General features: G+C 43.6%; 43 protein-coding genes and 1 pseudogene (1 of these 44 running past the window's edge). 13 read left to right on the top strand and 31 right to left on the bottom strand.

Features of this window, described 5'->3' with window-relative positions:
• Positions 1-79: the 5' portion of a L,D-transpeptidase gene (locus BK127_RS29295; protein ID WP_076235659.1), read on the bottom strand. 1418 nt of this gene lie to the left of the window's left edge; the window shows 79 of its 1497 coding nt (coding positions 1-79); it begins with the start codon at positions 77-79; its stop codon lies off the left edge, out of view.
• A 385-nt stretch (positions 80-464) separates the two neighbouring features.
• Here BK127_RS29295 and BK127_RS29290 point away from each other — a divergent pair, with 385 nt between their 5' ends.
• On the top strand, positions 465-1481 hold the full coding sequence (locus BK127_RS29290) for an NAD-dependent epimerase/dehydratase family protein (RefSeq protein ID WP_076235658.1): 1017 nt from the start codon (positions 465-467) through the stop codon (positions 1479-1481).
• 104 nt (positions 1482-1585) lie between these two features.
• Here the strand turns inward: BK127_RS29290 and BK127_RS29285 are convergent, their stop codons facing one another.
• The 14 genes from BK127_RS29285 to BK127_RS29220 form a co-directional block, all read right to left on the bottom strand.
• Entirely contained in the window at positions 1586-3100 is a 1515-nt protein-coding gene (locus BK127_RS29285) for a PH domain-containing protein (protein WP_083689686.1), read from the bottom strand.
• Positions 3087-3566 (bottom strand): PH domain-containing protein, encoded by a 480-nt coding sequence (locus tag BK127_RS29280; protein WP_076235656.1) that lies wholly within the window; start codon positions 3564-3566, stop codon positions 3087-3089. The genes BK127_RS29285 and BK127_RS29280 overlap by 14 nt, the downstream gene beginning before the upstream one ends.
• 54 nt (positions 3567-3620) lie before the next feature.
• Positions 3621-4694 (bottom strand): LolA family protein, encoded by a 1074-nt coding sequence (locus tag BK127_RS29275; protein WP_076235655.1) that lies wholly within the window; start codon positions 4692-4694, stop codon positions 3621-3623.
• Positions 4691-6169: a HAMP domain-containing sensor histidine kinase gene (locus BK127_RS29270; RefSeq protein WP_076235654.1), complete on the bottom strand. Its 1479-nt coding sequence runs from the start codon at positions 6167-6169 to the stop codon at positions 4691-4693. Before BK127_RS29270 ends, BK127_RS29275 begins: the two co-directional genes overlap by 4 nt.
• On the bottom strand, positions 6159-6881 hold the full coding sequence (locus BK127_RS29265; protein ID WP_256711501.1) for a response regulator transcription factor: 723 nt from the start codon (positions 6879-6881) through the stop codon (positions 6159-6161). Before BK127_RS29265 ends, BK127_RS29270 begins: the two co-directional genes overlap by 11 nt.
• 64 nt (positions 6882-6945) lie before the next feature.
• Positions 6946-8364, bottom strand: coding sequence for an ABC transporter substrate-binding protein (locus BK127_RS29260; protein ID WP_076235652.1), 1419 nt, complete (start codon positions 8362-8364; stop codon positions 6946-6948).
• A gap of 107 nt (positions 8365-8471) precedes the next feature.
• Positions 8472-8816 carry a DUF3221 domain-containing protein gene (locus BK127_RS29255; RefSeq protein WP_076235651.1) on the bottom strand — a complete coding sequence of 115 codons (345 nt, stop codon included), beginning with the start codon at positions 8814-8816 and terminating at the stop codon, positions 8472-8474.
• A 213-nt stretch (positions 8817-9029) separates the two neighbouring features.
• The gene (locus BK127_RS29250) at positions 9030-9761 is read right to left on the bottom strand and encodes an NAD-dependent protein deacylase (RefSeq protein WP_076235650.1); all 732 of its coding nucleotides are present in this window, start codon (positions 9759-9761) and stop codon (positions 9030-9032) included.
• Positions 9762-9763: 2 nt separating this feature from the next.
• Positions 9764-10165 (bottom strand): iron chaperone, encoded by a 402-nt coding sequence (locus BK127_RS29245; RefSeq protein ID WP_076235649.1) that lies wholly within the window; start codon positions 10163-10165, stop codon positions 9764-9766.
• Positions 10166-10461: 296 nt separating this feature from the next.
• Positions 10462-11814, bottom strand: coding sequence for a HAMP domain-containing sensor histidine kinase (locus BK127_RS29240; protein ID WP_076235648.1), 1353 nt, complete (start codon positions 11812-11814; stop codon positions 10462-10464).
• On the bottom strand, positions 11811-12485 hold the full coding sequence (locus BK127_RS29235) for a response regulator transcription factor (protein WP_076235647.1): 675 nt from the start codon (positions 12483-12485) through the stop codon (positions 11811-11813). Before BK127_RS29235 ends, BK127_RS29240 begins: the two co-directional genes overlap by 4 nt.
• A 56-nt stretch (positions 12486-12541) precedes the next feature.
• Entirely contained in the window at positions 12542-14500 is a 1959-nt protein-coding gene (locus BK127_RS29230) for a serine hydrolase domain-containing protein (RefSeq protein WP_256711500.1), read from the bottom strand.
• Positions 14501-14775: 275 nt separating this feature from the next.
• Positions 14776-15234: a hypothetical protein gene (locus BK127_RS29225; protein WP_076235645.1), complete on the bottom strand. Its 459-nt coding sequence runs from the start codon at positions 15232-15234 to the stop codon at positions 14776-14778.
• A gap of 279 nt (positions 15235-15513) precedes the next feature.
• Positions 15514-24258: a cadherin-like beta sandwich domain-containing protein gene (locus tag BK127_RS29220; RefSeq protein ID WP_076235644.1), complete on the bottom strand. Its 8745-nt coding sequence runs from the start codon at positions 24256-24258 to the stop codon at positions 15514-15516.
• A gap of 524 nt (positions 24259-24782) precedes the next feature.
• Between BK127_RS29220 and BK127_RS29215 the strand changes: the two genes are divergently transcribed.
• The 3 genes from BK127_RS29215 to BK127_RS29205 all read left to right on the top strand — a co-directional run bounded on the left by BK127_RS29215 (position 24783) and on the right by BK127_RS29205 (position 27185).
• A complete protein-coding gene (locus tag BK127_RS29215) occupies positions 24783-25424 on the top strand; it encodes a TetR/AcrR family transcriptional regulator (RefSeq protein ID WP_076235643.1) in 642 nt (213 codons plus the stop codon).
• Complete coding sequence (locus BK127_RS29210; RefSeq protein WP_076235642.1) at positions 25421-26119, top strand: DUF4097 family beta strand repeat-containing protein; 699 nt, start codon at positions 25421-25423, stop codon at positions 26117-26119. The genes BK127_RS29215 and BK127_RS29210 overlap by 4 nt, the downstream gene beginning before the upstream one ends.
• A gap of 145 nt (positions 26120-26264) precedes the next feature.
• A complete protein-coding gene (locus tag BK127_RS29205) occupies positions 26265-27185 on the top strand; it encodes an acyltransferase family protein (RefSeq protein ID WP_076235641.1) in 921 nt (306 codons plus the stop codon).
• A gap of 483 nt (positions 27186-27668) precedes the next feature.
• Here BK127_RS29205 and BK127_RS29200 read toward each other — a convergent pair whose 3' ends face one another.
• On the bottom strand, positions 27669-28460 hold the full coding sequence (locus BK127_RS29200; RefSeq protein ID WP_179097647.1) for an AraC family transcriptional regulator: 792 nt from the start codon (positions 28458-28460) through the stop codon (positions 27669-27671).
• A 233-nt stretch (positions 28461-28693) separates the two neighbouring features.
• Between BK127_RS29200 and BK127_RS29195 the strand changes: the two genes are divergently transcribed.
• Both BK127_RS29195 and BK127_RS29190 read left to right on the top strand, forming a co-directional pair.
• Complete coding sequence (locus BK127_RS29195; RefSeq protein WP_076235639.1) at positions 28694-29452, top strand: sugar phosphate isomerase/epimerase family protein; 759 nt, start codon at positions 28694-28696, stop codon at positions 29450-29452.
• A gap of 31 nt (positions 29453-29483) precedes the next feature.
• On the top strand, positions 29484-30548 hold the full coding sequence (locus BK127_RS29190; RefSeq protein WP_076235638.1) for a Gfo/Idh/MocA family protein: 1065 nt from the start codon (positions 29484-29486) through the stop codon (positions 30546-30548).
• On the opposite strand, the pseudogene BK127_RS42635 reads toward BK127_RS29190, so the two are convergent.
• The 3 genes and pseudogenes from BK127_RS42635 to BK127_RS43970 form a co-directional block, all read right to left on the bottom strand.
• Positions 30509-30688 (bottom strand): annotated as a pseudogene (locus BK127_RS42635) (hypothetical protein); the annotation flags it as partial. The gene BK127_RS29190 and the pseudogene BK127_RS42635 sit on opposite strands and share 40 nt — an antisense overlap.
• 33 nt (positions 30689-30721) lie before the next feature.
• The gene (locus tag BK127_RS45020; RefSeq protein WP_256711499.1) at positions 30722-30850 is read right to left on the bottom strand and encodes a hypothetical protein; all 129 of its coding nucleotides are present in this window, start codon (positions 30848-30850) and stop codon (positions 30722-30724) included.
• A 374-nt stretch (positions 30851-31224) separates the two neighbouring features.
• Positions 31225-31464, bottom strand: coding sequence for a hypothetical protein (locus tag BK127_RS43970; protein WP_076235637.1), 240 nt, complete (start codon positions 31462-31464; stop codon positions 31225-31227).
• Positions 31465-31513: 49 nt separating this feature from the next.
• Here BK127_RS43970 and BK127_RS43965 point away from each other — a divergent pair, with 49 nt between their 5' ends.
• On the top strand, positions 31514-31735 hold the full coding sequence (locus BK127_RS43965) for a hypothetical protein (RefSeq protein ID WP_076235636.1): 222 nt from the start codon (positions 31514-31516) through the stop codon (positions 31733-31735).
• 76 nt (positions 31736-31811) lie between these two features.
• Here BK127_RS43965 and BK127_RS29175 read toward each other — a convergent pair whose 3' ends face one another.
• Both BK127_RS29175 and BK127_RS29170 read right to left on the bottom strand, forming a co-directional pair.
• The gene (locus BK127_RS29175) at positions 31812-34397 is read right to left on the bottom strand and encodes a metallophosphoesterase (protein ID WP_076235635.1); all 2586 of its coding nucleotides are present in this window, start codon (positions 34395-34397) and stop codon (positions 31812-31814) included.
• A 3-nt stretch (positions 34398-34400) separates the two neighbouring features.
• Positions 34401-35666, bottom strand: a complete 1266-nt coding sequence (locus BK127_RS29170) for a class I SAM-dependent methyltransferase (protein ID WP_076235634.1) — start codon at positions 35664-35666, stop codon at positions 34401-34403.
• 309 nt (positions 35667-35975) lie between these two features.
• Between BK127_RS29170 and BK127_RS29165 the strand changes: the two genes are divergently transcribed.
• The 3 genes from BK127_RS29165 to BK127_RS45785 all read left to right on the top strand — a co-directional run bounded on the left by BK127_RS29165 (position 35976) and on the right by BK127_RS45785 (position 39835).
• A complete protein-coding gene (locus BK127_RS29165) occupies positions 35976-37037 on the top strand; it encodes an AAA family ATPase (RefSeq protein WP_076235633.1) in 1062 nt (353 codons plus the stop codon).
• A gap of 84 nt (positions 37038-37121) precedes the next feature.
• Positions 37122-38852, top strand: coding sequence for a vWA domain-containing protein (locus BK127_RS29160; protein ID WP_083689684.1), 1731 nt, complete (start codon positions 37122-37124; stop codon positions 38850-38852).
• Between the two features lie 626 nt (positions 38853-39478).
• Complete coding sequence (locus BK127_RS45785; RefSeq protein ID WP_076235631.1) at positions 39479-39835, top strand: helix-turn-helix domain-containing protein; 357 nt, start codon at positions 39479-39481, stop codon at positions 39833-39835.
• Between the two features lie 207 nt (positions 39836-40042).
• On the opposite strand, the gene BK127_RS29145 is transcribed toward BK127_RS45785, so the two are convergent.
• Complete coding sequence (locus tag BK127_RS29145) at positions 40043-41032, bottom strand: hypothetical protein (protein ID WP_076235630.1); 990 nt, start codon at positions 41030-41032, stop codon at positions 40043-40045.
• Positions 41033-41342: 310 nt separating this feature from the next.
• Positions 41343-42245, bottom strand: a complete 903-nt coding sequence (locus BK127_RS29140) for a helix-turn-helix domain-containing protein (protein WP_076235629.1) — start codon at positions 42243-42245, stop codon at positions 41343-41345.
• Positions 42246-42482: 237 nt separating this feature from the next.
• On the opposite strand from BK127_RS29140, the gene BK127_RS29135 reads away from it, so the two are divergent.
• Positions 42483-42968, top strand: coding sequence for a nuclear transport factor 2 family protein (locus tag BK127_RS29135; protein ID WP_218639051.1), 486 nt, complete (start codon positions 42483-42485; stop codon positions 42966-42968).
• 247 nt (positions 42969-43215) lie between these two features.
• Here the strand turns inward: BK127_RS29135 and BK127_RS29130 are convergent, their stop codons facing one another.
• A complete protein-coding gene (locus BK127_RS29130; protein WP_076235628.1) occupies positions 43216-44955 on the bottom strand; it encodes a GTP-binding protein in 1740 nt (579 codons plus the stop codon).
• Position 44956: 1 nt separating this feature from the next.
• On the bottom strand, positions 44957-45880 hold the full coding sequence (gene cysD / locus BK127_RS29125) for a sulfate adenylyltransferase subunit CysD (protein ID WP_076235627.1): 924 nt from the start codon (positions 45878-45880) through the stop codon (positions 44957-44959).
• A 417-nt stretch (positions 45881-46297) separates the two neighbouring features.
• Here cysD and BK127_RS29120 point away from each other — a divergent pair, with 417 nt between their 5' ends.
• Positions 46298-47155, top strand: coding sequence for an Rpn family recombination-promoting nuclease/putative transposase (locus tag BK127_RS29120; RefSeq protein WP_076235626.1), 858 nt, complete (start codon positions 46298-46300; stop codon positions 47153-47155).
• A gap of 85 nt (positions 47156-47240) precedes the next feature.
• Positions 47241-47522 carry a hypothetical protein gene (locus tag BK127_RS29115; RefSeq protein ID WP_076235625.1) on the top strand — a complete coding sequence of 94 codons (282 nt, stop codon included), beginning with the start codon at positions 47241-47243 and terminating at the stop codon, positions 47520-47522.
• Between the two features lie 580 nt (positions 47523-48102).
• Here BK127_RS29115 and BK127_RS29105 read toward each other — a convergent pair.
• The 6 genes from BK127_RS29105 to BK127_RS29080 all read right to left on the bottom strand — a co-directional run bounded on the left by BK127_RS29105 (position 48103) and on the right by BK127_RS29080 (position 57498).
• Entirely contained in the window at positions 48103-49116 is a 1014-nt protein-coding gene (locus BK127_RS29105) for a TIR domain-containing protein (protein ID WP_076235623.1), read from the bottom strand.
• A gap of 2 nt (positions 49117-49118) precedes the next feature.
• The gene (locus BK127_RS43960; protein WP_076235622.1) at positions 49119-52241 is read right to left on the bottom strand and encodes a sacsin N-terminal ATP-binding-like domain-containing protein; all 3123 of its coding nucleotides are present in this window, start codon (positions 52239-52241) and stop codon (positions 49119-49121) included.
• Positions 52242-52377: 136 nt separating this feature from the next.
• Positions 52378-53121 carry a DUF2971 domain-containing protein gene (locus tag BK127_RS29095; RefSeq protein WP_076235621.1) on the bottom strand — a complete coding sequence of 248 codons (744 nt, stop codon included), beginning with the start codon at positions 53119-53121 and terminating at the stop codon, positions 52378-52380.
• Between the two features lie 135 nt (positions 53122-53256).
• Entirely contained in the window at positions 53257-55188 is a 1932-nt protein-coding gene (locus tag BK127_RS29090; protein ID WP_076235620.1) for a hypothetical protein, read from the bottom strand.
• Between the two features lie 44 nt (positions 55189-55232).
• Positions 55233-55655 (bottom strand): hypothetical protein, encoded by a 423-nt coding sequence (locus tag BK127_RS29085; RefSeq protein ID WP_076235619.1) that lies wholly within the window; start codon positions 55653-55655, stop codon positions 55233-55235.
• 70 nt (positions 55656-55725) lie between these two features.
• Positions 55726-57498 (bottom strand): DEAD/DEAH box helicase, encoded by a 1773-nt coding sequence (locus BK127_RS29080; protein ID WP_218639050.1) that lies wholly within the window; start codon positions 57496-57498, stop codon positions 55726-55728.
• Positions 57499-57671 lie beyond the last annotated feature (173 nt).

The following is a 57671-nucleotide window of genomic DNA, read 5'->3' as shown; positions in this document are numbered from 1 at the left end:
GGTTGATATACAAATTTTTATGAAGATGCACCATCTCCTCATCCAAATGATTTTTAAAACGACCCTTGATGGGACTCATGTGAAAACCTCCTTTCTTTGAATCGGAATTTTGAAAAAACGCTGGAAAAGAAGAAATGAGTATCCAGGCTGGTCACGTAATTGATACATTTTGTATCATTAAATACATGATTTTCCCTATACATTTTCCTCCTTCCTGCGAATTCACCTAAAATAGGCCAAACCTCTCAAATATAGCGTAAATATATCAGGCATATAAAAATATTACGATACATTTTGTAACTAGTCAATATTTCTTATATAGAGGTATCTGACATGACCCTGTAAACCTATAGATCACTTCCATGTAACTTACTGAATATGAAGATAGCTCTTAAATATTACGTTGATCTTCGATATACTAAGAATATGAATGAGAACATAATCATAACGAGAAGGTGATAGTCTTGAACGTTCTTCTATTAGGTGGAACCGGTGTGATTAGCAGGCAAATTGTATCGCAGCTGCTGCTCGCTGGTCATGAAGTCGTTATATTTAATCGGGGCTCCCGAAAGCTGCCATTTGCCGGTGACGTGGAATGGATAACCGGTGATAAATCAGATGCCCAGCGCTTTGAGGCATCCATGAGCAAGCGCACGTTCGATGTCGTGATCGATATGATCAGCTTTAATGAAGCTGACGCCCGTTCAACGGTTAACACCTTTAACCATCGTGCCGGACAACTTATCATGTGCTCCAGCATAGCTGCGTACAAACGGCCATACAAGACCAATCCGATTAAAGAGGATGCCGAGGAGCTTTTCGATAACCCGGAATTTGCCTATGCTTACGAAAAGGCAGAAATGGAGCGGTATTTGCAGCGTATTACCGGGGAGCAGCAGCTTCCGGTCACGATTATCCGGCCATCGTTAACCTACGGAATCGGTGGCAGTAATCTGGGTGTGCTGAGACAAAATTACAACATTGTTCAGCGAATTCGCCAAGGCAAGCCGCTTGTGATGTTCGGGGATGGAACAACGCCTTGGGCTTTTACCTTTGCCCCTGATTTGGCCAAAGCCTTTGTTGGCGCTGTTGGAAATACACGGACCTACAACAAGGCTTATCATGCCACCCATGAGAATGTACACATCTGGAACGATTTGTATGTGGAGTTCGGCAGCATTATCGGGATCGAGCCGCAAATCGTCCATATCCCCTCAGAGCTTTTGGCAAAAGCAAACCTTGGTTTGTTTGCCCATCTAGTATTCGAGAAAAGCTATTCCGGGCTGTTCGACAATTCTCTTATTAAATCAGATATCCCCGGCTTCGAAGCTACTATATCGTTAAACGAAGGTCTTCGTATGATGCTCGATTGGTATGAGAGCGAAGCCAACACCGTAGATGCGGATAAGGACCTGCTGGAGGATCGATTGACGGAACTTTATTTCGAATGGAGCAGGCAGATGGAGGCTTTTCAGGTTTAGTACAATAGCTTCCTGACTTCCAAGATAACGAAAAATGACCATCGCATAAGATGGTCATTTTTCGTTGGAGCATAAACAGTGGGACGCGGATGCAAGTAGCTGCTTCACTTATGATTCGGGCGGTACCACTTCATAATGGCAGAGCACTTCGATACGGGCAAACCGTACAGCTCAAACTGAGCACCCGCCAGTCGGGAAGCAACGGAGATGCCGATTGTCGCCAGCCCCCAACGCCGTTCCAAAGGTCCATGTTCCATCCGACATGATTGGATCCGGTTACGCGGTACCCTGACAGTGGTTAACGCAAGCCGACGCATGCGAAGCACAAGCATGTCGTTGGTCAGCATACTTCCTGCATCCTTAAAGCTCCTATAACCGAGAAGAGCTGACCCCAAGCAAAGTATCGGCCCGAGCCAGCCCCAATTTGTAAACCATACCGTCACCGCAGTCGCTATCGCAAAAATAACCGTCCAGGGCAGGACATAGCTTCTCCAGGCTTTATGTGGCAGTGCTTCGAAGGCTAGTGTCGATTGTACAGCAAACCTGGGTGCCATTCGCTGCAGGAACCTTTCGATTTCAGTGCGCCGCAGCAGCGGGAACAGCAAGGTCGTCTCCCCTTTCTCATTACCGTATCCAACGCTTTCTACATGAATAGCAGCAAACCCGAACGGCTGCCACAGAAGATCCTCCACGATACGAATCGCCTGAATTCGGGCAAGGGGCAGCGTGACCTGCCTTCGCTCCAACAGTCCCCGCGAGATAACCAGCTCATCCCCCGAGCGAATAATAGTAAAATTAGTAAACTTAATAATCGATAGACACACTCCCAGAACCCAGGCAATCAACAAACCAGCCGCGACGATCAACGGGATAGCCGCAAATTCAAACATATCTACGACCATTTGAAACACCTTCAAGTCAGGAAAAATCTCATCCACTTTGGACATCAGGGCAAGAACTAACGCAATCGCGAGTCCCATACTGCCTGAGCTCATCCCCGCAATAAACAAGCTGCCCAGAGAGCTCTTGTACATAGGCTTCTGCTCATCCACTTCTGGCTTCGTCGGCCCTGTCCAATCCCCCGACAGATTCCCAACCTTGCCTGCCTCAAGGCTATCGGTCTCAGCAATGCCTTCATCCTGAGCATTGGTTTTGTGTGCACGCAGCTGCTCCCTCAGATGATGAGCCTCCTTCCGCGTTACCGCGGAGAGTACGACTTCAGGTTTATTGCCTCCAGCAGTCTGCACTTGAACCCGGGTAACCCGGAATATGCGATGCAGCAACCCTTCCGTCAAATCAATCGTCTGAATACGTTCAATCGGAATGAACTGTCGCTTGGTCACCCAAATACCCTGTTCCACTTTGAGCTGCCCGTCGGATACCTCATAGCGGTAACGAAGCCAGGACAAGATGCCGAACCCGAGCATGCAGACTACAATCGCTGCGATCACGATGATTCTCCAGTACCCTGCTCCGCTAGTCCCTTCCCCACGAAAAAACCACGTCGTTAACAGAACGACTAATGGAATCAACGCTTCTTTTATGAGCCCCATCGAAGAGAGAAGTGCTGTTAGTGGATGCAGTCTTTTACCGTTGTGAATAGACTCAGATGTCTTCATTATTCACCCTCGCGAGTTCAGCAATTCGGTTACGTACAAGCGCAGCCGTTTCGTCAGCAAGAGCAGGAATATGATGCTTGCCCGCAGCTGTGGAGAAGGTTACGCTTGTCAAACCGTATTTGCGTAGTATCGGTCCCTGATGTGTATCGACATGCTGGATTCGAACCATCGGAATCACCGTTCTTGTAACAAAAACAACACCATGCAGCAGATCGATCTCCTCTTCCCTGATTTCATAACGCCACCGTTTCCATCTGAGCGGCGGGATGACGATAATATCCAGGTACATTTCCAGTATAATGGCAGCCCCTATGAGCACCGTAACCCAGCCAGGCCAATTATATTTAATGGCAATAATTATAATAACGGCACCAACCGCCGCAATACATAAGCTGGTAATCGCTGCACCCCACTGCCACGCTGTGATCGCACGCCGGTCTATCGTTTCACTGGGTTGTATATCCATCGTCAACAGACCTCCTTCATATTAACAACGGCTAACCTAACTAGCCTGTTCGGGTTACATGGAGCTTAACTCCATCCTATTTGCGCGCTCCACAACCTCTTCCAGAGGGATATCGGGATTTTGAACGATCAAGGAATATCTTAAACCCTCCTCATCCCATACGAGCGCATGAATTTCGGCAAGATACTTTCCTCTCGATTCACGAATGTTGATAGTTCCGGCATCGTGTTCCAAACTTGTATCTTTCGGCGTTTTGAAAACACTTAACAGAAAAGAAGGCTCGTTATTTCGCGCATAATAAGCGGTGATTTCCGTACGCTTCAGCTCCCCCTGCAACTCGTGCATTTCTACTTTTGTCAGGGTCACATTGTTGTCATGTAACACTCGAAACGGTTGACCAAGAGCACGTCCCCCTTCTTCAAGCGTTACTTCCTGGATCGGATTACTATCCTGAAGCGATTGAATAATGACATGCTTAGGAATTTCCAGCCTAAAGGTTGCATCTGTATATTTCGGAGAAAAATCCACTTTCGTATAGGTGGACTCAATGGCAAAATCACCACTGGACGCGATTGATTTCAAGATAAACCATGTTTTCTGGTCGACCCAAAATTCCATGTCGCCTAGCATCGTATTAGCTGAATCGGCAGACACCTTCATATGATATGTGTTCATGCCGAGTATGCTCTCTTCCCCGACAACCTCAGATTTATGCGTCGATTGCATGGCTCTCAACATACTCATCAATTGCTCCCGCTGCGTCATTGAAGTGATTCCCATATCATTGGTAATATTCATCGAAAATGCGCTATCTTTCGTCCGATCGTAGACAATGACTTGCTTGCCATCATTAACAGACGTGACAGTCTCTTGTCCGCTGCTTCTGATGTCCACCCGTTTCTTTTTGCTGTCTGCATCATACCACTCTTTATACACAGACGCCTCGGTCTCCATATCTTTCTGCTTCACCAGCATCGTTCCTTCAGCGTAGTAGGAGTCGATTTTTTTCTGCGATTCCAAAACTTTGGAAACGATATCTGCAGGCGTAGCTTCTGTATGGTCCATACAACCCGATACGACAAAAAGCAACGATATCCCGATTCCCAAACTGAGATAATTCCACTTCAAGCTTGATCCTCCTTCTTTCTCTGCAACCAACATACAACAAGGGTACCATACCCCGGCGCTGACCATAACTGAATCTTACCATTATGCTTATCCATGATGATTTTTGCGATACTGAGTCCCAATCCCGATTGACCTGTTTTCGTTTTCGTACGGGATGCATCCACCTGATAAAATGGCTCAAACACTTTTTCCTGACTAGCGATCGGAATCGCCTCGCCTTCATTCTGAACCAGCAGGATAACGCCATCCGTACGCCACTCCGCTAACGCCTGTTGAAAAACAGGGAATACCCAATCCGGCAGCTTGAATGGTTCAGATACAGCTCCAAGCCAAATCGTATCGTTCGGCAGCGTATGGCGAATTGCATTGTTCATTAGATTATCGATGATTCTGACCATTTGCGAAACATTAACGGCATACATCCCTTGAACGCAGCTTTCCTTATGTAGATCAATACTGTTTTGTGTGCACAACTCATCGTAGCCGGAGAGCAGCATGTCAAATAATTCGTCTCCATCCACGTCGACCCGCTCCATCTCATGATAAGACGATCGCAGCACGGTATACATCGTTAAATCGTCCAGCAGTTGTTTCATATAATCCATTTTTTCGAACAGCATGGAGAAGTATTCGATCCGTTCCTGCTCATGAAGCAGCTGCTTTCCTTGCATTAATTCGGTATAGGCACGGATCAAGGTCAAGGGAGTTTTCAGATCGTGTGATAATGAGGCGACGATGTATTCTTTTTCCTGCTGCTCCTTCTTAATCGTTTCCTGTGATTGCATGATTTGTGACCGCATATGCATAAAATGGGAGATCAATTCGCCAATTTCGTCATGAGTCTTATGGAGAATGGGCTGAAAGGGTCGATCATAGGCAAACGAAGTCATCTGTTCCATTAATAAACGGATCGGCCTCGCGAATTTTCGATGGATAAAATAAATAACCGACGCATACATCACGACAAAAAAGAAAACAAGACATAATCCAATCCACAACGTTCTGTGCTGCACCCCTTGAAGCCACTGCTGCCGGGCCAGCTTGATTTCGTAAAAACCGAGCAGTTTCGATCCGTTAAAAACTGGTTTTTTGATTGAATATGTATAATAGCTTTTTTGCAATTCATACAAATGCGCATACAGGTTGTCTCTATTGATGCGAGGCAGGGAGGCAGCTAAGGAATCCGTTCCTGAAGTGAACAAAGTTACACCATCATACCGGTATAAACTAATTTTGACCGTATCACTCGCCAGCTCTTCTACGGCACCATATGGCTCTTTGGACTGAATTTCGTAATATGAAGGGCTCTGCAGCCTGGATTCAATCCCGCTGATTGTATTGGAAAATTCGATATACTCCAAAATATCCTGTCTTTGGTCATACTGACTTAACCATACATAGAAGGCGTACAGGGCTGCAACAGGCAGCAGCATGACAATCAAGAACACAAGCATTAACCAATATTTAAGCTTCATCGCAACGCTGCTCCCCTATAAACCGATAGCCGCTTCCCCACATGGTTTGAATAAACACAGGCTCCCTCGTCGTATCCTTCAGCTTGGTCCGTAGGCTTTTGATATGAACCGTTACGGTATTGTTGCCATCCACATCCGTCTGCTGCCAGATTTGCTCGTAAAGCTCCTTCTTTGAAAATGTCCGATGCGGATGCTTCGCTAATAGCAGGATGAGCGCCAGTTCCTTAACTGTCAGCAGAACCTCTTCCCCACTCAGAAATATCCTTGGCGTCATCGAATCGATTGTTAAGCCGTACTGATAATCAATCTGATTGCCGCTATCTGCCAGCTCATTGCGAAATCGGCGATAGCGGCGGAGATGGGAGTGAATTCGAGCAGAAACCTCCACGAGACTGAACGGCTTGGTAATATAATCGTCCGCACCCAACTGCAGGCCGCTAACTTTATGATGATCTTCTTGATGGGCACTTACGATGATCATGGGAACGTCACTCGCTAAACGAATGTTACGGCATAAGGTAAACCCATCCATTTCGGGCAGCATCAGATCGACGAGCACAAGATGATACGTATCCCGGTTGAAATCCTCCCAACCCTCGAGTCCCGTAGAGGACCAGGTGACCCTGCACCCTTCTGTTGTCAAGTAATCACGGATTACGCGGGCGATTTCCGGCTCATCCTCTACGAGTAAAATATTGATTGTTTCCTTCAATAGCCCTCTCTCCATTCTCCTTCGCTATCATAACCTGTCAGCCGCCAGGCATCCCGGATTACGCTTATTGCTTACTGTCCTTGCCGCTTTCCTGCTCGAACTTCGCCTTCGTCATCTCCTGCTGTCCTTTGTCTTCGATTTCTTTTAAAGCATCCTCTATCGTTTTTTTCTGATCCAGCACCGATTTAAACTCTTGATTGACTATAGTATCAAAGGCTGTATAAAAGCTAAAAGGGATTGCTGTCAAAGTATTAAAATCGTTATAGCTTTTATCACCCGGCCGCAGCTTATAGAAGGCCTCCAGGCTGCGGCCGTCCTTATCCTTCACGTAAGCAGTTCGGGTCAGAAGTTCAAACGTCGATTTCGATATGATTTTGGCGTATTCGTCACCGTTGAGATATTTGACCAGTTCCCACGCGGCAGCAGGGTCCGTGGTTTTGGAATTAATCGCCATAATCTGACTCAAAGCAAAGCTTGTGGCCGTATCCGGGTTGCTTCTGTCTATCGGCTCCGTGACCAATGCCCAATTAACAGGCTTCAGATCCTTGACAGTTTTTTGTGCCTCGGACATCAAAGCAATCATGTTGAAGCTATCTACGGTCATAGCAGCCTTACCCGATATAAAATGATTTTGGGTGAAGATGGAGTCCAATTCATTCATATTAGCTGCCAGATTGGAGGGCTCGGCGATAACGCCAGCTCTATACGCATCCACAGCTGATTGAACAATTTTTTTCCAGGGCTCACTGTTGATCTTGACAGTCATAGATTCCGAATCGACCATGCTCAGACCTTTCGTGTGACCCATATTATTCAACAGCTCATAGTACCCGCTTTGAAAGCTGCCCTGATGAAATCCATATATGCGATTGGGTCCCTCCCCACTCGTCGGGAATCGCTTGGCCAGTTGAAGCACCTCATCCCAACTCATCCTGTCTGTAGGATAGGGCACACCATTTTGATCAAAAATATCTTTGTTATAATAAAGCGCCTTGGCGCTAAAACCCGATGCCAAACCGTACAGTATGCCATTTCCTTTTGTCTTCAACAATTGAGTGCTGGCTGGAAGCATGCTATCCAAATCGAATTTATCTTTTTTAATAATCGTTTCCAATTCAAGCAGCTTCCCATCTCCCGAAAGCTTTTCATACTGCTCCTGACTCAAGAACATGACATCCGGTGAGGTTTCCTCCAGCAGCTTGACCAGTTCTTTATTCTTATCCTTGCCTGGCAGCATCAATGAGGTCATAGGTATAACCTCTACCTCGATATTGGGGTACTTGGCGTTAAAGGTATTGCCATACAGCATGGCAAAGGCCTGCTCATTATAAAACAACACTTTGATTTTTGCCTTCGCATCCTTGCCCAGCGCTTTGAATCCGGTTGTACTTCCCTTCTCCTTGCTGCTAACCGATAATTCGCACCCTACTGTACCCACAAGCATAACCACAATCAGCAACAAGCCAACTAACCATCTTTTCACATTTGTTACTCCTCACTATCTGATCTGGTGGAGTTTGCACCACTGTATGAAAAGTATAGCTTTGCTTATTTGGCTTTTTTCAGATTTAAGAAATATTTTATAATTTTTCATAATTTTTTAAAATCTTTAGCTGAAGCTTGAGCAGGATAGGATTGATCAATACCGCCATCAATAGAAATACTTACTTTGTCACCAATATGTATGGAATCGTTATCCGTATGTACCGTAATCCATATCGCATCCGGCTGAGCTTCCTTTAATAGCTGCGATACGGTTTTATTTTTGATTTCAGCGCTATTTGTATTTCGCACTACTAAATATTTATGATATTCTTTTGCAATTACGTAGCCTTCCCTATAGTCCCAAACCTTAGGATTCCCGTCATTTGGATTATTCGTTGAGCAGCCTGTCATACAAAGGAATATAGTCGCTACAAGCATCACATATTTCATCGGTACACCTTTACCTTTTTGCTAATCGTCACAACTACTTAACGACAACAAGCTCAATATGGTTGCAAAATAGTAAAATAATACCATGACCATCTAAACATAGCTTGACTCCAACTTCTTATCATAAAAAAGGGTCACCCCACAAAGTCGCTTCTTCAACGCCCTGCAGAATAACCCTGATGAATAACCTATGTGGTATCCCCTAGCTCTGTTTCAGTCGGCTGTCAGCGCACTCAGCACCTTGGCAATGCTATCCGAAATGATATAGTTGGCTAATCTGTCCATTGGCGTGGCACTTTTATTAATTAACAGGAAGTGGTTCCCTTCATATAACCGAATTAACCCCGCTGCTGGCTGAACGGTAAGAGAAGTACCTGCGACGATCAATACATCTGCTTGTTGTATATATTGGGCCGCGCGTTCCAACAGTTCCATGTCCAAGCTCTCTTGATATAAAACGACATCCGGCTTAACCAGTTCACCACACCGCTCACATAAAGGTACAGGTCCACGTGATCCAACGATCGACGCCAAAGGATATACCGCATGGCAACCCATACAGCGATTCCTGTGAACAGATCCATGCAGCTCAAGTACATTCATACTTCCAGCAAGCTGATGGAGACCATCGATATTCTGTGTAATGATAGCCTTCAGCTGCCCTCTCTGCTCAAGCTTCACCAATGCTTCGTGAGCCGGGTTAGGCCTTGCATCTGGATAAAGCATTTTGGATTTATAAAAATGATAAAACATCTCCGTACGCTCCAAGAAAAAATCACGGCTCAACATTTCTTCCGGCGTATACTTCTCGTCCGTTCCTTCATTATATAATCCATCAGCAGAGCGGAAATCGGGAATTCCACTCTCGGTTGAGGTACCAGCACCTCCGAAAAAAACGATGTTGCTGCTCTCACCCACGATTTTCTTGATTTCATTAAAGTTCATGCCTAAGACCTCTTTCCTCTGATACGGATGCTGGTGTTTGTTACTTGTTTCATATTTTCGTCAGCTCTGAATTTAACTATCCGACTTACTAATTCGTAAGGGAGCGGCTTGTCTAAAGGAAATTGTATAGACCCTTTTGCCCATTTGTATGGTGATAATTCATGCTTGAACGCATCAACCCCACTTGGAGCTGGATAAAATCCTATATGATTTTTGTAAGCAGCAAAATGCACCAAATTTCCATGCAGATCAAATGTAGGCATTTGATAACTTATCTTTTCCTTGGCTTCTGGCGCCGACTCTTGTATAACCTTTCTTAACGTATTAAGAATTTCCTGAACCTCTGGAGGGAATTTTGATATGTATGCATCAATTGAATCCGAAGTATTATGGGTTCCTTCCATAATTTCTCCTTTCATAAGCCCTTATAGGTAGCCGTCTTAATATCTCATTATTTACTTTCGACCATACCCGATAACTTCCTGCTTCTGGATCCATATTCAAGCTCTCTATAAAACAAAAAGCACCCATCGCGCCCTTACTCAGGCACAATCTGGTGCTGTCTCAATGTTAACTATGGCTTTTCTAACAGTCCATGTACACTGCTCCGTGCATGTCTCCTATGAGGAATAGATGACCCCTGCCACAAGTTCGATTCGTTCCATCAAGAGATAAAAAACTTTGGTCCTACACGTTACCGTTATCGAATAGGCAATTGAACAACCACTGTTGTACCTTGGCCGACCTGACTTTTCATTTCGATGCTTCCGTGATGAAGATCCACGATTTTCTTAGCGATGGCAAGCCCGAGACCATTACCCCCGATGTCGCGGTTCCGCGATAGGTCCGTTTTGTAAAACCGCTCAAATACATAATCAAGCTGCTCCGGTGCTATTCCAATCCCTGAATCGGTTATCACGAAGCAAATTTCATTCACTGAATGCGTAACGCGTATTTCGATATGCCCACCTGCGGGTGTAAACTTGATGCTGTTGCCGAGTACATTCATCCACACTTGGTTAAGCTGGTCCCGATCAGCCGTTATTTTGACAGCAGCAGCTAATTCCAAATCGATACGAATGCCCTTCGCCGACCACTGAGGTTCGCAAGTAACGACGATTTGTCTGATTTGCTCGTCGAGATTATACGTAGACGCCTCGAATGGATGATGCTCCGAATCCAGGGAAGCAAGCTTCAGCAAATTATCGCTAAGTCTGGATAATCGTCCGCTCTCCGCGATAATGATATCCAGGTAATAAAACCGGTCGCTTTCCGCTACCAAGCTGCTGTTTTTCATCGCCATAGCAAAACCGGAAATAGACGTTAGCGGGGTTTGAATTTCGTGAGAAACGTTCGAAACAAAATCCTGCCTCATCAGCTCCAGCTGCTTCAGCTCGCTCGCCATTTCATTAAAGCTTTGCGTCAAGGCTCCCATTTCGTCCATTCGTTTCGTTTTGATTTCCACGTTAAAATCGCCCTTCGCAAGTCGTTTGGTCGCTTGTGTCAATGCCTGGATCGGCTTTACCAAATATCTGGCCGCAATCAGGATACATAAGCTTCCAATCAACAAGGCGAGCAGCAATACGAGCAGGACCATCCGATTAATAATATTTTCGTTTTGCGAGGAAAACTGCATAAACATCGCATGTGGCGCCCCTTCAAATGGAAAGGGTATACCGATGAAGGTTTGTTCCACTTCGCCAGGAGAACGGTAATATTGTCCCCGCAGCACCTGCTGAACGGCTTCCGGCGCGATTTGGACGTTACTCGTATTGTTTAAGCCATAGATCGTTACGTTACCCGAAGCATCATAAATGTGAACCGGATAGGCAGAGACGTTTACCATGCGCTTGATGAACGTATCCCGATCGTCGGGCTTTGTTTGTTCATAGAGACGGATAATTTCCTCGCCTACTGCAATCATGTCGTTCTGTCCAATATGATTGATTTCCTTCTTGAACAAAAAGAATCCAATAAAGAATGCGGATAGCAAGCTGAGAATAATGACGGCCAGAAACGTGCAAACAATACGGACGTATAAGGTTTTGATCATGTAATCACTAACCGGTATCCCAGACTACGAGCCGTTTCAATTTGAAAATGGTGCGTATCGTCAGCAAATCTTTCCCTTAGCCGCTTAATGTGAACATCGACAGTTCGGTCATCACCTTCGTAATTCATCCCCCAGATATGCGCGATCAATTGTTCACGGGTAAAGATTTGCCCGGGATGATTTGCCAGCTTGAACAGCAGCTCGAACTCCTTTAACGGCAGATTTAGCGTCTCCTCTCCCCTAATCACTTGAAAGCTGCGGCGATTCAGTACAATGCCACCCAGCTGTATCGTTTGCGAAGAGACAATCATATAGCGCTTCAGCAGCGCTTTTACTCTCATCACGAGCTCCAATGGATCAAACGGCTTCGTTAAGTAATCGTCCGTTCCAAGCTGAAAACCCTTCACCTTTTGTGCTGACTCTCCTTTGACCGTGACCATTAATAGAGGGATATTCGAATCGATCCGTCTGATCTCTCTGCACAATTCCCAACCGTCTAATTGGGGCATCATAATATCGAGAATAACCAGATCGACTCGAACATTTTCCACAATCGACAGTGCTTCTGCACCGTCTCTTGCCTCCACGATCTCGAAGCCTTCGTTCCGCAAAAATAAGGTGATCAGCTCGCGAATATGAGCATCGTCATCTGCGATAAGGATTTTGGCCATGAGCATACCTACCTCCAATCTTTAGCGTGTTCCACCGACAAGGGCAGATTGTTGCTTTAACCAAATTGCCATCCCAATAGATTCCAATGATAGTAAAACAGACTCATCACAACTGCCGATAGCGCCACGAGCGTGTAATGCACGCGCTTCAACACTGTCCAATATTGGTTTTTCCATGCTATTACGCTTAAAGCCAATATCGCTACGGTCATTCCAACAAGTATGATGGGCATGAACAGATAAACATTTAACGATGGCGTAATGCGGCTAAGCCGATCCAACTGATCCATGTTCAACACTACGACGTACGTCGCGATGAGCGTCACTAACGCCCATGCAGAGGTAGCCGCGGACAGCCGAACTGCCCACTTCTGCGCTTTCGGCAGCTCTTTGATTTCACGTCTGCGATAAGCAAACCCTGTCAATACGGTGATGAACAGAATGGCCGAGATTCCGAGTAAAGGAAGCCAGAACATGGATTGATCAAGCAGCGGTGTCGGTTCGAGCGGCATTTCTGGGAGAATATCCAGAAGCAGATGAGTGACCATTCCCGATGCATCGGTGCGAAATCCGATCTGATGCGTGCCTCCAACCTCTTGAAATAAATTCGGTTCGATGGGAGCATATATTTGCTGTTCAGCTCCGCTTCCAATGGACAGACGGTTGTCGGAAACCGAAACACTGATCTGCGATAAAAAACTGAAAAACTTATCTATCTCCGAGTGGTTACGACGCGTGAATTGATAGGAGCCAGCATATTTCGGCACGGCATTCTCAAGCTCGGCCGACACAGCAGGCAGTTTGCCTACTTGTGCTGGATAGTATCGATCGAAAAAGGCTTTGGCCAAACCTGCCGCTGCTGTTCCACCTTCGCCCCCGCTATAGGAAACAAAAATACCGATTTGTTTATCAGGTACAAGATAAAGCTCCGTGTTGAACAACGTGTCGGCGCCCCCGTGGGCAATAACGCGCAGTCCATTCATCCTCAGCTCGTAAAAACCAAGATCCATAGCAGGCAGCCGTTTGTCAAACTGGAAAGCTGGCGCATGCATCAATTTGGCGGTTTCCGGCTTAAGAATTTGTTGGTCTCCATAACGCCCGTTCTGAAGATGGGCGATCATGAAATGAGCCATATCGACTGCGGAGACTGATCCCGATCCCGCAGGGCGGAAACCTCCCTCGTACGTAAGCGGCTTGGTGACGAATTGACCGTTCTCGCGAGCATAGCCGAGCACCGCATAGGGCTCTAAAGAAGCTGGAACAGGCTCATGTACGGTTGCATATTTCATGTCTAGCGGATTGAAAATGTTTTTTTGAATATAGTCATTATAATCGATACCGCTAATTTCCTCGACAATAAGCCCCGCCAACGCAGCCCCATAGTTGGAATAAGACATCATCTCGCCCGGAGGTCGAACAAGCGCCAGCCTATGCTTGGATAGCGTGTCAGAAATCGACACCGGGAGTTTGGTTGGATCCGTGGTTATTTGATAGCCAACGCCCCCTTCCTCAAACCCGGCGGTATGGGTCAATAGATGACGCATCGTTACCGGCTGCGGATAGGTTTTTGGTATTTTCACTGTTTTGAGGTAGGTGTTGACGTCGGTATCGAGATCAAGCTTCCCCTGCTCAACCAATTGCATCACTGCCGTCCAAGTAAACAGCTTCGTTGTCGAAGCAATCCGAAACAGGTTCGTCCTGGGGTCAACCAGCTTGCCTTCTTCCAGATTGGAGTGCCCATAGCCCTTGGCGAGCAGGACCTGTCCATCCTTGACGATCGAGATGACCGCCCCTGGAATTTTAAAATTGTCCAAATGTACGTTCATGATACCATCGATGAATGCCGTTAGCTGGGCAGTGTAGTTCAAATCCGCCGCCGCTTCCTCCGTTTTAACGGATAGCGATGTAGAAATGGGGAGCGCTGCCGATACGGGCGTCTGAATCCCTAACAAACTCACACCCACCGTAACGACCAGTAACGCTGATACAATCATTTTGCAAGATATCTTTCTCATAAACGATGGCATAGTAAGCCTCCAACACTCCACAAATTTTGATAACTACGTCTCTACTTCATTGGAGAGCATAGCACAAAAGTATGAACGGAGAGTGAACCTCGCTGGTATTCGCTGCAACGGGGAGTCGTCAATTGATATTGCCTGATAATAGAAGCGGATCTTTAACTGAAAAAAGCCCAAGCGTTTTCTCCACCTGAGCTCTAAGGGTATACAATTAGTATAAAGGGATATAGCATCTTTTCCATGCACTTAATACAGATTTCTAGATTTATTTAAAAGCGCAATATTTTATCAAATTTCCAAATCCCATTCTCTTTAATCATTATGTAGGTAATATTATTTGAGCTGTTATGTGAGAAATCTCGGTGAACATGCAGCTTAACTTGATCCTCATCACTTTTCAGGTCAATAATATCATATCGAAGCAAATGGACCGATTTTAGATTAATTTGATGGAGCGCTTCTGCCATCTGATCTAATGTTTTAGTATCCGAGTTATCGTCCGTGCAATCTCTGTATACCTGTTTCAGAAAATTTTCTGTAACATACTCTTTGTACCCATACACATCATCGAAGTTATCGAAGTAATCTACTATAACGTCTCTAAGTTCTCCTTCTACTCCATTCAGCACTTCGCTTGTATGAGTACTCATAGCTACTTTCGCTTTCTCCAAGGAGCATCCGGTTACTAATAGACTACAAATGATAAAACACCACATGATTTTCTTCAAATCAAAACCCCTTTTTTAACTATATATGTAATTTAATCAAAAAATATTCATATAATTAATAATCTATACGCAGAATTTGTGATCCATCTGATGCAAATAGCTTCATTAGCGATTATTCGAATAGTAAAATCATACCATATTTAAGATGAGTCTGTATTGTTTTTGATATAAAAGCGCAGGCCGATCCCCTTAAGCGAGCAAATAAAGCAAACAAAACGAAAGCCCATGAGCGCCTTATAGGCATCATGGGCTTTAACGTTTTAACGCTTCTTTTGCTTATTAATGGTTCGGTGCTACATACACACTACCATCAGACAACAGCTTCACCGTGCCGGAAGCCGACTCAATTTCCTGTATTGCCCAATGGTCCTGCGGTACGTCTGGCCAACTTGAAGACTTCACGTTCGCCAACGGCCGTTCAAACAATCTGTTCAATACCTTTACCGCTTCTGCGCGATTCAGCTTGTTTTCCGGCTGGAAGGTGCCATCCGGATAACCCTGCAAAATACCTGCCTGTGATGCCTGCTTGATCACTTCGGAAGCCCAGTGATTGCGAGTATCACTGTAATCGACAGTCGGTGCATTGCCAGTCGCAGTTGCCGGAAGCAATCTGGCAGCGATGCTGGCCACCTCTCCGCGGGTAATGGCGTCGTCAGGGCGGAACAGCCCGTTGTTATCGCCAAGCATCAGTCCCGACCGCTGCATATCAGCAATTGCTTTGGCAGCCCAATGTCCTTCAGCTACGTCAGGAAAGCCCGCCGCTGGTGTTGATGCCGTTGTGCTTGTCGTGCTGCGTGCCCCGATGCGCTGCAAAATCGTTGCCAATTCTGCACGCGTGATCGCTTGCGATGGACGGAAGGTACCGTCCGGATAGCCGGACAAATAAGGTTGCAGCACCTTCAGCGCATCTGTTCCATTCTTTTGAATGGTTGTGAATGTGCTGAATTTATTGATTTCAATAGCAATACCAGCCAGCTTGCCTTCTGCATCATAACGGATTTCTCCTTGCGAAAGCGCCTTGTCGCCGTCGCTGTGCTCAATATAAACAGCCAGCTCCGATAAAATTTGCTTGGCGGCAGCCTCATTTTCAGGCAGCGTCAAGTTATTGAGCGGGAACAAGAGCTCTGTCTTGTATCCAGAGAAATTAGTTTCAATTTTGATCGGTTGGCCGATCACGATGACCGGTTGACCTCCTGCCGATTTTTGTACCAGCTCGGCTGCCTGAACGCGTGATGTAACCTCGCTGCGCTCGGCATCGGCGCGAATTGGAACAACTCTGAAATAAGCATCCTTACCGTCTTTACCCATTTGCTGCAGTGAAGCTGCCGCTAAAGTAAACTGCACATCTGGAAGTACGATTTGCAATGATATGCTGCTATCTGCAAGCACGCTCAAGAAATCAGTGCTCAAGCTTACAAACCGCTCATCTGCAGGTGCATCAGGCACGTCAGTCACATAAATGCGAGCGATATTATCCTTGTTCTGAACCGCTCTTTCCAATATGGCACGCGCTGCTTGCGCATCCAGCTTCACCGAATCGACCGTTTTACCGCCTTCTGCGGTCCGAACGATTGAGGTTTGATACGTCCACCCTCCGGAGCTGCCTGAAATCGTTGTTTGACGTTCGTTCTGGTCCGGCTTACTAGAAGAATTGCGTACACGCTTCATATCAATGGAGTAAGTCTGCGACACGGTACGATCAGCCGACTCGACACTTACAATGATGGTATTATCTCCAATACTGAGATCAGGAGTGAAGATGCCCCCACCCTTCAGTGATACGCCTTTTATCGTCACTGCTGCCTGCGGATCATTGGCAATTGCCGTTATATTGGCTTTACCACTAGTGGTCGTAAAACTGCTACCGTAGTTAAGCTTATAAGGATTGAAAACACTATCCAAGGTTGTATTCACCTGCAAGCTCGACAGCAAAGGCGGCTGTACAGGCAGCGTCTTCTGACGCAGAACGGAAACATTATACGTGAGCTTGGTTCCGTCCTGTGCACTTACCTCGATCGCCAATGGTTGAGCATCCTTGGTAATCGGAATCGATAGGGCTGTTCCATTCGTTACAGCTTGACCGTCGATGCGAATTGTTGCATCAGACTGTTCCGCAGCAGGCAGAAGCGTAATCGCACCTGTCGCATTAGGTACAAGCACCTGATAATTCAAGGTAGCCGGATGGAACTCAGACACCAGCTTGGCTCCGTCTGTAGCCAGTCCCAGCTGCTTCAGCTGTGCGTTACTGCTCGGTTCCCGCCATACGGCAACCTTATAGCTGCGCGTTTCCGACTTATCCGGTGAAGTAACAGTCACAGGAATTTGATTTTCTCCTACTTGCAGCTGAATCGTTTGGGAAGCTTGCCCGCTTGGAACCGCTTGTCCCTTAACCTTAATGTCTGATCCCGCCTTCAGGGCGCCAGGTGTCAAGTTAACTTGGTCCACTGTATTATTCACATAAACGGCATAGCTTTCTTCCGCTCCTGTAAAAGCCTGCGCAGCGAGCTCATCACCCGTTTGCGAAGCAGTGGCGTTATTCAGCTTCAACGTACGCAGTACCGCTACGCTGGAGCCGGTTCCGTTAATTTGCAGCGTATATTGCTTGTCTGCCGCATTATCAGGATGAACCAGTATTTGAACGGTACGTCCAGCAGCAGGCACATCTACATCTACATAGCCGTTTTCCGGAAGCGTCTGTCCGTCTACTTTCACCACGGAGGATACAACCATCGGAACCGCGTAGACACGAACCTTATCCGCGTAAGCTAACGCTTGATACGAGTTTGTACCAAATTTATAAGGTGTGCTCATCTTAGCACTTCCTGTTGTCAGAGCAGCAAGATCACCAGGGTAAGTTGGGATCGTTCCTACCAAATCACGCAGTACCTCAAAGCCATATTCCGTCTTATTGCCGATCTCATCGGATGCCGTGATCTTGATCTGGTTCCGATCTGCCTGCGTCACCCAATCGAGCGGCGCATAATATACGAAGCGACCTTCATCATTAAGAGGAACACTTATTCCATTAATGACAAGCTTCGCTCCGGCATCCGTTTGACCGGTAATATAAACCTTGCTGTCATTGGTTACAGTACCGTTCAACGAAATCGGTTTGCCTTGCGCATCATCACCCCCGGACGCGATAAGCAGCGGACCGGTACGATCGACAAACAGCTTGCGGTACGCCACGCTGCGGTCACCGCGCTCATTGACCGCTTCGATCAGCAGATTGTATTCCCGCTCTTTCAGCACACTTACATTAAGCAGAGAATGCAGAGCAAACCCATAAGTGCCATCTGCAGCTACTTGTCCACTGCCCAACTGCTGCCCATTGACCGTCAGTGTAAGCGATGCGTTTTGATTCGCCGTTACCTGTAAGGTAGCTTGCTCAGCCGCTGTAAGAAGCAGCTTTTCCTCATTTCCGTCAAACGCCGTATAGGCGCGCTCGATCGCATGCGAGGCTGCATCCAGCGAAACCGCCAGAGTGGCTGGTTGAGGAACAGGAAGCTCCGATGTCACGCTCGAAGAAAGAGGACTCAATACAAATCTTCCTTGCTCTTGCCCGATAGCTGATACCGCAAAGGTATACGAAGCTCCGGCAGTCAAACCGGAAACAATCGCATACTGCCAATCTCCCGCCTGCGGATTAAAGTCCATAATCGGAACAGCAGTCTGGCCGTTTGTGCCTCCGCTGACCCAAATCCGATAAGCCTTCACATCTCCTGCTATGGAAGTAAAGCGCAGCGATACTTCTCCGTTGCCTGTAGAAAGTATTTCAGGCTGTGCTGGCGCATTAAGCGTATAAGGAGCAGTTACCTCAACCGTTCCTACCGCAGTTGCGTACACAGGCACTTTGCCTGCACTCACGCCCGCTACGGACACATAATAAGTCCCAGGCATCGTTGAGGCCGGTATATCGATGGTTGTGCTGCCGGAAGCAGATAAGCCACCTGCGATCACTTCCCCGATAGATTGATCGGCGCTGTCGGTAAGCATAACCGTCACTTCCGCATCAGACGCTGCATTTTCCATCGACCACGTTACTCGAATACGGTTTTCTGCACCGGAAACAGGTGATACCGACGCCTTAATTACAGGCGTTGGGATTAGCTTCTGGATCTGCAGATTAACCCTTTTCGCATTTTGGATCATCCATTGGCCTACAGGCGCGCCCAGCAGCGAAACATATAGCGTATCCCGTCCATCCTGAACAGGGTTTGGTGTGTTAACCTGCGTCTGCTTGAGCGGATCTCCGCCTACATTTGCACTTAATACCCGGTCTGCAGCAGGCTGCAGGTAGGCATTGCCGTTTGGAGTTTCAAAGTTCAAAGTATACGGCGTTCCGTCCGGAGCCGTGATTACCGTGTCAGCAGTTCCACCGCTGATCGTCAGCATATAATCTCCAGGCTCACCCAATTCGAAGTTCTTGGAAAAGCGCCCTTCCGCCAGCAGTGGTTTGATCGATTTGAGCTTCCTTGTGGCTGTGTAGGCAACAACACTCGTAAAGCTGCTGCTTACTGCCGTCCACTTCCCGCTCAGATCAGCCCCGTTAAGCAAAATGGTCAGCTTTTGCTGTGATTCATCATAAATGGCGTCCATGCCCGCTTGGTTCGGATCAAGCTGCAGTGTATAAAGCTCGCCTTTTGGCGTATACAGCTTCGTCTGCGCATTGGCCCCGTAAATCTCGACAATCGCCTGACCATTGTTCGTTGCGCTCATTTGAAATGCCGTAGGATAGGCTTGAGCTTGCACCCATTGTGCTACATCGCTGATTTTCGACTGCGGCGGTACGACGTTCAAGGCTGCTGTCGGACTAGTGCCGGCGCTGATAATCCAGGTTCCAGCCTCCACCGCATCGAGTAGTGCGTACAAATTGCCGTTTGCATCACGGTAGGCATTCCAATCTGGCTGATTCTGCACGGCTTGCAGGCCGTAAGGCCGCCCATCAGGCTTATAAATAATAACCTCGCCCTGCGCTGCGCCAACCTTCAGTACGTAGGCTCCGCGTTCCTTCATCGTAAGAGATGTAACTGACCGCTCAGGCGTTTGCGCCCATAAATTCGCCAATGCATCAAGCGTCAATGTTTCGTTCGCAAACAGCAGTTCATTGATGCTAATACGGCTGTTGCTGTTCGTCACCAGCTTCCAGTTTCCTGCATATAACGACATGCGCATAAAGGTTGTATCGCTAGCTGCATGATAAAATACTTTCGGCTGTACGAATGGCTCGGACGCTGGGTCCGTTACTGCAGGAGCGTTCAGAACGGCTGATCGCTGATCACCCTTCATAGTGATGAACGCATTATAAGTGCGATCCACTGCAAAACCGTTGGTCACCTGTCCACTCGAAGCGTTCACCTCGGATGTCATCAGCGGTGTCCGATCCAGTGTAGTAAGCTGTCCATCAACTAGACGCGCCTTAGCTTCCGTGCGCACCGTATCCTCTGGTTGGAAGGACAGACTTACCGGTGTTAAATCAAATACCCTCTTTAACGCGCCGGCCGCTGCAATAGTTACCTGCTTGTTCGAATCCGGCTTCATCAGGAACAATTCTTCCGCGATATCCAGCCATGGTTCGGCCGCATCCATAAAGTCGGAGACACTGTTCATGAAGTCCAGGCCTTTTTCCCACCACGATTTCTTCGGAGGCTCAGCTTCCACCTCAAACAGAATCGTGTTGTTGTTAAAGGTATACTTTACATTAGCGCCAATCTTGTTATGCTTGAACGTACCATATATTCCAGTTTCAGTAACATAGAGTGCTACGTTGTTCACCGTCGCTCCGCCGATACGCGGGATTCCTTTAGGAACATATACGGTTCCCTTTATGGCCCCGTTAAAGCCTTTTTTATTGAAGGAATAGTTGGTCATCGCTCCCTTAACCACTTCGAATAGATTAATATCGCCCTTCGAAGCAAAGCCCGGGGAGGAAAAGCCTTTTATTCCAGCTGTCGCCGGATTAACCACAGTCTGCATGCTCATGTTATTCACAGGCAGCCAGTAATAATACTCGATTCCACTGGCGTTAAAGCCATAGGAGGATACATCCATATACACCGAATCGGTTCCGATCAGGTTGAATTTGTAATTAACCTGTGGGTGCTTCAACTCAGGTACAATTAGATCCATCACAGAACCGGTAACGTTAAACTTCTGGGGAATTTGCGTTTTTTCCGCCAGCTTGTCTACATTTCCGAACAAATAATTAACCTGAAGGCCTGTCGAAGCCAGCTTCGTCTTGTGATACATGCCAAAGTTCACACCATCAAGACGTCCCTGCTTGGTCTTCATGTTCAAATCAAAGCTAAGATCGGTATCAGGCAAGCTGCCCGTACCCCGAACGCCAACATAAGGAATGCGACTGTCCACAACAAATTTGGTGTCATTTGCGTTAAACGGTCCAACCTTAAAGCTGTTGTTCATCGTATACGTACCGGATAGATCAAACCGGTTATTGCGGAATTTCAATTCTTCAATCGGTACGGAACCTGTAACCTTCTGGCTCCCTACCTGCAAGCCGATCTCAAGATCGCCAGTCAAACGCAAGCCATCCTTGGCAAAAATAAGCTTGCTCGCCTTGACAGGCATGTCGATATTCAAATAATCAGTTGCCTGACTACTGTTCAGAGCAATGGAAAAGTTGTCCGACGAAATCGTGAACGCTCCGTCCTGAATCGTGTAGGACAAATTCGCTCCCAACGTTCCACCGCCATTGACGAATAAGCGACCCTCTCCACTAATCGTGGCCTTGCCGGTCGATGGATCCTTGGTCACCGCAAGACGGCTGCCTTTAAACATGACGGATTCATTGATCGTCACGGTTTCTGATGTGTCGTTAAGCGTATACGTATTCGCCGTATCTGGGTTCTCCGTAAACGGACCTTGCAGCACAAGGCTGTTCACTTCATTGCTTGCGGAAGTGCTCGGAACTTCTACTCGGGCAAAGTTGCGCGGTTTGTAGAAATCAAGTGCCGTCACTGTCAGCCCTTCTGTGAATACAGGTGGGTTGACAGGTGGGTTGCGCTCGTTGTAAAAATCATGCTCCAGGTGTACATCATATTTACCTGGCGGTAATACATCCTTCATTTTAGGGTCAGTCACCTTCAATGTCAGTTCAAGCTGGCGATCATTTAAAATATTATAAGTCAACGGATACTGTGTACCGTCCTGAGCTTTCAAATAATAATGAATGCCATCCAAAGGCTTGCGCAGTAAATTGGTAACACCCGTACCAACAGCGACCAGCCGCTTCTTGTCATTAACATGCAGGAACGATGCGCCAACCCGGTCGAAATGGACATCTGGCCGCAGCATGTTCGGATCGTTCTTCATCGCAAAATCCTTGATTTCTGTGTAGCTAGTGCCAATCTCATTGACTGCATAGCCGCGGATTTCGTAATCCTGCTGCCAAGTCAGACCGGTGAGTGTAATCGTAAAGGGACTTGGGTCTTCGGGGATCGTATCTGTACTAGGCACCCGCGTCCATGCGCTATCTCCCTTCTTACGGTACTCCACCCCTTGTGAGGAGATCTTTCTGGTACCATTGTCATAAACATTGGTTACGACATTGACGGTATCATTGATATGCTGAGAGTCAAAGTTGATAACCGGATCTACATCAAACTTAATGCCTGGCGCTGTCGGAGGCGAATAACCGAACACCCAGGTTTCGTTCATAATAGTTGCAGGCCACGTCCCGACTTGAGCATTGCCGCTACTCGGGAAGTTTACAACACCAATTTCACTGCGGCTTCCGCCAAATACGACAAAATTTTTGCCGTCAAACGCCATGCTGGCATAGCTGAGCGGAAAGGGAAGCTGCTGATTGGAATCTATCTGAACATCATAGACCTTGCCATCGGATCCCGTCTTGCTTTGAAAGATTCCTTCCATGCTGAACTTCGGCCGCGCACTGCCTTCCCACTTGTCGCTACTCCAACCGTACGCCATGCTGTCGAACGCAGGGGGATACCTGGTCGTAGGCAATTTCAAGCCTTTCACCAACTCGGCAGCGTACGTATGCACATAGTCCCGTTCCCCACTAAAGAGCACAACGCGGCGTCCGTCATAAGCCATGACATGGCCCCAACGACCGTAATCAACATGTGGACCATTCACCGAACTCCATGACTGTGCAGCCCGATCCCACTTCCACAGCAGCGGAGAACTGTCATCATGGGTCACTGAATGAGTCGAATTGTCGCTGGTGGCTACATACGATTTCGTCACCGATCCCGAGTTACCGCCGTACAGCACCGCCGTATTGCCGTCGTAGGCCATCTGGCCGCTATATGCAGCAGGAGGTGACTGAGCTGGCTGCGCCTGCGTCCAGGTTGTTCCGTTCCACAGCCATGTATCACCAAGCAGCGTCTTCGAATTTCCACTTCCTGTATAACCGCCGAACAAGACTAGCTGCTCACCATCATAGGCGAGCTGAGCTCCTCCACGGGCTGAAGGAGCTGTCCCGCTTACTTGCTCCCATTTGGCATCTGTGCCGTTCCACAGCCATGTATCGTTAAGTACACCTGACTGACCTACGCCGCCAAACATAAGTACTTTTTGGCTAGTAGCGTCATAGGCCATTACCGCTCCTTGACGTTTGGGAGGCTTGGAAGAAGTAATCGTCAATTCTTGCCAAGTTTTCTGTCTACCATCCCAAATCCAGGTCTCATCAAACAGTCCGCTATTGCCCTGACCACCGAACATGACCACATTGCCTGCCTTCTCGTCATGAGCCATAGCCGCAGCTTGTCTGGCAGTGGGAGGTAAATTTGACGTGACTCTCTCCCATTTATAGTCTGCTATTGTTGAACTGTCCGATGTAGGCGTAGTCAGTTGCAGCATCGGAGTAACAACGGTGTAGGTATTTGACTGCACGGTATTAGTTCCGCTGCCGTAAGTCTGTCCCGTTACCGTTCCATTTGCTTGAGCCGCGCCCATCCCCCCATGCAATAGAGGCATACACTGAACCAACAAAGCAGCAATTAATATTTTGGCCAATCCGGAATTCCAACGTTTTCTCACTAAATACTCCCCTTCACTTTCACTTGTATTACGCTTGCTAGAAGCGTTAATAGAAACAAAACTATCAACTTACCTACTGCATTCAAGCAGGCGAAAATCCTACAACGTTTGACACAATCCGCCCTTTCCCCCTGTCTAATTTTGTCTTATTCTTTTGTATAGTTAGTTTAACATGTGTATTCTGAACCAATTCTGAGCATAGCGAGGATAATGCCTAGCAAAGTGAAAGAATAATCCATTACAAGCACATGATCAAACTCAAATAGGCCATTCAAGTATGGAAGGCACCCTGTTGATTTTGGTGTTTTGCATCAAGACATTAATTACATGAGCGGCCTCGTCGTTCTGGATATTTCCCCCTCTGAATGACTCATTAATCCATTTAGATCAAGGATCACACTCTTTTCACATGCCAACATAGACCTAAGACGGGTTGCAATCGGTATAGGTGATGATATAATTCAGTTTATCAATAGTGAACATTTCGTTCTCTTTTGAATTATCCATTAAGCAGGTGATAACTCTTGCAAATTTTAAAGGATGAAATTCGCAGCAGAATACGAAAGGCTGCTCTAGCGGAATTCAACAAAGAGGGATATGTGAAGGCCTCGATGCGGAATATTGCCGGGACTGCCGGGGTAGCTATCGGTAATGTTTATCGTTATTACAAAAACAAGGATGAATTGTTCGATGAGCTTGTTCAACCCGTCTATGAGAAATATGAGACAAATATGATTGAAATGCGTCAAAAGATCAATTTCAGTTACGAGAACGATACCCCCGACGTGCTCAAATATTACAGCAAAATCGAAGCAACACTCGTCGATTTGTTCAAGACGTTCACCGCTGAAATGACCATCGTCCTTAACCGAAGCGAGGGCACCAAGTACGAGCACGTGAAGTCGGATTTGATCAAGCTTTCGTTTTCCGTTATCGAGAGTATGATTCTAAAAGCCAGGAGGAATGAGATTCTGACCGAATACGAAGCTGCGCTGGCTCGGATGTTATCGTCTTCGCTTGTAGAAGGGCTGTGCCTCATTCTGAGAGATAACGAGGAAGGAGAGACGTACAATAAGCTTGTGGACCAGCTGCTGAGTATCTATTCTGCGGGTCTTAACTCCGTTATCAAACAAATGGAAGCTTCATGGAGGGATCAAACAGAATGAGCGACAATAAAAAAATCCCCGCCATCCTTTTATTCATCGTAATTGCCGTTCTATGTCTAGCGTATGGCTTTATAAAATCTCTGACCGCATCCTCAAGCAGTACGAGTTATACGGCAACCGATATCCAAAGCATTCGTGTCGACGTCGAAAATGCCAAAATTCATATTGAAGCCATAGAGGGCCTGAAAGACAAAACAGAGGTTGAGGTCGTAGCCAAGGGCAAATATGACAGCAGCCACATCAACTTCGAGTCAAAAAATAACTCTGTTGTTATTAAGCAAACCGGATTTCACAAGCTCCTGAATTTTAACTTTAACAATAGCTTGGACGTCTTTGTGAAGGTAGCAACGAAAGGGACAGAAAATCGGCTGGATCAAATCTTCGTCTCCAGTGAAAACGGCAAAGTATCCATCCAAAATATCAATAGTCGAGCCATCGTCGTTCATTCCGAGAACGGGGAAATCAGTATGAAAGATATCACAAGTGACGAGCTTTCGGCCCATTCAACGTCCGCGGATATTCGTTTGGAGGGGCTAAGCTCTTCCGGAAGCATCGACTATATTTTTCAAAATGACATCACACTTGAGTTCAAATGGAAAGGTAAATGGGAGAGCAAGCTCCAAAGCGATGAAGCCTCCACCAATAAAATTGTTATGGAATCCGACTCGGGCCATATGTCTGTCAGTAGAAAATAGAGAGAGGGTGTACCATGCGCAAAGATTACATCGATTGGCTAAGAAATATAGGTATTCTGTATTTGTTCCTATATCATACAGCAAGAATTTTTGATGACATCAACCCGTTCTATATTAAGGGGAGACGAATGTTGTTTCTTCTCTAGTGATTCATTCCTGTTTCTGGTTTATGCCGCTGCTCTTTCTTCTAGCTGGTATGTCAAGTTTTTATGGGCTTCAGAGAAGATCGGCGAGTCATTTTGTCAAAGAGCGTTTCTCTAGACTGCTGATCCCACTTTTTATTGGTATTCTGGTTATCGTCCCTCCGAAGGGGTATTATGCGAAAAAATTTCATCTGAACGAACAGGAAAGCTACCTCGCATTTCTAAAACGTTATTTTACCGACATTTCCAATTGGTCTGAATATGCCGGAGGCATTTCTCCAGCACACCTGTGGTTTATTTTGTTTCTTTTTCTGATCTCGATCGGCCTTTTGCCACTGATGCTCAGGATTATTAAAAAACAATACTCACCATCTTGGATGCGACATCCAATTTTCATGCTTTTGCCGTTTGCTGGCTTGACCGTTCTTTCCGCCCTGCCGGATGTGAGCGGCAAAAACATTTTTCTATACGCAGGTTATTTTATGATTGGCTTTTTCATCGCAACCAGCGATACGATCATCGATATGATTGAGAAACACCGGAGGTTCTATCTTGTAGCGGCTCTAGTTGGAACAGCTCTTCTTTTGGGGGAAATCTACACCATTGGAAGTCAGTCGGGCTTTACCTTTACCTCTCTCCATCTGATCATTTATTGGATAGCTCTACTCGCAATTCTCGGATACGGGAAAAGGTACTTGAACAGAAAATCAACGTTTATGAACTACTTTAACCCGGCTGCTTTTCCGGTCTATATCTTGCATCAGACTTATCTGATTATTATCGGATATTATATTCTAAAGGAGATCAATTACGGCATCATATCGTTTCTGCTCATTGCGTTATTAGCATTCATCATGAGTATCGCTACCTATGTGATACGCAGAGTAAAACCACTCCGAGTCTGTTTTGGCCTCAAGGCCTGATGGTAGCGTGTTGTAACGTCTCGAAGGCGAGAATATCTCTGATTTGGACTCCGCAGTCAATAAGAATGGGATCAAATACTCCATAACAACTGCAGTAAAGCTCAGCGTTTGGTTTTTTACACAAAAGTCTTAATACATTAATATCCCAAGTATGTAAGAAAGCCCCTCAATTCCGCAAAAAGAACGAGGGGCTTTAGCAGTATTGTCTATTTCAATGTTAGCCATTCTCATGCAATTCATACAATACAACACCCAGTATTTCGGGAATTTCATCCAACACAGCACGGAATTAGTAGCTAAGTTTTTAAATAATTCCTGGGTGGCCGGACTAAAATTAATATAATTGGAGATCCAGTAAACATCATTGATCCGCGCATCCAGCCGTGCCATAACCTCTATACAAACAGCCTATCTTTCAATAACTTAACGACTTTTTTCGAAAAAATTGATGTAGATACAATGTCCCTTACAAAAGGCTTGCCATTATTGAGGGCGAACCTGCCGTCTGTATTCGCTAGGTGTCATCCCAAACCGCAAACGAAATAAACGATTAAAATGCGTATAGTTGGCAAACCCGCAAAGAAAGGAAACCTCCTGCAAGGTCGAGCCACCGATCAGAATACGCTCTTTGGCAATGGACAACCGCACCTCGATGGCATAATCCATCACCGATTGATTGAACGCCTGCTTAAAAAGCTGCGAGGCCCGGGACACGCTAAGCCCGACAGACATTGAGACATCCTTGAGCGTAATGGGCTCCGTAGCATTTTTCTCAATGAACATTTTGATTTGGTTGGACACCGAGCGTTCATAGGTATTAGAACTTACGCCATCGGTAATCAGGCGCTTCAAATGCAATAGAATGCTTCGGGATAAATAATCCATGATGTCGGGATTGGAGTCCTTCACTCTCCGCTTTTCATAGACCAGATGCCGCCAAATGGAAATAAGCATTTCGTCAATACCTACATTGAGCTTGACTTCTTGCTTATAATCCTCCCACCATTCCTGCATCCAGCATTCATTGTGATCCACGCTTAGAAAGTAGTCTCCGCTCGGCGGCTCATTGGTGCCAAGCTGAATCATCAGCTCGTAGCTATCCCCGGGTTTGCATAGCAGGAGATCGCCTGGGCGAATTACGTATAAGGTACCATTCACAATGGCCTGGCAGAAGCCCTCTGTCTGCAGCCGAACTAGAAAATACTTCAAGCCATGAGCTTGGTTAGAATAAAACGACCGTGTGTGCCGGGAATACCCTGCAGTAGCAATTCGCATCATAAGTCACCTGGATCCGCCTTAGGATAAATAAGATACATCAATTAATTGTAACCGATATCATTGATTGTATTTCAAAGAAATACCTATGTAAAGCCTTCCTAATCCACAGAAAGCTGACAATAAGATAAGAGAATAAAATTGGAAGATAAGTAAAGGACATCGAAACCGATTACATGTATACTGAAAAACGTTAGGTTTATGTCATTCAGTATAGAATAGGGAGCGACAACATGCAGAATCAATTAGCCATTCAATTGTACACGTTACGCGAAGAATGCAAGGCCGATTTCCCTAAGGTACTTCGGCATATGAAAGAAATCGGATGGGCTGGCGTCCAAATGGCCGGATACCATGATTATGATCCTGCCGAGCTTGCAGCTCTAATCCATGAGCTTGGCATGCAAACAGCTGGACTGCACATTGGCTTTAATGACCTTGTTGGCGATCTGGATAAAGCAGTACGTGATGCCGAGCTGTTTCAAACGAGGGATTTGGTATGCTCCTCACCTCCGCAAGACAAGCGGGATGAAGCTGGCTATCGCATGATCAAGAAAGCTTTGAACGAAGCGGCTGCGGCTGTTCAAGAGAAAGGGCTGCGTATCAGCTATCACAATCATGCTTTTGAATTTGATGTTGCTGTTGACGGCACAAGCGCACTGGAGCATATACTGGAACCTGCAGCAAGCAATCTTATTTTTGCCGAGCCAGACGTATTTTGGGTAAAAAAAGGTGGCCGTGACATCGTACCATTCCTTGACAGCTACGCCAATCGGACGCCGATCATCCATCTAAAGGATATGACAGCAGACGAGCACCAGGTATTCGCCGAAATTGGCACAGGCAGTATTGATTTCCTGCCCATTCTCCGCTGGGGAGCTTCGAACGGTGTGGAATGGTATGTGGTCGAGCAGGATAAATGCGACGGCAATCCGTTGGATTGTGTAGAAACCAGCTTTAACAATTTAACCCAAATGATTACTAAGCTTTAAAACTACATATCGGATTAGAGGAGGAAGCATCATGGAAAATCAGTTAAGATTAGGTATTGTTGGCGTCGGCAACATTTTTCGGAGCTCACATATACAGCCATTGCAAGCACATCCCGAGGTGGAAATCGTCGCTGTTTGTGACATCAACCAAGAGCGGGCTGAGTCCGTTGCAGCAGAATTTGGCATCCCTTCCGCATACGCTGATTACCGCGAGCTACTAGAGCGTGATGATATCGATGTCATCGATATTTGCACTTCGAATTACTTTCATTCCGAGGTCGCGATTGCAGCCTTGAAGGCTGGCAAGCATGTATTCTGCGAGAAGCCGGATGCCATCAACCCTGAGGAAGCCCAGAAAATGGCCGATGCAGCCAAAGCCAGCGGCAAGGTGCTGATGACGATGAGAAACAACCGCTTCACACCAGCCTCTAGCTATTTAAAGCGTTATATTGACGAAGGGCATATGGGTGAGATTTATACAGGTCGCTGCGGTTGGGTTCGTCGTAGAGGCATTCCCGGAAAAGGCGGCTGGTTCACAACGAAGGAGCTTTCTGGTGGCGGCTCGTTAATTGACTTAGGTGTCCATTTCATCGATTTGGCTGTATGGCTGATGGGTAACCCCAAGCCGGTGGCGGTTACTGGCGCTACCTACACCAAATTCGCTAATAATGAAATTTCCAACTCTATCCACAGCCGTTTCGGTGAAAAGAAAGAGGGCGGAACCTTTGACGTCGAGGATCTTGCTATCGGATTTATTCGTTTTGAGAACGGAGCTTCACTGCAAATTGAGTTCAGCTGGGCCTCCAATATTCTTGAGGATGCGAACTTCGTCGAGCTTCGAGGCACCAAAGCGGGCAGTAATTTGCGGAATGGCGTGCTGCAGCTATACTCCGAAGCAGCAGGCCAATTGACGAACATCACCCCTGTCCTGAAAAAAGACGCCCCCCCAGGTCACGGAGAGCATCTCAGGCATTTTATCGAAGTCGTCCAGCAGCGAGCAGAACCTATCAATCTGCCGGAGCATGGCGTAGATATGATTAAAATTTTATCAGCCATCTATACATCTGCGGAAACCGGTAGAGAGGTCGTTCTATAGTTTCTTAATCCGATAAAATTATTTTCAGGATCTGTCAGATACAGACAGGCAAGGGCTAAACCCTCCGGTCTAAGACTGTTATAATCACCCGTTTCAATCCAGCCTGGGCTGATGGCATTAACCTTAATGCCATCCTTGCCCTCCATTTGCTACTCCACAGTACAATAACTTAATCAGTTATCCACATGCAGGCACAGTAAAAAGCTTGCTCCCCCGATCCCTGCTGACAATTCGCTGTTACCTCGAAGGACAGCATTTCTTAGATAATGGCACTGGTCTACACGATCTTTGATTTGATCCATGAAGCTCAAGCTTTCTTTCCAGGCCCTTCATATTCCCTCCAATACAAACTAGAACAAGAAAACCCTCCTATTAACATCACAGCGTGATCAAAGCGGTCAAAATCCATGTCTGAAACACTCGTAGCCGTACTTAGCAAGGGAGATTCCTACTTTTTATTCAATCAAACGGATTTTCCATACGCATTACAGCTACTTTATATCTAAGAAAATAAGTGAAGACTTGTTGTTGAAGTAGGATATGTTCTTCTATAGAAGCACGTAATTTAGGATTATCTTGCGTTAAAAATTTTATTTTCTCCAGTACCATTTTGTTATAATACACAACAAGTTGTTCAAAGTGGTTTGAATGATAATAATATTTTCTGCTTTAAATCTCAACTTTCGCAGCTAGAAATCGGCAAGTTAGCCTTGATGGCTTCTCTGCCAGGACAGTTCCGCTGCTGCTCGCCATTTACGGCGGGGCAACCGTTATCGGCAATCTCATTACCGGACGTCTTGCCGATCGCTATACGATGCCACTGTTCGCTGCCGGACTGGTTTTGCTTGTTGTGGCGCTCCTGAGCTTCCCCCTCGGCGCTGACCAGGCCGATAATGACGATTGCCGCGATCGTCATTATCGGCCTGGTCGGTTTACCGATGAACCCGCCTATGGTGGCCCGCGTCATGCGAACGGCAGGAGATGGCCTGATGGTCAACACGGTTCATACCGCCGTGGTCACGTTTGGCGTCGTTGTCGGTTCCTCGGTCGGCGGGCTTGCGATCAGCGCAGGTTATGGTCTGCTTTCACCGCTCTGGCTCGGTTTTTTATTGGCGCTTTTGGGACTCGTGTCTCTGCTGCCTTACCTAAAGCGCAGTGAAAAGAAAATAAGCTCAAGCGTCGGCTAGGGAAGCCCGGCGCTTGAGCTTTTTCATATAAAGATCACGAATGACAGATTACAAGATTCAGACACCCTATCTAATGTTATAGACGTGGATCGATCTCCCGCTCCTGCGACACCTCAAACAGCAGATTGGCCGCGATCTCTTGATAGGCCTCATGCTCAGGCGCAATATCATCAAATGACACCGCCAGCATTTGCATTCCAAGCTGGTACTCATTAAGCGAGGTACGAAGCTTTTTATTAACATTCTTTTGCTTGAGCAGCTTGCGGTATTTATGCGGAAACTTGTAATCATACCCGTAAATGATGGACAAATATTCGGGATTGCGCACCTTCATATAAGGTACCGTTTTTCCGTTCCACATCTCCGGTTTGATCACGATTCCCTCCATATGGTTCTCCATCGTAAGTTTGGAGAAGTAACTTTCGGCTTTCTTCAGGTACTCCGGCTCAGATAGATCAAGCGTAAGTGACTCGTCTTCCGACAGAAAGCCGTACATTTCGGAGGTCTTCCATTCCGGGACTTGTTCCTTCCCGTCTTCATATACGATTTTTAGAACGGCAAACGGTTTATACTCCATAACCTCGTCTTCCGCGTACAGCTCCAACTGCCTCTTGTACGTTTGATAGGCCTCCATATGTTCGGATAAAGGGACATAAGTTTTCCAAATATCATGGACGTACTTATAGTTTTGGTACACACTTGGGCCGTACTTGTCGCTTAAAGCGGACTTGGTGGTATGATGCTGGTCTTTTTCAAACCCGCTCGCCTCATATTCGACAATGAGCTTATTATATGCTTCTTCAAAACCGTTTTGCTTCAGGAACGTAAGCTCTGTCTCCAGCGCCCTCTCAATGGGCTTGAACTGTCTTTCGATAAGCCCTTCACCCAGCGACTTCCACGGGAGAAGCTCACCATCCAAAATCAGCATCACAATCTTCTGCTCTTGCATATAGCCGCCGAACTTGAGCAGCAGCTTGCCGTAAATCTCCGTTAAATCGACATGATTGATCTTGTAGCCGTTACGGCTCACAGCAAAGCATTGCTCCAGATCTTTATGTAAATAAATATTGCATCTCGAACCCATATATTTGGGTTGCAGGACAACTTGCTGGGTGCCGTGTTCTCTGAAATAATCGAGACCCCGTTTCAAAGACTCAAGTTCATTCGTCTCCTCGTTCTTATCCGCTGGAGACATAGTGCCTGAAATGAAGTTGATTTTGTTTCGCGAGCAATAGCGAAGTCTGCGAATGTCATCTTCCCCAAGGTCTCGAATGGATACTTTTCGCACATTCTTGAATAGAGTTTGCAATTCCTCAGCAATCACCGCTTGATGGGACTTCCGGGACTTCATAAACGGTTTATATGAAATGCTTACGGAAGTTAGCAGGTTGCCGTGTACGCTGCCGGTGTCGATGTGGATTTTATTGCCGATACGGAAAGACTGCTTGGCTGCGACGTGCCCAAACACGTGGTACGGATGATTTTTGACCGCTTCCTCCTGCAGAAAAGCAAGCTGCCCCTCCAGCGGCGCTTCCCGGTCGATTCGAAAATTCCTTTGATGCCGGACGGAATTCGTATCCAGCTTACCGATGTACTTATTCCGGCACGGGGCATGAGTGACATAAAAGGACGGTCCGTTGGCCCCCACATACCTATAGAATGGCTTCGAAATCGATACCAAATGCTGAAATTTCTCCAGCAGCTCTGGATCGTTCAATAATACCTGTGTTGAGTCAAAATAAGCATGGAGCAGCTCTTGGTCGACACCGTTAATTTCACCCTTCATATACTTGTCAACGAAGTTCTCGTGGTTCCCAAGTACGAGGTAAAAGTGCTCTCGATTATCGTACAGAAACTGAATGATGTCCTTCGTTTGTTTGCCTTTATCAATCCAGTCCCCAACCAGAACCAGCTTGGTTTGCTTCAGCTTATCATTGGAAATCAGTTTACCCATCTCGATCTTGTAACCGTGATCAAGCAGCAGCCCCTTCAAATCTTCCACACATTCGTGGACGTCGCCAATGACGATGTACTGCTGATCTTGAGGAAGAATGGTAGATACGTAAGCATCCAAATCCTCGATGACGATGTTATATTCAGGATTTGCCCTTCCTTCTTCGGCCAGATAAAAGTCTTTTGCACGCACTTTATGAATCTTGCCGTAACCCTCACGGGCTAGCGAGCCAAGGACGTCCTTTTTTAGCCGGTTAATGTGGTTCGTGATCAGTTTCTTTGATCGGTCCGATGCATAGTAATCGTCCCGCTTTCGATAATCGAACACAATGACCTCAAGGTTGTAGTTGCTCTGAAACGTAATCTCCTTCACCTTTGCCCGAAAATCCTCGGACAGCCCGGTTGTATCGACGACTACAAACTCTGCATTGACCGGAAAAGATGTCGCCACCTTCAGCCTTTCAAGCAATAAATGAAAAGCTTGCTCGCTGGCCTCGAGCATCACCTGATCATACTTGTCGTATTCATATCCAAGTATCTCTTGACGGATCTGGTCGGAGGACAAATATTGAACGTTGGCCCTGATATTCCGACTAGCATCCTCAAAACGCACTCCGGGAATCAGAACTTCCTTGGCAAACGTGGTTTTGCCGCATTCCGTAGACCCGATCAGCATGAAAACCGTGTGAACCTTCGTTTGGATGTTCATGGGTCAGGCCCTCCTCTTCTTCAGAATGACGCCCTGCGTAGTCTTGATATGGTTGACACCGTCTCCGACAGCTACAAATTCGGCATGCAGATTCGTTTCCTTAACCACATCACGCATCCACTGTTGAAAAGATTCTTCACCCATCTCCCACTTGTGGTCGTCATGCCGGAAATCGCTCAACTCGTAGTAGCGGTTAAAATCAGCGTTGGGCGTCGTAATGATAAAATTATCGAAATCAACATGCGAGCAAATTTGTTGGATCAGTTGCTTGGCTTCATCATGACTCATATGTTCAATGACCTCTGTAAGAATCACATCGACCTGCTCCCCGTTGTAGCTATCCAGGAACTGATCGATCGAACCGAATGTGACGATGTTGTCGATCTCTTTTACCTCCGCTTTACGCTTTACCATCTCTAGCAGCTCCTCATTGATATCAATCGCATAGTAGCTGCCCTCAATTTTCCCGGCAAATGGGAGCGCATAGAATCCCTCTCCACAACCCACATCCAAGATCGACTTATCAAAAGCCAGCGCACTACCGATATAATTTCTCCGTTGTAGACCCGTACCTCCGTAAGCGAACTGAATGTCATATCGATCCGTTTTCTCAAGCTCCGCCTTATATTTCTGAAACCGATCTCTGGAGGATAAGAAGTTCCGTACAAACAGGCTGCGAATATAGAACGGTGCATCGATCACGTTCATGCTCTTGATGTACTTATCCAGGATACTTTCCGAGATATCAATATATTCGTTGCCGAACATCGAGAGGAATAAGGCCAACACACTTACGACATGGAGCAACTGATACAAGCTTTTCGTAGTCGTAACGGTAAGCGAATAGCTTTTATGAGCATGATAGGTGATTTCGAAAGAGAAATCCTTCAAATGCTTCTCAAAAAACTCAATATACCTGACCAGTTCGATATGTATCATATTGATGAAGAAAGTATGCTCGTAGCCCTCCGCGTCGCGTTCATCCTGTGCCTTAAGCGGAGCGGAGAGAAATTCGTTAATCGCATTCAACGAAAATAAGGGCGTATTGTACCTCGATACATTCAGATATTCGAAGTTTTCCTGCTCATGCTGCTTATAGGAGATATCATTATCCGCATCTTTAAAATAAACATTAAAAGTCTGCTGATCGGCATACCATCCGTAAGCTATTCCCTTGCGGATCGAGCGAAGCATCATGCCGGAGTTTGGATTCTTCTTGATCAAAAACGAGAACTGCGGATTCGTGGATCTGACTTGGATTACTGCCATATCAATCTACTCCTAAACTACAAATTGGGAACCTCGCGGGATTGCCTTTACCGGACCTCCGCTATCTTAATTATTGTGGTGAGATCAGAGAAGAAGTAACCCATCCAGACGCCAAGATGATCTTAGTCATGCTTACCTTTAGGCGTCTGCCTCTGATCCTATTTTCGCTTACTTATATGCAAACGAACAGGGTGAAAGTATTACGAAATCAGAGATATGAATCATACGTTATAACTAAACTTTATTATCAGACTCTTTATCATCTTGTGGTATTATTACTTTAACGTTAATTTATGGAAGGAATCAATAATGAATATATCTGCCTCTGTTTCGTCAAAACAAATAATGGATCTTTTATTGAACATAGCCGTAGTACGTCCGATTTTTATTTGGGGACCACCAGGAATCGGGAAGTCGTCACTAGTTCAACAATTTGCTGATATGGTGGGGTTGCCTTGTGTCTCGCTATTGGGTAGCCAACTGGCACCAGAGGACTTAATTGGGGTCCCACAGATTGTAGAAGGAAAAAGTCGATTTTGTCCTCCCAGCATGATCGCCCGAAATGAACCCTACTGCTTGTTTTTGGATGAACTGAACGCTTGTACTCATGAAGTTCAGAAAGCATTCTACAGACTGATACTGGAAAAGCGTATTGGGGAATACATACTACCAGAGGGCTCCGTCGTGATAGGTGCGGGGAACCGCGCTCAGGACAATGCCATAGTGAAACCAATGTCATCAGCACTTATCAACCGAATGTTTCATGTCCAATTAAGGGTTTCCCACCGAGAATGGTTAGAGTGGGCATACGAGAATGATATCCACCCTCTAGTGATCAATTATATTGAGACCCGCCCGGATCATTTGTGGGTTCAGCCTCCGAAACACGAAGAACCCTTCTCTACCCCTAGGTCCTGGCACATGTTAAGCGATGCATTAAAGGAATATGGTGACCGACTGCAACCTGAAATGTTGGATATTCTGGCAACAGGTTGTTTATCACCCCATCATGCTGGTCAATTCAAGGCCTTTTACAAGCAAACGAACAACAAATATAAACTGAATGCGATTCTGGAAGGAGAAACCGGCTGGCCTCATCAACCGGAGGATCGGGATATATTATACTTCATGGCACAATCCTTCCGTGCATACCTAATTAAAGAATTACCGGGATCTAAAGACATTCTGACCGAGCACCATAAGAAGCTCGCCCACCGTGCCAAAGCTCTAATTAAAAGTCTAAGCACGATCAGTCTCGAAATTGCCCAACTATCCGTTGCAAAGAGTGAAACCGGTGAAAGTCTTCCCGATTGGATCCTCGTTGAGATTGTCCGTGATCTACCGAGATTAGTACAGAAGAAGGAAGCTTGATTATGGCCAAACAAAAATCCCGAGAGTTGGATCCTGCTACAAAATCCTATATGGAGGGGCCTGCATTTCATCAGTCAACACCCCATGTTCGCCCCCCTCGCATCCCATTCACGATTTATACATCAAGAAGGGAATCTCTGTCCGGAAAATGGATGGGCCGTCGCAACAAGTAACGGCCATATTCATGTTCATCCCAAACGAAGAGGTTTGCCCGAGGAATGGGTGTATATTCTTGCTCATGCCTTGCTTCATCTTGGATTCGGACATTTCCGAGTTATGGAGCGGCAGGATCTGTGGAATGCGGCATGCGATTGTTTTATCGCGAAGTTTCTTTATGACATGAAGCTTGGGCAGCCGCCTGCAGGTATGGATGGGCGAGTGGATATTCCAGCGAAAAGTGAGGAGGAACTGTACTACAGTTTTGTAGAAAGGGGATTCCATCCTTCCTTCCACAACTTTGGGTCAGTCGGGCACGGATTTCAGGATATGATCATGAATCCCCGAACAACCGCTCCCTCCTACTGGAACAATAAAGATGTAAATTGGCAGGACTGTTTGGGTAAGGGACTAATAATGGCTGTAACCAGCGCTGTCAATGTCACGGCGGGATACGAGGATTACTTGGGGGCTAACAAGGAAGTTCTGACACCTGTCTTGAAAGCTCGCAATTGGTTTATCAGCAGCTACCCTCTCATGGGAGCCATGGCGGCCGACTTCAAAATTATTGAGGATCCTATTCTTTGCACAAGATTATCCATCTCTGTAGCTGCTGTTGATGCTGAGGCAAAAGAGATCTACGTTAATCCAGCTGCAGGCCTTGACGAGCAAGAGTGCCGATTCGTGCTCGCTCATGAATTTCTGCATGTGGGATTGAGGCATCATGCCCGTGCCGATGGACGAGACCCTTATTTATGGAATGTAGCTTGTGATTATGTCATCAATCAGTGGTTAATGGAAATGGGACTGGGGGCATTTCCCAGGATCGGAGGGCTCCATGATCCGGATCTAAAGGGATTGTCAGCTGAATCAATCTATGACCGTATCGTCAACGATATAAGGCTCTTTCGTAAAGTAGCTACATTCCGGGGAGTCGGTCTGGGAGATATATTGACCCCACGTGTACCAGATTGGTGGAACCGGAACGATGGACTTACACTGGATGAATTTTATCGAAACTGTTTAAGCCAGGGTCTTGATTACCATTATGAGCAGAACCGTGGCCTGCTTCCTGCAGGCTTTGTTGAAGAAATCCGGGCTCTTTCTCAGCCGCCAATCTTGTGGGATGTGGAACTTGCGAAATGGTTCGATCATTACTTCTCCCCGGTAGAAAAGGTTCGGAACTATTCCAGGATCAGCCGTAGACAATCTTCTACTCCCGATATTCCAAGACCTCGATGGGTACCGGATGCAGGTGACGAGGATGGTCGCACCTTCGGTGTTGTGTTGGACACCTCAGGTTCCATGGATACAAAGCTGCTGGGGAAAGCTCTGGGGGCTATTGCGAGCTATAGTATGTCACGGGATGTTCCGTTAGTACGAGTAGTTTTCTGTGATGCGGCCGTTTATGATCAAGGGTATCTCGCACCGGAAGTGATAGCAGACAGGGTATCCGTCAAAGGCAGAGGAGGCACAATCCTGCAGCCTGGCATTGATTTCTTGGAGCATGCGGAGGATTTCCCAAAGAACGGACCGTTATTGATTATTACGGACGGCTTCTGTGACAGAGTAATCATCCGTCGGGAGCACGCTTTCCTTATTCCCAAAGGCCAGCACTTGCCGTTTGTACCTAAAGGAAAAGTTTTCAGGGTGGAATAGTAACGGAAACAATACGCCTCGTACCGTCCGGCACCATCCAGCATTCGAAAAAAAAGGTTGTTCTCGTCATTCCTACAATTCGAATTACCCAAAAGACGTTTCTTGAGAGAGATTAACCGCAATTAGCTTCGAAATTTTTAATCTTATTTTCCAATAAGCTTTTCTCTAGCCTGACATGAAGTAACTCTGTATCTAAGTCCTGACTCATAGCATGAACCGCGTTAACGATGTCCTCTGCTGTTAGTATATGGATAGAATCTGATTTACCTGAGATATATTTTAAAAGAACTTCAATAAACTCCTTGCATACTCCGATTCTTTGAATGAGGACATTTTCCTCTGCTAGAAATTGATCATATTTAATAAGATTGTCTTGAATGGCTCTCTCCCCCAATCTATGCATTGGAACTAGAAACTTTACGTGTCTATTTAAGTTGAATGAATACGCATCTTTTGCCCATTAACCAATAGCGGTCAAATCACTCCCTGATACAAGAAACAAATCGTGTCCTTATTATCTAATATATCTCCTTATCCTCCATACGTCAAGCATAAAAGAAACTTATCGTGTCCATTATAGTACCAACAGATTCCTGTTCCTTATAATGGATGAGAGGTGATTATCATTGTTCGGTAAACGATTAGCAGAACTGAGAAACAAATTAGGGATTAGCCAATATGAGCTTGCAGCACGGATGAAACTATCCCGAGGGCAGATCGCTAATTACGAACAAGGCACCCGAGAACCAGATTTTAATACGCTTATTGCATTGGCAGATTTTTTTGGGGTGAGTTTGGACAACCTTCTTGGAAGGGAATGGAGCGCCACTGAAGTTACTAATGAGTTTGCTTATATTACATATTTGGATGGGTCGAAGGAAGAGCTTACTGAGGAAGAGGTTGAATATTTAAAGGGAAGCCTTCACTTGCTTCGTCAATATGATATACAGATGAAGAAGAAAGTAAATCATACAGCTTTATAAAATTACCGTGTATTTGTGTCTGTCAATAATTTTGTGCAGACTCTTTACAGACCTTTCCCCCGAGGGGGGATTTCCAAGTTACAGACTCTCATGCCAAGAAGAAGTAGACAGTAAGAAAGCCTCAGTTACAACTGTTAGTTTCAATATTTATACCGCCTGAGATACTTTTAATGGCTGTTTAGATCCGTTAGAGCAATAATAATAAATTTATAGGCTATCTACAGCATATTCTAGTATTTCTTCTCTTACACTCCTAGGTAAGTCATATCTGTCATATCTCAATGCGTATGGATTTATCTCTACCGTTCTTCCTGCACCTGCTTCTTGTTTAACTATATATGATAACGTATCTAGTGGATTTGAAGATTCCTTTAGTAGTAGAGCCCTCAACTGTGTTAGTAATCTTTGGCGATCTATGGAGTGGAATTGTAATAGACCTCTAGTACTCCTAACCTGAGATTCATAGTCACAATAATACTCACGGACCTTCCAATCAGACCATTTAGTTACGAGTTGCTTGGATATATCAGGGATATTATTAGCATGCCAAAACTCCACTCTTTTTTCTGTAACGTCAATATGGAAGCCACCGACAGGAAAACCCTCCGTCCATTCACTTAGAGAAAGACTTGTATAACCATAAGATTTATCAATTTTATTAACAATTTCAGGACCAAAAGATAAATAAACTTCAATCTCCCCACATAAGGGGAACAATAGCATTTCATTATCTGAGAATTTTACACTTGCCACTGTATTAACCCAATTTTTCTCTTCAGGAGGTGCTAAACTTAAATCTTTAATATCATCTACACGACCTGTTAGCACCTTTTCTTTGGGGTAGCCTACATAGGATGCTAAATCCAATATACCTTCGTAAGCCCATTCTATTTTCCAACCATACCAAGTTTTATTCATAAGGCTCAGAAAGAGATTCCTTAGGGGAATGTCGAATAGTATATCTTCGCCACCATAGAATACCAACTTCTTATTATCTAAATCAAGAACAGCCCCACCTTCAGCCCAAACATCATCCAACCACCCCGACACATCAACCTTTGTCTGCATTTCGATAAATTTAATGGCATATTGTGGTCCCCAAAATAAATCTTTTGGCAGAGTGTTTGCACACCAATGACTATAATACAAATCGTAAGTGTCATTACTAACAATAATTAGATTCGCTCTTTGCCCCATGATCCCCCTCCGCTCAAATAACATTACACACTAAACTAGCATTAATATTCCATTTCGAAAAGAAAAACCCTTCCAATCGTAGGAAGGATCCGAGCACCGAGACATCTCATTTATTAAATCATTCCTCAAACAGCGGTGAATAGGACAAAGACCCCAAGGTGTCAAGAACCGTGATATAGCTGTCCATCATTTGTATGATCGCGCCGGACAGAATGGAACATCAGATGAGCCCATACGACCGATCTACACTGCATAGGCTAAATAGAAAAAGAGTTCTATCCAGCCCAGCTTTCAATAATTCGTAATCATCCTATTTTTCAACAATAGAATTTTCGGCAGCGCTACGACTCCTCATTGCCGATGGCGGAACCCCATACTTCCTCTTCCAGACTTTCGAGAAATGCGAGACGTTTTCGAAGCCTGTAGCCAAACAGACTTCTGTTATGGATATTCCGGAATGGGTTAATAGCTCCTTTGCCTTCTCTAACCGACGGTTACGAATCCATTGAAATGCAGGCTCATTATAGATCTTCCGAAAATCCCGTTTGAAGGTCGATAAGCTTCTGCCGGACAAGTAGGCCAGATCCTGAAGCGATACGGGATTTAGTAGATTCTTCTCCATCACCTCTACAATGCTTGTGTGACGCTGTTGCCTCAGCTGCAGAATTCGGCTCAATAACCCTTTGTCCGCATCCAAAATATCAAATAGAAGCTCCAGCATTTTCAGTTTAATTAATTCGTCTTGAATGCCCTCCGGCTCTTCAAAATAGGGCTTGAGTGAAGCAATATAGCTTAACAGGCGCACATTCACCGAATGAACGGCAGCTGGAGCGGTTGATACAGGCTTGGAAGAAGGAAAACTGGATATCCTCATAAACTCATGAACCAATTCATCCTTCAGAAAGAACATCATATAATCCAATACATGCCTCGAATCCTCTTCCCCATACTTCTCATACTTAATGACGATGCCTTTATGCAAGAGCACCATTTCATTTTTCCTTACCGTATATTCCTGATCACCGTATCTGACAATGTAGACCCCTTCCAGAACAACTAATAGAACATGATCCTGCAGATACATCCTCCCGGTCTTGATTTCCGAATAGGCGCATGACCCCATGACCGACAAACCTTTCATCTTCAGCATGCCAACACTGGCTTTGGCTAGACCCTGAGGCATTTTCACAGCCTTACTAATTACTGGCCCCATTCGTCTCACTCCTTATCTGAGTAAAAGATAACATGAAGTCACCATGGCAATCCAATATGAATCACTGGAATGGATAATGCATGCTCCGGCACTGTGTAAGGTTCCAATATTGTCGGTTCAAATGAGCCGAATTGACAATAAAAATGAGCTGCACGACAAAGCTTTAATACCTCGGCTCGGTTACTATGAGGATAGATGTGATGCAAAATATATGTAGAAGGAACACATACAAACAAAATGAAAAAAGGTGAGGAAAAAATGGAAAATGTGAAAAAACTATCCCTTGAAGAAGTTGCTGACCGTGTTGCGATACGCGATCTCATTGATGCATATGCATATTGTGCAGACACGAGGGATGCTGAAGGCCAAATGGCACTATTTACTGAAGATACTCTTTTTAGAGTATTTATGAATGAACGTCAAACAGAACCATCTCAAATCGTATATAGTAGGAAGGAATTAGCACCTATTTTTGATAGCTTAACTACTTATGTCTCCACGATGCATTTTAATGGCCAAAGTAAGATAATCTTATCTGGTGATACAGCAATTGGGGCCACATATTGTTTTGCTCATCATTTAACAATTGATGGCGATGACAAAAAATTAATGGTAGCAGCTATAAGATATAACGATGATTTCATAAAAATTAATAATACGTGGTTTTTCAAAAAAAGAGATCTTAAGGTTGCATGGATTGAAACTAAACCTCTAAATAGCTAGAACGTCAGTGTCATCATTTTGCCCGTGGCTTTGCCGCAGCACGCGTAAAATAACTATCCCTGTGTGTAGTAATTTAGGAGTGCCCCATGCCGCGGACACAAGAAAAAAATCCCTACATCACTATTCACGATGATGTAGGGATACTATGTTTCAAGGACTATTTCGTTGAATCGATTTTTCTAAGCATGTGTACGGGAGACTTTCACTTCTTGCTCGATTGCGCTACCAAACACGGGTTATGTTCGCATTAGAAATTAAGGAATTGCCCACGACTACTCTCATTGATTAAATATCTGATAATTCGTTTCACTACATGATTTGCAGCTTCTTCGATTGAAAGCTTGCTTGTATCGATTTCGATTTCCGGGTTCCCAGGTGTATCATTTGTGCTCGAACTGCCTGCAAGCGGTCTATTTACATAAACTTCAATATATTCTTTGCCAATGATGTCTCGCGCGGTTTCTCGGTCGTTTTCGATCGGGGAATCATTCGATACCAATGCAATAAGTCCAGCATCGTTCATCAATTTTGCCACTTCTGCTAATCGCTGCAACGATTCTCCCTGGCCATTCCCCAGTAACATGGTATGGTGGCCTGTCGATACCAAACGTTTTTCAACTTCCTTCGCAAGGGTTGAGTTATCCGGAACCGTACCGGTGAACCAGAGGGTTAATGGATTTTGACCTTTTTGCTGAGCACGAACATCTCTGTTGATTTCCGTATCTAGCCCTACCCAACTGTCGGATCCTTGAAGGGCTTCGTCAATGACTCCGCAAGCGGATGTCATATTGGTTACACGATCGATCAGAATAAATCCGCCTATGCTTTTATTTTGTTCAAAGGAATCAAAAACGATGTTGTCCGATAAAGTAAATTCACATCGTGCCACTTCATTTTTGACAATATGATCGGTTGGAACCGTATTTCCAGTATTAATATCGATTTTATGCTTAATTGCCGTCACAGTACCGGGCAGGACCTTCGTTCCTACTTTGACCAAATAATTTTTACCGGGAGTCAGTACAGAATCATCCATCCAAAGAATCGTGGCGGCGAAGCTATCAGCCTCTTGGATTTGATTGTCTTTCGTAAATACACAGCCCCGCGAAACGTCTACTTCACGGTCCAATTGAATGGTTACCGGTTGTCCGGCATAGGCTAAGTCCCTGTCTTGATCTGTCACTAAGATACGTTTGACTTTCGCTTTCTCACGACTAGGTAGAGTCGTCAACTCATCGCCAACTGCGATGCTCCCAGCCTCAATCTGGCCTTGGAAACCGCGAAACGTATGGTCCGGTCGACATACCCGCTGAATGGGCATCATAAAATGCTTCGTATTGCTGGCATCAAGAACATCCACATTTTCTAAATAGGACAACAAAGGAAGACCCGCATACCAAGGCGTATGTTGTGACTTTTTGGTAATGTTATCCCCTTCTGTGGCAGAAACAGGGATAACCTGTATGCTTTGAAAATGAAATTCAGCGGCCGTTCGGGAGAAATCTTCTTGGATATCATCAAATATCTTTTGATCAAAATGAACTAAATCCATTTTGTTTACAGCTAATACAAGATGTTTAATCCCCATGAGTGCGCAAATCCGGGTATGGCGTTTGGTTTGGGTAATGACCCCTTTGGTTGCGTCCACAAGAATAATGGCCAATTCCGCAAAGGATGCGCCTACTGCCATGTTACGTGTATATTCTTCATGTCCTGGTGTGTCCGCTACAATGAATGAACGGTGATCCGTCGTAAAATACCGATAAGCCACATCAATCGTGATCCCTTGTTCACGCTCGGCCATCAATCCATCAAGAAGCAAGGAATAGTCAATTTTTCCGCCGCGACTGCCGAGTCTGCTATCCAACTCTAATGCTTTTTCTTGGTCGGCGAACAAAAGCTTTGCCTCATAAAGCATATGTCCAATCAGGGTAGATTTTCCGTCGTCTACACTTCCGCATGTAATAAATTTAAGCAAACTTTTCATATTAAAAATAGCCCTCCCGTTTACGTCTTTCCATGCTTCCAGCCGCCTCTTGGTCAATAACCCGAGTTGTCCGTTCGGATGAAACCGCACCAAGCGTTTCTTCGATAATGGCATCTAGCGTATCCGCCTCCGACTCGGCGCCGCCAGTAAGCGGATAACAGCCTAATGTGCGGAACCGCATCTTCTTCATTTCAACCTTCTCATTAGGTTCGAGCTTCAACCGATCATCATCCACCATGACCATATGTCCATCGCGATTGACGACGGGTCTTTCTTTTGCAAAATAAAGAGGCACAATATCAATGTTTTCTCTTCGAATGTATTGCCAGATATCTTTTTCTGTCCAATTGGATATGGGGAAGACGCGAATGCTTTCGCCTTTATTAATTCTTGTGTTGAACAGCTTCCACATTTCCGGCCGCTGGTTTTTCGGATCCCACGCATGATTCTTATTCCGGAATGAAAAAATCCGCTCTTTCGCACGCGACTTTTCCTCGTCACGTCTTCCACCGCCGAACGCAGCCGTAAATCCGTATTTGTCCAATCCCTCTTTTAATGCTTGGGTTTTCATAATATCGGTATACGCGGAACCATGATCCATTGGGTTGATCCCTTGTTTAATACCTTCCTGATTCGAGTGAACAATCATGTTGATTCCGAATTCTTTCGCTTTGCGGTCGCGGAATTCGATCATTTCTTTAAACTTCCACGTCGTATCAATATGCATGAAAGGAAATGGCGGCTTCTCAGGATAAAAAGCTTTCAGAGCCAAATGCAGCATCACGGAACTATCCTTCCCGATCGAATACAGCATCACGGGATTTTCACACTCTGCCGCTACTTCCCGTATAATATAAATCGCTTCAGCCTCGAGTTGATCCAGATGCGTCATTTCGTGTATGGAATCAAGCATCAGTTTTTGCATGGAAAGGTGCCTCCTTTTAATTCGCACTAAATCTATCGTATTTCTTTATATTCTATCAGATTCTAGCTTTTATGCAAAGTGGGAAAAAGTAAAGTTTTTTATATTTGAATCAATTTCATAATTCCAAACCCTTGCTGGGCTTAAATCATTAAGGCAAGAAATAAGGAGTACCTCCCCAATCCCGAAGTGTTTAGCACCGCTACCACACACTTGAGAGAAGGTTAGACTCCCTATCGATTTTAACAAATAAAAAGGGGATGAGCCTCAATTCCTTGATTAAACGATACTCGTTTCATGTATCCCCATGATCGTTCTATAAACTACGATAGACCCTACCGTATCTATGCTATGCTTGTTATGCAACCTGAACAAAAATCATGTTATAATAATGATAAGTACGGATTGGAGTTGATTAAATTGACTGAACTTCTTGACCCCAAGAATGATTTTGTCTTTAAGCGGATATTCGGAAGCGAAGAGAACAAGGACGTACTGCTTGCATTCCTGAATAACACCTTTATCGAAGCGGGTGAACCGCCTCTGACAGAAATTCTCCTAATGAATCCGTACACGGATAAAGATGCGCCGCGTGACAAGCAATCTATTTTCGACATTCGAGCCAAAACAACAACCGGTGAACTGATCAATATAGAAATGCAGCTCTTTAATCAATATGATATCGAGAAACGAACACTTTTCTACTGGAGTAAACAGTATTCAGGGCAACTCGAAGAAGGTCAGAGATACCGCCAGTTGAAGAAGTGCGTAACGATCAATATTCTCAACTACTCCTTTCTTCCGAATGATCGCTATCATAATGTATTCCATTTAAGGGAAGACCAAAGTGGCATTCCACTTAGTAACGATATAGAAATCCATATGATTGAGCTTTCAAAACTGGATGAGCAAATGATTCCTATCCAAGGTGGATTGGTGAACTGGTTATTGTTTTTGAAAGGTGTGAGCAAATCAAACTGGGAGGTACTGACGATGAATGAGCCCGTGTTACGTAAAGCTATGGATACATTGGAGTTTTTAAGTCAAGATGCTGAAGCCCGGCGCTTGTATGAGATGCGGCAAAAATTCCTTCACGATGAAGCTTCTATGCTGGCTGGTGCTAGAGAAGAAGGAGAAGCGGTTGGGGAAGCAAAAGGGGAATACAAAAAAGCGATTGAAGTAGCCAAAAAGCTGTTGGCTAAGGGAACAGACATTGCCGCCGTTGCTGATATTTCTGGTCTCTCGCAAGAAGAAATTGGGCGTTTAAAAATACATTAAATGAAATTAGGCTGCATAGTAGGTTCCTCTGTATATTCTATTCTTAATTGGAAAAGTATGATTAGATCGAACTGGGGATATGCTCATGAGTAAGCCCACGTTACGTAAAGCTATGGATACATTGGAGTTTTTAAGCCAAGATGCCGAAACTCGACGCTTGTATGAAATGCGGCAAAAATTTCTACACGATGAAGCTTCCATGCTGGCTGGTGCTAGAGAAGAAGGAGAAGCGGCTGGGGAACACAAAAAAGCGATTGAAGTAGCTAAAAAGCTGCTTGCTAGAGGAGCAGATATTACTTCCATTGCTGATATTTCCAGTCTCTCAGAAGAAGAAATTGAGCGTTTAAACACGCGTTTAACAAACTAAGTTGCATACCCTACCACTAGCTAATCCAATCCATTTTGACAAACAACTAGGGACGCGAAATCACTCGCGTCCCCATTTCGTCCCCAACTCCCCTAACTAATCACTCAAAACCCTTATAAATCAAGGAACAAACGCTCTCAATATGTGTCGTATGCGGGAGCCCACCTAGTTACCGCGGCATCTGTTATAATCACTTTATGACGCGTAGAATCAAGGCCTTAGCAGTTGCTTTACTATCTATTTACTTGGTTTACCATACCTTATCACGAATTTTTACGGCAGTTTTACGGCAGGAGCGATCTCACTTATTTTCCTCCCCTGTACCACTTCCCAAACCCGCTCCACCACTACAATTTCCTTTACCATCCCTCACCAACAAAGCGACCGATTCAACGTGGCTTAAGTAGACAAAACTTTTTAGTCTTATCTGATTGGTGAATAGAGTCTTTAAAACGTTATTATAGCGCCATAGCAGATAACTATACTCAATAAAGACTTCAAATATTGTGCCTTTCTTGAAAGCTTTATTCGGCACATTTATGTTTTTCTTTTATAAAGGAATGTTAATACCTACTATGTACTACTTCTTAGAAATCCAACCAAGCAAGTCTTTAAACTCATTCTTACACAAGTATTCAAAACTCTTGCCGTTGTTATCAGCCAAGTATGTCATAAACTCACTAATATCATTGCGATAAATCTGTCCAATTTCTTTCAAAGAACGTGTTGCATCACTGATGGCCTCATAATCATCAATACCACGTATAGTCTCATTCAGCTCATCGTACTTTTCTTTCCAATATGTAACGTATTGCAGACGCTTTACCTCGCTTCCATATATATTTGCTGCTATTTTTTCTGTAAAACCTTCTGGATAGTATTTTCTTTCATTTTCACTCAACACAACAAAAATTAGCTTTTCATTAAAATGATGATCTTTAATTATTTCTCCAACCTCATACATGCATGCCTGTGATCTTAAATAACCATCACTTACAACGCACAAAACAACATCATGGTCCTGTATGCCGTTCATAAATTCTTTAAAGCTTGCCTTATATGGAATCCTCGTATAGCGTGAAATATTTATTCCATCACTAGTAAGTCTTTTGAGATTATCTTCTATTATATTTACGATTGGAGTATCAATCTCCCTATACGACAGAAAAAGCGTTGGTTTATCTGGAATTTGCTCATCATACTGTTCTGTTTTATTAGCTATTTTTAAAACTCCGTTACTTTTGTAAATATAATATTCTTCATCACAAAGAATTTTTACGGTTGCTTTTTCTACTTTGATAACGAATATATTCTCTCCTTTGAAATTCAGAAAACAAAAATCCAGTATTATTGGGGATGACAGTTTTGATATCGCAACATTTAGGATATTCGTTAGCTGAAACGTTGTACTTATACCATTAATAATAAATTGAGTTTCATCCTTCTCGACTCCAAGAAATATATAGCCCCCAGATTCATTAGATAATCCAGCAATATAAGTAGCAATAACGCCTGGCTTTAATTCAAGGTTTCTGCAAATAACATTATCTAGTATATTTTTTTCTAATATATCAATAGCATCCTTTTGATCCATAGTTACCTGATCTCCTTAATACTCTTTAATGGTATTCTATTAATACCAGTCAATTTCAACACTTTCCCAAAAGTAATCTTTTCCGGCTCATCCACTCCGTTTTCAACCCATAGTTCCCAATCCTTGGTATAATCAAGTAGATCTTTTTCTGACTTATAGAAAATCCTTATTTCTTGATAATCAGATGGCCTAGCAATTAGAAAAATCTCCTCACCATTTTTCTTTATTAGAAAAATAGTTTTATCCACTTCAATTATCTGCGATAAATCATATTCCGGTTCTGATTCCGATTCCAATTCCGATTTTTTATTCAAGTATTCTATTATCCGTTTTTTTGACCTATCTAAAATTCGGTTTACGTAATCAAATGTTTCTTTATTATGTCGAGAATCTCGTATAAAATTGTCTGCAAAAAAACTATTTCCATAGGCTTTTTCAAGACTCTCTTCTGAATCAATCCCCCACTGAACTAATGTATCAATCGTGATTTTCTCCTTAGTTTTCTCAGCAGGCACGTCAATTTGTGCAGACTGATACAATATTCTCTCTAACTTTTCAGGACTAGATATGTCGTATTTTTCCATTAGTAAGTCATAGGCTTCTGCCTTCTTCATGTTAAGTGCAATTTCCTTATCATCATAAAGCCAGTACTTTTTCTCAAATAATTCCCCAAAAATTCGTGCAGCTTTTTCTTCATTTTCATTAATCCATATCAGCAGTGTTCTAAAAAAGACCTTTGTTTCTTCATTATCAAGATTACTGCCTCTATGATTCTTGACATATAGAGTTATTACTACGGTAAGATCTGTTTCTTTCTTTTCCCTATTGTCTGGAAGCTGTAAATAAATATTTTTATCTAAAAGCTCTTTTCTAACTTCATATCCAGCAATATGGGATAACTCTTTCAAAGTATCATCAATTTCATTATCAAGAAATAGATCATCTTTTGTTAAAAACTGACCATTTTGATTAGGTAAAATAGGGCGTGTTGTTTTATTCAATAAATGGTCATATCCCGCTTTCACTAAAAAATCGATCCAATCTGCAAGCCATTTTATTGCTTCATTTTCTCCTAAGCCTATTGAATTTGCTAATGACTTAATCTCTTTTTTTTCACTAATGTAATCTGACACAAGCGTTACTATTGACTTCATAGCCTCTTCGTGCAGCTTATCAGAAATAATATCTACATATTTTATCTCGCGTTTTATATTGAAAACCGCTCTCGCATATTCAATTACTTTTTTTTGATTATTAATTTCTTTTGCATTTCTGCCTATCAAGTATATCAATGCCAAATATATTTCTTTTTTACTTTCCTTATCAATATCCGTTAGAGCATCTTCAATTTTTAATAACACATCTCTATTGCCATAGGTTTTACACTGAAACCAATTAGCTAATTTAATATCAGAGTGAACTAACCATTCTTTACAGTCTATATTCAAAAGCTCTAATACTTCCTTATACTCAGGCACAATATTATCATCAATCCATAATTCCGATAGTTTGCAAAATACACCATTTTGATTTGGAACAATGGCATATTTGTCGCTTTCTATTTCATTAACATGGTACTTTTCTTTGCTGATTAGTTGATAATATTCTTCAAGCCAGTCCTTCCATTCCCCATCAACTAATGCAGAAGCCAGTTTTTCCACATCACCGATTGCGTCTAGTCGTTTAGTCATCTTACGAATTGTGAAATTCAAACACTTATCCCAAAGCGAATTATACCATTTATGGACATCTGCTTTGCAGCATATCAAAGAAGGATAAATTCTGCTCCCAAGACTCCACAAACCGTTTCTTAATTCTTCGATTGGATTCGATACGATTAGCGCTTGTTCATTACCCCAAACGTCTTCTAATTCAATTCTAGTTCCATCACAAGTATCAATAATGGGAGTTTGCAATATTACTTTTTTGCACTCATCAACTACATTGTTTTCTAGCCAATTTCTTGAAAGCCATTCCTTTTCTCCAAACTCACCTATGCGAGTTATGTTATATATCCCATTCCATCCTTTCCCTGATATATATTCCAGCAAATTTTTATATAACTTACATGCCTCTAGCAGTATTTTTTTATTTTCATCAATTTTTTCAGAAATAGCATCCGTTAAGTGAACACCATCCCTTGGTTCAGTTGGATTGAACTTGCTAGAGTTGACTACGACCGGAAAAGGGAAAATATCCGTTCCAATTAATGGGAAATCACAAAATAATTTGGGTTGAGACAAATCGTACTCCCTCAGTGTGACTTTATCTCCATCAAGCAATAAAGCTACTGATATAGTTACATCATTTTCAGTTAAATTAAGGATAAATACATGAGTCACTTTATTAGCTTTCGAACAAATAATTTCATGAACAGTCGCATTTTCTAAGCTACATTCCAGTTCTTTAAGATATTTATATGTATCTCCATATGGTTCAACTTTTACTTCTTCAATTTCACGAATCATTGATAAAACATAAGGTATAGAAATATCCAAATCCTTCAATCCTGATTCTGCTACTTTTACGCCGGATTCATCCAAGTCATAAGTAAAAATTGTGTTATAACTATTATAATCAATACCTTCATCACTAGTTATTGGTTGACTAGAATACAGTTGTTCAAACGACTTACGAATAGAATCAATAATTTCCTCTTTGCTTTCTCCTGATCTATCTAATAGAATATTGAACCTCTGCTTTAGTTCTCCCTCATCTTCCATGATTCCAGATACTACAACTTTATTTGACAGTAAATGAGTAGTTAAAAAACCCGTGCCAAATTTTCCGCTTTTTCTTTCTGTAGTACCAGAAATCTTACGGTCTTTTGTAGAAACTTGCTCAATCAAGTACACAATATTATTTGTATTGAAAGTCCGACCATTGTGACTAAATGCTATTCTCTTTCGCTCTTCGTCAAAACGAATTTTAATTTTTATCTTTCCCGAGGAGTTGCATACATCTTTTGCATTTTGACAAAGCTCCCAGACCCATCTTCTCGAACTATATTCATTGTTACTTAAACGCAATTTATCCAGTGAATCCATTATACGATTTGCCACATTTGTCTCGCGTGCTTCTTGTCGAGCTTGTTCAATTCTGTCCGAAAGTATTCTTTTCTCCATTACTTAATACTTCTCCCTCACAGACATTTCGCCTCACGGATATGGAAACGTTGGGGTAATGTTTACCCTACACCTTTTCTCTTTTACTGCTACTCAACACTCAAAGCTAGTTCCTGATTTTACTCCTGAATAAATCTTACTTTTCTTTAAATCTTATCTGTAATGAACTTTTCTGTATTTTTCCACAGAAATTTGGTATCTGTCGGATAAGTTCGATTAAAGTCTCATAGTCTTTATTTGTTGATGCTGGCCCCAGTACAAAATTCGCATTAGAGAAATTGTGTATATCAAACTCTATATCAGCAAAATCAATATCGTTTGGTTGATTATTGAACATCGAATTAGCAAATCTCTCAAATTGGCTTCCACCCAAATTAATCAAATACTTTTTGTTAATCCCATAAAATCTGAATCGAACTTCTTTTTGAAATTCCCAAGCCACCGGCTTAACGAGACCTATATCAACAAAATTATCATTAAAATATCCTCTTGGCCCATTTATTGCGGATTGCCAAACGGCTGAGTATTTAACTGGAGACAGTAATGAATCTTTATTACCATACTGAATGGGGTATGCTACTAGATTTGAATTCGTACTAATTATGTTGCCTTGTTTATCTTTATTCATTTGCAAGAAATGACTATCAACTTCTACTCGAACTCCTCTCATCTTGTTTGTATACATATACCAAAGTGGTATACTCTCCTCTTGGTTAGAACTCCAACTACTCACGTAATAGTATTTTGATAAATCGCCAAAGTCTACACTATAACCCTCCATCATATCATCCATATGACTGAGTGAGTTAAATCGAATTGTTTTATTCGATATAATAAGTTTCAGTACTTCCAACGTGGTATAATGAAATATCCTCTCCATGTTCCATTCCTCCCTATTTACAGTATCGTCTATAGCGGCGTAACGCAATTTCTGCACCACACGCACTCCCCAGCGCGCTGTGCAAAGTCGTAAGCAAGCCGTCGCAATGAAGCTCCCTTCTTCAACAACATCAAGTTATATAGTAAAGATACTATTAAGCTTGTCCATTTCTTCATCTGACAGCAAGTCCGGATTTATAGTAGTGTTTACCTTTACAAAGAAACTATCAAACTTTAATCCAAGTTGTTCACTATAATTAAAGGTATGATAGCCTATTCTCTGCTTCTTTTGCTGGAGTAGTGGACTTTTTTCTATTAAATCAATAAACTGCTCAGTATTTACTTGTCCATTATAATATTCTTCATATAAAGGAGAAGCAATAACAGTCTCCCCATCTATCTGTACAATTTGTGGTGATCTCCTCTCAAAGTAGCCGATAAAATAAGTGTCATCGACAACATAAGTGCCATTAATCTTTAGCTTTTCCCCTTGAGAGGTATTAGTAACAACCATTTTATAAATGCGGTTAACAGAATCTATATTCAATAGATTCTTTATATCTTCTATGTTTGTTGATTGCGTGTAGTAATCGACAATCCGTTCTAGCTGTACGCATGCATCGTAAATTTCATCAAGATTACGAACATACTCTCTGTAGGAGGTAGGATGACTTAGATGTTTGGTCTCTACAAAAAAGAGGTCGTTTCCTATAGCGAAAACAGCATCGCACTCATAGTCCTTCTTCTCTAAATGGACGCATCGAAGATTAGAATTAGTCACTGACTGCCTGATTAACTTTTCAAACTCATTTCCTTTAATAGATACATTTATCCCCCTACTACTTAGATTAAGCAGTATGGCTCTTGAAGAATCAGTAAGATATGTTGCAGTTGGAATAAGTACATAGTCATTCCCCATCTTGATAAATGGACATTCAAGTATATCATTTGAGGTAGTGTCGAAAGTCATAAAGTTCAAGATTTTCTCTGCCTTGCTTTTCCGAATCCCCATCTCAACAAATTTATTAATCCACTTATTTTTGGATTTAGCAATACAAACATCATTTAAAGCAATTTCATTCAAATTAGTTCTTAGGGTCTTCCTATTTCTTATAAATTTTTCACTTTCTAACGCTGCAATTGAATATGCCCTTGTAAGTTCAGCTAGTGAAATTCCATTAAATTCGATGCTAAGGTCGGTTGTGGAAAAATATTCCTCAATGAACTCACAAGCTGTCTTTTCATTCGAAGAAATGTACTTATGTGGTGGCAGAATATTAGTATTCGAATAACGTGTATCGAATAAATATTCTTCGTAACCGTGCCTGCTCATCTTAGCATTCCTAATATCCATAAAACCCAAATGAGAAATATGCTTGCCTAAAGCGCCTTCACCAATTGATTTTATTGTAACTTCTCCATTATTATCCACTTGTATATCTGCTTCGAAATAATTCCACAGTTCCATTATTGTATCCAGTAGAAATTTCATTTCAGAGTTTTTAAAGTGCTCTCCTGCAACTCGTAGACTTTGTTTAGGAATCTTTTTAGAAATACCTGCAAATGGGTACTGCTTGTACAAAAAATATTTTAGGACTACCCCTGTATTTTGAACAATATTTTCGTATATATCAGATTGATTATTATTTAATCCGTTTACGTTACCATAATATAAATCCCTCAACATTCTTTTTTGTAGTTCAGTCAAATGAAGCTCCAATGCTATTAGATATGAGGTTACATGCACATCACTTGGAAGTGAACTTTCGGTTTTACTCAAATACATATCGGTAAATTTCTTATAGAGAGTATTTATAGTGTTAGTCTCTGCTTCAAAGTCTTTTAATTGCTTCGCCTCTGGTTCTCTATCATTAAGCAACTTAATAACGTCCTTGTACAAGGCATTTTCCTTTGGCTTCCCTGTGCCATAAGGATTCACACAAATCCCTGACTTTTTTATTAATCGAATTGTCTCATTTAATCCTTGCTTGCTATATGTTTCGTCAATTAAACATATGAATTCGTTCTTGTTTTCTTTAGAAATTTTCTCCAACTCGAACAGATACATAAAAATGCCCCCCTACTAAAAAAGCCCGAAATCGGGCTCTCACTTTACAATATAAACTTCAAATATGTCCTAACGTCTTCTGGCAGCTTTTCAACCGGGAAATTCACCAGTTGAACCCTGTCTATGCAGCTTGCAATTGCATATATATTATCGAGTAATTTGGCACGTTCCTCAGTCCTTGACCAAAGCAACTCATTTTTTTTATTTACAACGTGCTGAATTTCTTGAAGATAATTATTGCTATCATAAATATAGCGGTATTCATGCTTTATTTTCTTTTCATGAAAAAAACCAACATCAAAGAATTGTACACTGCAATGAATATTTCCAAACTGCTTTTTTATCTTTACTTCGTTGTAGTCTTCTTCATAGATGCTCGATGCTAATTCAACAGGTGAAACTCCCATATTAAGTTCTAAATAAATTAATTCATCGACTTTAGATTTCAGATCATCAAGAAATGCCATGTAGTATCCTCTCCAATTCTGGTTTTAGGTCGCTCTCCAGATACTCCTGTGCGCTAATCAAATCTTCAATTTACATTACGTCTCTTCCTGCAAATCTGTTTTTAATTTTAGTATTCATATAAATAACCAGTACCCCATCATTGTTTGTTGTCGGCTTCGTAAACGGCGGCAAGGAACGTTTAAACTTCGAATATAGTGTGTTTTCCTTGGGTTCTATGCTAAACTCCTCTAGCAGATCAACCGCAACTAACTGTACCTTTTCAGTTAGAATTTTCCTTATCATCTTCCTGCGTTCAAGGGGTCTTTTCTCGTTGTAGATGTGATTAAATTCATTCGTTTTAGCTCTAATTTTCTTTCGAGCCATTTTCTCCAAAGTTTCTTCAATAAGTTCATCGTCCATCCCAATAGCCTTCAATTCTTGTCTTTTGGCTTCGGTCTCTTCCAAAATCAAGATTTTAGCCTTTTCAAATTCAATATGAAAGTCGATAAGTCCACTATATGAATCAGTAGACTCTGTGGATGCTCCTTGTACCACAGCTTGCCCATATAGCGTTTCACGCTTCTCATATTCGATATCACTAAATTCGATTTCCCTAACTTTTTTATACCGACCAATATCCTCGACTTCTTTTTTGAAAAACTCCCATAACTCGTCTAATCCCAGTTCATCATGATAAATTACTATGGCATTATTATCAACCTCATACCTTGTAATCTCATCTTCTGGAATCGCTCTCAACACTCGCCCAATAACCTGTGCAAACCTATTCAAACTTTTATAGGGGCGGAACAATGCAGCAATCGTCAAATATTTATGATCGTACCCCTCGCCCATCATATCTACATTCACTACTACGTTATATTTATGCTGCTCGATTTCTTGGAATTTAATATCTTGCTCATCGCGTGGCATTTTACTATGAATTAACACAGTATCCATGCCTTCTGCTTTGAAAAGCTGCTCCAATCTTTTTGCATGTTTAATGCTACATGCAGAAGCCATGATCTTATGTGGCACTTGAGGAGATATGCTTTTTAGTAGTTTTAACTCCTCTATACTTTTCCTGATTATTTCCAAAGAACATGCATCAGACATAGCAACTGACTTCTGAACCCATGCCTCATCCTTTAGCTCCTTAGCTTCATCAAGAGATAGTATCCTTCCATCCTCTAAGTAGAACGTTATTTCCTCAGACTCTATGGTTTTGTTTCTCAACCATTTAACGTACCTGCTCTCCATTACTTCGGACAGTTTTGTTTCATGAATATTTTTCCCCGGAACAATAGCCCCGTCTCCACGATATGGCGTTCCAGTTACATGTAGTTTCTTTGCATATGAAAAATAATCTAATACTCTCTGCCATGATTCGGCAGGAGCGTGATGTGCTTCATCAACAATTATCATATCAAAATGGTCTGGATTTACTCGCCCCAACAATCCATTAGTGGAATTTAGCCGTTGAACATTAGTGTAGATAATATTGGCACTATTTAATTCACTATCCAGCACCTCGTTCTCAAAAGAAACTAGTACTGGGTTATCTTGTATATCGAACAACACATTGGTATTTATCCAAAAATTCTCATCCAATGCTTCCATAGTTTTCGCAATACTCTTTTTCGTTACATGCCCCGGAGTAATAATTAGCACTCTACCCTCACATGTACCAAAGGGAGCAATAGCAATTAAGCCGCTTTTTCCCGTTCCCGTTGGAAGTACAACTAATGCTTCCTCGTGAGGATTTGCAGCAAAGTGAGATTGGATTTTTAAATAAGCCTCAATTTGAGGTTTACGAAGTTTGCTGTTGCCTTCAATAAAGCAGGGAGTCTCTTTAAAATACATAAACCCATCCGCATCCTTTTCTATTATTTTGTCACAATACGACTTATTTCGACATTCCCCTATAAACCACAAAACGACAGCCGTTGGTGAAGAGGCCACTGAAAAACTTGCGCTTTTAATTAATTGAAGGCATGCTTCAAATCAAAAAGGCGATATTCCGTTCAATTTCGAAT

The sequence above is a fragment of the Paenibacillus sp. FSL H7-0331 genome (assembly GCF_001956045.1).
This window is presented reverse-complemented; position numbering and strand designations above follow the sequence as displayed.

What these genes read in the sequence shown, in the direction of transcription:
- BK127_RS29285 (WP_083689686.1), bottom strand. Translation starts at nt 3,100, where the DNA reads ATGAAGACATCTGAGTCTATTCACAACGGTAAAAGACTGCATCCACTA.
- BK127_RS29280 (WP_076235656.1), bottom strand. Translation starts at nt 3,566, where the DNA reads ATGGATATACAACCCAGTGAAACGATAGACCGGCGTGCGATCACAGCG.
- BK127_RS29270 (WP_076235654.1), bottom strand. Translation starts at nt 6,169, where the DNA reads ATGAAGCTTAAATATTGGTTAATGCTTGTGTTCTTGATTGTCATGCTG.
- BK127_RS29255 (WP_076235651.1), bottom strand. Translation starts at nt 8,816, where the DNA reads ATGAAATATGTGATGCTTGTAGCGACTATATTCCTTTGTATGACAGGC.
- BK127_RS29250 (WP_076235650.1), bottom strand. Translation starts at nt 9,761, where the DNA reads ATGAACTTTAATGAAATCAAGAAAATCGTGGGTGAGAGCAGCAACATC.
- BK127_RS29245 (WP_076235649.1), bottom strand. Translation starts at nt 10,165, where the DNA reads ATGGAAGGAACCCATAATACTTCGGATTCAATTGATGCATACATATCA.
- BK127_RS29240 (WP_076235648.1), bottom strand. Translation starts at nt 11,814, where the DNA reads ATGATCAAAACCTTATACGTCCGTATTGTTTGCACGTTTCTGGCCGTC.
- BK127_RS29235 (WP_076235647.1), bottom strand. Translation starts at nt 12,485, where the DNA reads ATGGCCAAAATCCTTATCGCAGATGACGATGCTCATATTCGCGAGCTG.
- BK127_RS29230 (WP_256711500.1), bottom strand. Translation starts at nt 14,500, where the DNA reads ATGAGAAAGATATCTTGCAAAATGATTGTATCAGCGTTACTGGTCGTT.
- BK127_RS29210 (WP_076235642.1), top strand. Translation starts at nt 25,421, where the DNA reads ATGAGCGACAATAAAAAAATCCCCGCCATCCTTTTATTCATCGTAATT.
- BK127_RS29200 (WP_179097647.1), bottom strand. Translation starts at nt 28,460, where the DNA reads ATGCGAATTGCTACTGCAGGGTATTCCCGGCACACACGGTCGTTTTAT.
- BK127_RS29195 (WP_076235639.1), top strand. Translation starts at nt 28,694, where the DNA reads ATGCAGAATCAATTAGCCATTCAATTGTACACGTTACGCGAAGAATGC.
- BK127_RS29190 (WP_076235638.1), top strand. Translation starts at nt 29,484, where the DNA reads ATGGAAAATCAGTTAAGATTAGGTATTGTTGGCGTCGGCAACATTTTT.
- BK127_RS45020 (WP_256711499.1), bottom strand. Translation starts at nt 30,850, where the DNA reads ATGGATCAAATCAAAGATCGTGTAGACCAGTGCCATTATCTAAGAAAT.
- BK127_RS43970 (WP_076235637.1), bottom strand. Translation starts at nt 31,464, where the DNA reads ATGACGATCGCGGCAATCGTCATTATCGGCCTGGTCAGCGCCGAGGGG.
- BK127_RS43965 (WP_076235636.1), top strand. Translation starts at nt 31,514, where the DNA reads ATGCGAACGGCAGGAGATGGCCTGATGGTCAACACGGTTCATACCGCC.
- BK127_RS29175 (WP_076235635.1), bottom strand. Translation starts at nt 34,397, where the DNA reads ATGAACATCCAAACGAAGGTTCACACGGTTTTCATGCTGATCGGGTCT.
- BK127_RS29170 (WP_076235634.1), bottom strand. Translation starts at nt 35,666, where the DNA reads ATGGCAGTAATCCAAGTCAGATCCACGAATCCGCAGTTCTCGTTTTTG.
- BK127_RS29165 (WP_076235633.1), top strand. Translation starts at nt 35,976, where the DNA reads ATGAATATATCTGCCTCTGTTTCGTCAAAACAAATAATGGATCTTTTA.
- BK127_RS29160 (WP_083689684.1), top strand. Translation starts at nt 37,122, where the DNA reads ATGTTCGCCCCCCTCGCATCCCATTCACGATTTATACATCAAGAAGGG.
- BK127_RS29145 (WP_076235630.1), bottom strand. Translation starts at nt 41,032, where the DNA reads ATGGGGCAAAGAGCGAATCTAATTATTGTTAGTAATGACACTTACGAT.
- BK127_RS29140 (WP_076235629.1), bottom strand. Translation starts at nt 42,245, where the DNA reads ATGGGGCCAGTAATTAGTAAGGCTGTGAAAATGCCTCAGGGTCTAGCC.
- BK127_RS29135 (WP_218639051.1), top strand. Translation starts at nt 42,483, where the DNA reads ATGAAAAAAGGTGAGGAAAAAATGGAAAATGTGAAAAAACTATCCCTT.
- BK127_RS29130 (WP_076235628.1), bottom strand. Translation starts at nt 44,955, where the DNA reads ATGAAAAGTTTGCTTAAATTTATTACATGCGGAAGTGTAGACGACGGA.
- cysD (WP_076235627.1), bottom strand. Translation starts at nt 45,880, where the DNA reads ATGCAAAAACTGATGCTTGATTCCATACACGAAATGACGCATCTGGAT.
- BK127_RS29115 (WP_076235625.1), top strand. Translation starts at nt 47,241, where the DNA reads ATGAGTAAGCCCACGTTACGTAAAGCTATGGATACATTGGAGTTTTTA.
- BK127_RS29105 (WP_076235623.1), bottom strand. Translation starts at nt 49,116, where the DNA reads ATGGATCAAAAGGATGCTATTGATATATTAGAAAAAAATATACTAGAT.
- BK127_RS43960 (WP_076235622.1), bottom strand. Translation starts at nt 52,241, where the DNA reads ATGGAGAAAAGAATACTTTCGGACAGAATTGAACAAGCTCGACAAGAA.
- BK127_RS29095 (WP_076235621.1), bottom strand. Translation starts at nt 53,121, where the DNA reads ATGGAGAGGATATTTCATTATACCACGTTGGAAGTACTGAAACTTATT.
- BK127_RS29090 (WP_076235620.1), bottom strand. Translation starts at nt 55,188, where the DNA reads ATGTATCTGTTCGAGTTGGAGAAAATTTCTAAAGAAAACAAGAACGAA.
- BK127_RS29085 (WP_076235619.1), bottom strand. Translation starts at nt 55,655, where the DNA reads ATGGCATTTCTTGATGATCTGAAATCTAAAGTCGATGAATTAATTTAT.
- BK127_RS29080 (WP_218639050.1), bottom strand. Translation starts at nt 57,498, where the DNA reads ATGTATTTTAAAGAGACTCCCTGCTTTATTGAAGGCAACAGCAAACTT.